We start from the raw sequence: 56853 nt of genomic DNA, 5'->3' as shown, positions 1-56853 counted from the left end.
CTCAACGGCGACAGCGGCAGCGTCCTGGCCAGCGGCAGCGGCACTCCGGGCACCATCAACTTCTCGTCGACGTCGCTGAAGAAGCTCACCCTCGACATCACCAGCGCGTCCGCCGCACCGCGGATCGCCGAGTTCGAGACGTACTCCAGCGGCGGCTCGACCCCGACCACCAGCCCCACCTCGGGCCCGACCTCCAACCCCACCACGCCGCCGCCCAGCGGTGGCACCCCGACCGGCGCGTGGCCGTCCTCGGCGGGTTCGGTGAGCATCAGCAGCACGGTCAACGTCTCCGGCACCTTCGACGGTGGCATGAAGACCTACTGCTGCATCGGCGACGGCTCGCAGAGCGAGTCCCAGGACCCGATGTTCAAGATTGCGAACGGTGGCACGCTGCAGAACGTCATTCTCGGTTCCCCGGCCGGTGACGGTGTGCACTGCGAGGGCACCTGCACCATTCGCAACGTGTGGTGGAACGACATCGGCGAGGATGCCGCGACGTTCAAGGGCACCGGCGGCGGCACCAGTTACGTCATCGGCGGCGGCGCGCGGAACGGCAGCGACAAGACGTTCCAGCACAACGGGAACGGCACGGTCAACATCTCCGGCTTCTACCTCAGTGGCTCCGGAAAGCTGTACCGCGGCTGCGGCAACTGCACGAATTCGTACCAGCGTCACGTCCGGATCGACAACGTGCTGCTGAACAACATCGACATGGTCGCGGGCATCAACAGCAACTGGGGCGACACCGCCACCATCACCCGCGTGACCCTGACCAGCAGCTCCGGCGCCACGGTCTGCGGAAAGTACCAGGGCGTCGCCAAGGGCAGCGAGCCGAAGTACCTCGGCGAGGGCTGGAACGACAGCAACTGCAAGGTGAGTCAGAGCGACATCACCTGGAAGTAAGCATTCGGGGCGCCCGCTTTTCCCGGCGGGCGCCCACCGGCGTGAGACTTGAGAGTTAACGCCCGAGAGCGACGACAATGGATCGGCTGCTTCCTACATTGGGAAGCCATGATCACCCTTCAGCACATTCGCTTTCTTTATGAGAAATTCCAGGACGACCTTCATACGGTACGCAAGGAACAGCGCGAATTACGCCTCACGAACCCGGGAATGCGGACTCAGCTCGACGACCTCGAAGCCGAGATCACCTATCTGCTGATGCGGGACGAGCAGCCCGCCACCGTGGTCGAGATCGGCTCGCTGCACGGATGGTCCACGTCGTGGATCCTGCGGGCTCTGCGCGACAACGGCACCGGCGCGCTCGTCACCCACGACCTGATCGGCGACGCCCGCCGCCACGTGCCCGCCGATCTCGCCGAGGGGCGCTGGACGTTCGTGCCCGGCGACGCCCGGGAGACGCTGCGCGGCCACCGGTACGACATCGACCACCTCCTCGTCGACGCCGCGCACACCGCGTCGTTCGCCCGCTGGTTCACCGGCGAGCTGTTCCCCACTGTCCGGGCCGGTGCCACGGTGAGCGTCCACGACGTGTTCCACGGGCGGCGGCCCTGGCCGGTCAGTGAGGGCCGGGTCGTGCTGTCCTGGCTCGCGCGCAACCGCACCGGATACTTCACCGTGTCCCGTCTCGCCGCCGCACGGGTCAACCGTGAGCTCGTCGAACTCAAGCAGCAACTCGGCCTGCTGTCACCCGTCCACGACGGCCGCGACGATCCCATGCTGTTCTTCCGGATGCCCTGATCTGCTTCCATGTCACGAGTGGCGCTCCTCCTCCGCCGGCTGTTCGCCGTCTCCGCGCGCCCGCAACGCACCGTCGGCCTGCACCGTCCCGCACTGATGCGAGGGCTGCGGCTGATCGGCGTGTCGCTGCTGGCCCTGTACGTGACCGCCCTCGGCATCGGCGTGCTCGCCGAGGCCCTGCCGCGCAACCCGGTGCTGATCGTCGCCCTGACGGTCGTGCAGGCCGCACCGGTCGTTCTGGTGATCTACCGGCCGATCGCCGCGTGGTGGCTCTCGTCGCTGGCCGCCCTGCCGTACCTGATCCTGGCCGCCCACTCCGCCGGCGCGCTCTGGCCGTTCAGCGCCGCCGGCATCATCGCGCACCTGTTCACCGGTCTGGTGGTGGCCTACCAGGTGCCGCCGCCGGTCTACCTGGCGCAGTGGCTGATCACGGGTGCTGTCGCGGCCGCGGCGGAGGTGGTCCTCCCCGAGCCGGGGCAGATCAACAACGGTCTGGTGCTGTGCTGCCTCTACGCGGCCGGGCTCGCCGGCGTCGCGATCGCCCGCTGGCTGCGCGACGTCCGCCGGGAGCTGCGCCGTCAGGTCGGCATCACCGACGCCTTGCAGGAGCGCACCCGGATCGCCCGTGAACTGCACGACGTGGTCGCCCATCACATGTCGGTGATCGCGGTACAGGCGGAGGCCGCGCCCTACCGGGTCACCGGCCTCGACCCGGCCGCCGCCGAGAGCTTCACCTCGATCCGGCAGAACGCGCTGGCGGCGCTCACCGAGATGCGGCACATTCTGGGCATGCTGCGCTCCGATCAGGACACCGCTGACCGGTACGCCCCACAGCCGACCCTCGCCGACCTGGACCAGCTGTTCGACAACTGCCGCAGCGCCGGGCTGACCCTGACGACCGGCGTCGGGGGAGAGGTGCGGGTCCTGCCGGAACAGGTCGAGCTGATCGCCTACCGGGTGCTGCAGGAGGCGCTGAGCAACGTGATCCGCCACGCGCCCGGTGCCGAGGTCGAGGTGGTGGTCTCCTACGGCCCGGCCGCCCTCGAGCTGCGGGTCTCCAACAGCATCACCGTCGCCGGGACCGCTCCGCGGGCGGGCGCCGGCCACGGCCTGACCGGCATGCGGGAACGCGCCGCGGTCCTCGGTGCGACACTGCGGGCCGGGCACCGCGACGACGGATGGTACGAGGTGAGCATGTCGCTGGCCGTGGAGCAAGGATGAGCACCATGCCGATCCGGGTGCTCGTCGTCGACGATCAGCGCATGCTGCGGGAGAGCTTCGCCGTGCTGCTCGGCGTCCAGCCGGACATCGAGGTCGCCGGCGAGGCCGCGAACGGTGAGGAGGCCGTCCGGCAGGCCCGGGACCTGCGCCCGGACGTCGTGCTCATGGACGTACGGATGCCGATCCTCGACGGCCTGGAGGCGACCCGGCGGATCCTGGCGCACGCACCCGCCACCAAGGTCCTGGTGCTGACCACCTTCGACGAGGACGAGTACGTGCGGGAGGCGATCCGCGCCGGCGCCAAGGGCTTCCTGCTCAAGGACTCGTCCGCGCACCAGCTCGCCGACGCCATCCGCACCACGGTGTCCGGTGGTGCCGTGCTCGCCCCGTCGGTGACGGCCCGCCTGATGGACGACATCTCCCAGCGGTCCGCCCCGCGCGCACCGGTCTCCGACCGCCTGGCCGTGCTGACCAACCAGGAGATCAAGGTCCTGGGGCTGGTCGCCCGCGGCATGTCCAACGCGGAGATCGCCGTACACCTGACGGTCGCCGAGCAGACCGTGAAGACCCACGTGAGCCGCATCCTGATGAAGCTCCACCTGCGCGACCGTACCCAGGCGGCGGTGGTGGCGTACGAAACCGGGCTCGTGGTGCCGGGCCGCTGAAAGCCTATGCTCGGCGGCATGGTTCCCCCGGCTCACGACGACCTCGGTCTGGGCACCTGGCGGCGTGATCCGGGCACGGTGGTCCGCCGGGCGGTGTCGGTGCCCGCCGGTGACCTGTCACCGCTGGCGATCGTCGCCGAGTCGGAGGTGCCCGGTGCCGCGACGGACTGGCTGCCGCACTCGCATCCGATGCATGAGCTGGTGTGGGTGCGCGGCGGGACCCTGACCTCCCGGATCGGGAACCAGATCTTCACCGTGCCGGCCGGGTTCGGCCTGTGGCTGCCCGCCGGCGTGGTTCACGGGGGCCGGCTGACCGCTGGCGCCGAACTCCACGACGCCTTCTTCGACCCCGGCCGGACACCGGTCGCGTTCCCGGAGCCGACCTCGATCACGATGACCCCGCTGCTGGAGTCGCTGTTGATGCGCCTGGCGCGCAGGGACCTCGACGCGTCCGCGCGAGCGCGGACCGAGGCGGTCGTCTTCGACGTGCTCGATCCCGCGGAGCCGCAGTTCGCGCTGGTGCTTCCCGGCGATCCGCGAATCGACGCGATCGCCGAGGCGCTGATCGAGGATCCGTCCGACGACCGTGGCCTCCAGGAGTGGGCGGCGGACCTGGGTGTGAGCGACCGCACGATCACCCGGGCGTTCCGCGAGGCGACCGGGCTGTCGTTCGGGCAGTGGCGGCAGGTGCTGCGGGTTCATCAGGCGCTGGCGCTGCTCTCCGAGGGCGCCGATGTCCGGGGCGTGTCGGAGCGGCTCGGCTACGCCCAGCCGAGCACGTTCATCGTGGCGTTCCGCCGGGTGATGAAGGTGACGCCCGGCGTGCTCGCGCAAGGGTCCTCGTCTCGCACCTGATGTCCGGAATCCCGTATCAGCTGTCCTGAGTGCAGGATTGCCGACAATCCGAAGATCACTTAGCCTCGGGTAAGGCAAGGCAACCCTTACTTGTGATCTCTGTGATTCGGAGCCGAACGATGTCCCCAGCCGTCCTGCGCGGCGACCAGCTGGTGCTCCGCTACGGGAACACCGTGGTGGTGCACGGCGTCTCGGTGGCGCTGGCGCCGGGTCGCGTGACGGCGCTGGTCGGGCCGAACGGCAGCGGGAAGTCCACGCTGCTGCGCGCCCTGGCCAGGTTGCACCGCGTCGACGGCGGAGCGGTGCTGCTCGGCCGGCCGGAGCGCCCGGTGTCGCTGCTCAGCGCGCGGGAGTTCGCTCGGGAGGTCACGCTCTTCTCGCAGTCGCGCCAGGCACCGCACGGGCTGACGGTGAGCGAGGTCGTCGCGTTCGGGCGCCACCCGCACCGGCGTCGCTTCGCCGGCCCGTCCACGGCGGACCGGAGCGCGGTCGACCGCGCGATGGACGTCACCGGCGTGACGGCCATGGCCGGGCGCCCGGTCGGCGAGCTCTCCGGCGGCGAGATGCAGCGGGTGTGGCTCGCCGCCTGCCTGGCACAGGAGACCGGCGTCGTGCTGCTCGACGAGCCCACGAACCACCTGGACCTGCGCTATCAGATCGAGACCCTCGACCTCGTCCGCGATCTCGCCGACGAGCACGGCGTCGCCGTCGGCATCGTGCTGCACGACCTCGACCACGCCGCGCGTGTCGCCGACACGCTCCTGCTCCTGTCCGCGGGGCACATCCACGCCGCGGGCGACCCGTTCGAGGTGCTCACCGCCGAGCACCTCACCGCCGTCTACGGCCTGCGCGTCGAGGTCGAGGCCGACCCGCGCACCGGCCGGCTCCGCATCGATCCCGTCGGGCGGCATCCCGCCCGCAATCGCACCACCCCGGGAGTGAAACTCGCATGATCCGCCCCATCCGCCTGACGGCCGCCGCCGTGACGCTCGCCGCGGTCGCGGCCTGCGGCACCACGAAGGTCGACGAGACCACGGCCGGCGCCACGGCCGCCCCCGCGTCGCAGACCTGTGCCGAGGACACCACGAAGACCGCGACCGGCCCGGTGTCGATGACCGACGGCGTCGGCCGCAAGGTGGAGCTCGCCCAGCCCGCCAAACGGGTCGCCGTGCTGGAGTGGCAGCAGACCGAGGATCTGCTCACGCTCTGCCTCAACCCGGTCGCGGTCGCGGACCCGAAGGGGTACGCCACGTACGTCAAGGCGGAGACGCTGCCCCCGGACGTCGTCGACGCCGGCCAGCGCGGTGAACCCGACCTGGACGCGCTGTACGCGACGAACCCCGACCTCATCGTCGTGGAGGCGTTCAAGGCCGACGACGAGGTGATCGCCAAGCTCGAGAAGCGTGGCGTACCGGTGCTCGCCACGGTCGGCGCCGACGCCTCCGGTCAGATCGCGAACATGAAGAAGGTCTTCTCGATGATCGGTACGGCCACCGGCCGCACCGAGCGCGCCGACCTGGTGCTGCGGCAGTTCGACGAGCACCTCGCCGCGGCCAAGCAGAAGGTCGCCGCCGCGAGCGTCGCGTCGAAGGACTTCCTGTTCTTCGACGGCTGGATCGAGGGCGGCAACGTCGTCATCCGCCCGTACGGCAAGGGCGCCCTCTTCACCGAGCTCGGCGAGCAGCTGGGCCTGACCCCGGCCTGGACCGACTCGATCAACAAGGCCTACGGCAGCGGCGGCGTCGACCCCGCCTACGGACTCGCGCAGACCGACATCGAGGGGCTCACGGCCGTGGGCAGCGCGAGCCTGTTCTACGGGGACGACGACACCCCGGACAGCTACGTCAAGGAGCTGCGGAAGAGCCCGATCTGGACGGCGCTCCCGGCGGTGCGCGACGGACGCGCGTATCCGTTCCCGGCGGGTGTCTGGGGAGCCGGTGGCCCGCTCTCGAACCAGCAGGCGATCGACGCCTACGTGAACATCCTGACCAAGGGGTGAGCGACACCCGCATACGGCGGGCGAGCGGGGCGGCCGTGCTGGCCGTCCTGCTCGTCGCGGTCGTCGTGGTGGGACTGTGGCACGTTACCCAGGGCACCTCCGGGATCGGGTTCGCGGACCTGCTGCGGTACGCGCTCGGCGCGCGTGCGGACGTCGGCGGCGTACCGGTCACGGACGTGCTGACCGGCTCCCGTCTGCCCCGCATGCTCGCCGGAGTGGTGGTCGGCGCGGCGCTCGGCTCGGCCGGGGCGCTGCTCCAGTCGGTCACCCGCAACACCCTGGCCGCCCCGGACACCCTCGCCGTCACCGCCGGCTCCTACTTCACCCTGTGCGTGGTCGCCGCGACCGGTCTCGCGGTGCCGCTCTGGGCCTCGGGCGCGGTGGCCTTCGCCGGTGGTCTGCTCGCCGCGGGCCTGGTTCTCGGGCTCGCCGGCGGCGCCGCGGGCGTCTCCTCGGCACGGCTGATCCTGGCCGGGTCGGCGGTGGCGATGGCGCTCGACGCCGGGACCGCGACGCTGCTGATCCTGTTCAAGGAGAGCACCACCGGGCTCTACGCCTGGGGAAGCGGTTCCCTGGCACAGCTGAACCTCGACGCCGCCACGCGCGCCGCCCCGGTCCTCGTCGTCGTCCTCGGTGCCGCGCTGCTGCTGTCCCGGCGGCTCGACGTGCTCGGCCTCGGCGACGACCCGGCCGCCTCGCTCGGCGTACGCGTCCGCTCGACCCGCGTCCTCGCGGTGCTCTGCGCCGTCCTGCTGGCGAGCACCTCGGTGACGCTCGCCGGACCGATCGCCTTCGTCGGCCTCGCCGCGCCGGTCGCGGTGCGCCTCGCCGCCGGCCGCATCGGGGTGCTGAGCCGGCACGTCTTCCTGATCCCCGCCTGCGGGCTGGCCGGGGCCCTGCTCGTGCTCCTCGCGGACGCCGTGCTCCGGGCGGGTCTCGGCGCCCGCGCCGCCGCCTCGATCCCCACCGGGATACCGACCTCACTGCTCGGTGCCGTGGTCATCGTGATCCTCGCGCTGCGGCTGCGTGACGCCGGATCGGCCCGGGAGGCGCCCCGGGCGCACGTCGCCGTACGCTCCCGCCGCCGCTTCCTCACCGTCCTGATCGTGACCGCCGCGCTGCTCGCCGCCGCGGTCCTGGCCGGGCTGCTGGCCGGCAGTCTGTGGCTGCGCACCGGCGACATCGCGCTCTGGCTGCACGGCACCGCACCCGACCTGATCGGCCGGGCACTCGACGACCGGGCTCCCCGGGTCGCCGCGGCCGTCGTCGCCGGTGCGGCGCTCGCCCTCGCCGGAACGGTCGTGCAGGGCACGGTACGCAATCCCCTCGCCGAGCCCGGCGTCCTCGGCATCACGGCCGGCGCCGGCCTCGGCGCGGTGATCGTGGTGACCTCGGGCATGACGGGCGGGCGCACCACGCTCGTCGTCATGGCCGTCGCCGTGGGACTCGGCACCTTCGCGCTCATCGCCGTGCTCGCCTGGCGCGGCGGCCTCCTGCCCGGCCGGTTTCTGCTGATCGGCATCGGCTGCGCGTACGCCCTCAGCGACATCAGCACGTTCCTGCTGCTGCGCGCGGATCCGTGGGACACCCCGCGCATCCTCACCTGGCTCTCCGGCACGACGTACGGCAGGTCCTTCGCCGACGTGCTGCCGGTCGTCCTCGTCCTGCTGCTCGCGACCCCGGCGGTGCTGGGGATGCGCCGCCAGCTCGACCTGCTGGCGATCGACGAGGACACGCCGCGGATCCTCGGCGTCCGCCGGGAACCCGCGCGGCTGGTCCTGCTCTCGATCGCGGCGGTCACGGCCGCGGTCAGCGTGATCGCGGTCGGCGTCGTCGGCTTCGCGGGGCTCGTCGCCCCGCACGTCGCCCGCGGCCTCGTCGGGGTCCGGCACGGGCGCGTCGTCCCGGTCGCCATGCTGATCGGCGGCCTGCTCGTGTGCGTGGCCGACGCCCTCGGCCGTACGCTGATCGCGCCCTCGCAGATCCCCGCCGGGTTGATGATGGCCCTGGTCGGAGCCCCCTACTTCGTGTGGCTGCTGCGCCGGACCCGAGGCTGAGACGCCTGGTGCAGGAAATCCCGGATCAGGATGCTGATCAGCTCGGGGCGCTCGGCGACCAGGTTGTGCGTGGTCCCCGGCACGATGCACAACTGCGCGCCGGGGATCGAGCGGGCGATGAGAAGGCTGTGATCCGGCCGGATCGTGTCCCGGTCGGCCGCCATCACCAGCACCGGCGCGGTGATCCGGGCCAGCTCCCGCGGGTCGATGTGCGGTTCGGTGGTCCAGAGGCGGAACAGCTTGGCGAGCACGACATCGGCGTGCCCGGGCCCGTCCGGCGACAGGCGCTCGTAGTGCATCCGCTCGACGTCCGGCCTGGGCTCAGTGTCCGACTCGCCGGTATCGGTATCGGTGTCGGTGAAGGCCGACGGGTCGAGGTTCGCGCTGATGGCGACCAGGGAGCGGACCCGCGCCGGATGGTCGAGCGCGAGCATCAGCCCGATGATCGCGCCGTCGCTGTAGCCGACGACGTGCGCCGACTCGAGCCCGGCAGCGTCGAGGTAGGCGAGGGTGTCGGCGACCCCGCGGGCGTAGTCGTAGTCCTCCGCGATGTCGGCCGAGCGACCGTGCCCGGGGCGCTCGAAAGCGAACACGCGATGATCAGCCACCAGCGCGTCGGACTGGGCCCGCAACGACTCCAGTGAGCAGAAGCCGCCGTGCAGCAGGAGAACGGGCTCGCCGGTGCCCGCCTCTTCCGCATATAGATCGGCGTCGCCGATCCGGACCCAGGCCATCGGGCACACCTTAACCGCCCGGTGCATAATCCCCGGGTGGATCGGGCTCTTCAGTACGGCGACCACAATGTCCAGAACAACTTCTTCGGGGTGGTGCCGGCCCGTTCGGCGTACCGGCTGCAGGTGCAGCGGATCGCGCCGGAGTCACTGCGCGGCCGGGAGAGCGAGCTGGCCGAGCTGCGGGCGTTCTGCGCCGCGCCGCGTGGCCCCGCCTGGACCTGGTGGCGGGCTCCGCCGTGGGCGGGCAAGTCGGCGCTCATGTCCACCTTCGCCCTGGGCGACTGGCCGGGGCTGCGGGTGGTCCCGTTCTTCGTCACCGCCCGCTTCGGCGGGCAGCACGACCGGATCGGCTTCACCGACGCCGTGATGAACCAGCTCGCGGCGCTGCTGCGGGAGCCGGGCCCCGGCGAGGTCACCGACAGCACCCGGGAGATCGTCTTTCTCGACCTGCTCACGCGGGCCGCGGCGGCTGCCCGCCAGGGCAACGAGCGGCTGATCCTGCTGGTCGACGGGCTCGACGAGGATCAGGGTTTCACCACCAGCCACCACGCGCACAGCATCGCCGCGCTGCTGCCGGCCGAGCCGCCCCACGGCATGCGGATCATCGTCACCAGCCGTCCCCACCCGCCGGTGCCGGGCGACGTGCCCGCGGGTCATCCGCTGCACGACCCCGGGATCATCCGGGACCTGAGCCCGTCACCCGACGCGGACGTCGTCCGCATGGACATGGAACGCGAGATCAAACGCCTGCTCCAGGGCGAGCCCGCGCAGCGGGACCTGGTCGGGCTGATCGCGGCGGCCGGTGGCGGGCTCAGCGCGGCGGACCTGGCCGTCCTGATGGACGCGTCGGTGCGCGAGGTGGCCGATCAGCTGGCCACGGTCACCGGCCGGTCCTTCTCGGCGCGCTAGGCCAGGTGGGGACCCCATGATGTGTACGCCTTCGGCCACGAGCAGTTGCAGCACTCGGCCGTGGAGTGGCTCGGGCCGGCCCGGCTGCGGGAGTACCGCCGGCGCCTGCACGACTGGGCGGACCGGCACCGCGACCAGCAGTGGCGGGACGGCACACCCGACTACCTGCTGGACGGGTACTTCCGCATGCTGCGCGACGACGGCGAGCTGGACCGGATCGTGGCCTGGGCGACCGACGGCCACCGCCACGACCGCCTGCTTCGGCTCAGCGGCAGCGACGTCAGCGCGTTCGCGGAGATCGCCGTCGCCCAGGAGCGCCTGCTGGACTCGCCGGACGGCCCGTTCGCCGACATGCTGCGGGTGGCCGCCCACCGCGAGTCGCTGGTCCGGCGCACCTCCGCGATCCCGGTGCGCCTGCCCGCGGTGTGGGCGTCACTCGGCTGGGCCGACCGCGCCACCGATCTCGCCCGCTCCCTGCCGTCCCCGCTGGCCCGGGCCCGGGCTCTGGCCCACCTCGCCGCGGAGGTCCACATCGGCGCGGAGCGGCGAACCGCGCTGGTACGCGAGGCCGAGGCGTGCCTCCCGCTGATCGTCCATCCGCCGGACCGGCTCGCGGTGCGCCTGGAGCTCATGCACCGGTTCACCACCTGCCGTTCCGCCGAACATCTCGACCAGCTGCGCCACGAGGCGGACGGACCGCTGCGCGACCGTGTCCTCGCCGAACTGGCAGCCGAGGAGGCCGACCCGAGCGCGGCCGTCGCTGCCGCGAGGTCCATCGCTGACCGGGCCTACCGGGACCCCGCCCATGAGCAGCTGGCCGTCGCCCTGGCCAGAGCGGGCGACCTGCCCGGCGCGCGGGCCGCGATCCACGCGATCCGGGACCGGTCGGCCGCTGCGCGGACCTGGCTGGTGTGCGCGGGTGCCGCCTGGGCCGCCGGGGATCGCGCCGAGGCGGACCGGTTCGCGGGCGAGGCGGAGCGGGCGGCACGCGACGTGCCCGGCGAGGCGCGCAGCCTTTGGGCACTGATCGAGGTGTTGGACTTCCGGACCCGGTTCGGCGACCGTCAGCGGTCCTCGGCGCTCGCCCGGTTCCTGGAGACCGAGTCGTGGCTGATGCACGGGTCCGATGAGGCACGGATTCTCCGCGAGCATCTGCGCTACCGCGTCGACGGTGGGCCGAGACCGCCCCGGCGGCCCCGGCAGCCCTCCGTCGCGGCGGTGCGAGACGCGGTGGACTCCGGTGACTACGCCCATGCCGCGTCAGTGGCCGAGCTCCTGCAACAGCCGGCCGAACAGGTCCGCGCCTGGGTGCTCGTCGCCGTCGCCGCCGCACTGGCCGGGCACGACGCTGTGGCCGCGCACGCCGGCGAGCGGGCCGAGGCCCTCGTGGACGGCCTCGACGAACGCTGGGCGGTGCCGCCGCTGCTGACCGGCCTCGCAGCGGCGGCGGCTTTCCGGGGCGAGAGGGACCGTGCCGCAGCGCTCGCATCGCGGGCGGAGAGCCTGGCCAGATCCGGGGGCGAGGTCTCCGCGGCCCGGCTCGCCGACGTCACGGAAGTACCGGCGCGGACAGCGGCGCTGGAACGTGCTGAGGCGTTCGCCGCCGAGGGCGACATCGCCAGGGCCGAGGCCAGTCTCGGGCCCCTGACCGGCCCCGCCCACCGCGACCGGGCGTGGGCCACGATCTGCCGGAATCTGAGAGAACGGGGCCAGAATCTCGAAGCGGGGCTGGTCAGCCGCAAGATCGTCAATCCGGTGGTTCGTGCCGAGGCGCGTGGCGTGCTCTTCCTCTCGGAACGTGGTTACGAGACGACGGGATGGAGTTTCCCTGTCCCGGACTCCGACTTCATCTCTGACGACCGGCTGGCGGCCGTCGCGGTCGCCGCCGAGGAGGCCCTTGACCGAGGTGACGTCCGGCTGGCCCGGGAAACCATCTCCGGGCCGGGTTGCGAGAGCCCGGACCTCGACTCGGTACGCGGCCGAGTCTGCCGGGCGATGGCGGAGGCGGGTGACGTCATCGGTGCGGAGCTGCTGTCCCGTTCCATCACCGATCAGCGCGAGCGCGACTCGGCGCTGGGGAGCCTGGCTCGCGCCCTCCTGAACGCCGGGGACGCGCCGGCTGCCACTCGGATGGCGAGAGATGTCGCCCAGAAGTCCCTCCGGCTGAGGCTGCTCCTCGACATCGCCGAGGGTGCCGGCCCGGGCCGGGGGCGCGAGACGGTGGCGGAGATCGAGGCCGGTCCCGACCTGCCCATGGCGATCAGGATCAGGCTCGAGGTGGTCCACGGGAACCTCAGCCGGGCGGAACAACTCGCCGCCGAGCTGCCCGACCGCGAGGACAGAGCAGCGGCGATGACGGACCTCGCGGCCGCGGTGGCGCGGGCCGGTCACGAAGGGCGGGCCGGCGAGATCCTCGACCGGATCGACCCGGACGAGCTGGCCCTGTGGAGGCGGCGCGAACTCGCACCCGTCATGGCCGCTTGCGGACGGGTGCGGGACGCGGCACGCCTTCTCGACGCCGTCAACGCGGAGGCGGGGGAGCATCGACTGCCGATGGGCGCTCCGCACCTTTCGGACCGCCGTTTCGTCGAACAGTCGCTGCGGCACGCGGGCCCGCCGCGGACCCTCGCTGTGGCGCGGCACATCGCCGATCCGCAGTCGCGGGCAGGCGTCCTCACGCTGCTTGCCGGGCGCGTCGACCGGATCGCCGACCCGGCGACGGCGGCCGCCGTTCTGCGGGAGGCGTGCGCGGCAGCCGAGGCGCTGACCGATGTCGGCGAGCGCGCCGCCCTGCTGACCCACCTGTTGGTGCCGGCGGCGGCGACCGGCGATCTCCGGCGGTGCGCCGCCGCACTCCTGGCGGCCCTGCCCCCGGGCGAGGAGGGCTTCACCACGCTCCGCCGGGCGGCCGAGGCGATGGCGAAGGCCGGTGAGACATCGGCGGCCGTCCAGTTCGCCCGGCTCGCCGTCGAACGATCATCGCAGTTCGGCAGGCCGGCGGAGCGGGCGTCGGCGGTGCGTTCGATCCTCGAGGCCGGTGGGCCGGACGTTCGCGCCGACGCCGGGATCCTCGACGCGGCCGAGAGCGCGGCACTGGCGATCGAGGATCCGGACACCCGGTTCCCGGCCCTGGTCGCGCTCGCCCGCATTGCCGACGACGCGAGAGCCGCACGGTTGCTCAAGCACGCGCTCCCGATCGGTCCGTGGTCGCGCGCCGCCGACGTGATCAAACGTTTGGAACCGGGTCTGGCCGAGTCGCTGGCCGAACAGGCACGGGACAGCGACCCGCCCGCCGGCGACCCGGCGATCTGACAAACGGCGTCTCACCGCGCGAGGCGTTCCAGCTGGGGCAGGTCGATGGCTCCGGCCATGGCCAGGAAGCCGGCGCGGTTGGGGTGGAGATGGTCGCCGGGACCGCCGGCGGAGCTGTTCGTGTCGTAGGCCGGCAGCAGGTGCCCGGGGTTCGCCGGGTCCTCGGTCACCGCGGCGAAGTCGGCGACTCCGTCGAACGCTCCGCTCGTACGGATGAAGGCGTTGATCTTTTGTCTTTCGCGGTCTGTCTCGGGGGTGCCGTAGAGGCCGAAAGCGGTGCCCGCGGAGGGTGTGAGTGTGGCGCCGATGATCTTCAGGCCGCGCGCGTGCACCCGCTGGATGATCTCGCGGTAGCCGGCGATCACCTGGTCCGCCGTGGCGCCGCCGCCGCCCAGGTCGTTGATGCCCTCGAGCAGGATGACGACGCGGGCGCCGGGCCGGTCGAGGACGTCGCGGTCCAGCCGGTCGAGCGCGGGCGGGCCGTCGCAGGGTGTGCAGCCGCCGGGAGTGCGCCCGATCCGGGTGACCATGTTGCCGCCGATCGCCTCGGTGACGACGGTGATCGGCCGGTGGCCCGCGCGGCGCGAGTCCAGGCGGCGCTGGAGGACGTCGGGCCAGCGGTCGTCGCCGTTGAGCGTCGAGAAGAAGCCGTCGGTGATGGAGTCGCCGAACGCCACGACGGTGGCCGTGCCCGGGTGCTGTGCCTGCACCTCGGAGACGAAGAACCACGAGGTGGTGGAGTACGGGAACGCCGTGTCGCCGGTGTCCGCGGTGTGGTCGCCGGCGTTCTGGCCGGACAGGTACGACGTGGTGAACGCCGCCGCGTGCCACGTCATGGGCCCGCTCGCGCCGGCGACGTGCAGGCTGACCGCGAGGCGTTGCGCCGCCGCGTCGGTGACCCTGACCCGCACGGCGTCGCTGAGCACGGTCCGGCCCGCCGCAACGGTGACCGACGGCCGGCCGGAGAAGGTCAGCGCCCGGTTCGTGCCGGCCTGGACGGTGCCGCCGGTGGCCTGCAAACCCGCGGAGGCGTGCCCGAAGGTCACCGGCCGGGTGCCGAACTCGTTGGTGAGCCGGATGCGCCAGCTCGTGGCCTCGAAGCCCGGGCGCACGATCATGCGGAGGCTCTGGTTGCGCGCCTGGTTGTCCGGGAACGCGTCGGTCAGCAGCGGCGCCTGGTTGCCCGGCCCGGCCGGTCCCGGCGTGCCCGGCTGGGCAACCGAGTACCCGGCGGGGTAGGCGCCCTGCGCCGAACCGGCCCAGGCGGCGGTCCAGGACGCGGGCGGCCCGGCGGCGCTGGTGGTCGGCTCCTGGGCGACAGCGGCGACCGGGGCGAGGATGAGGAACGCGAAAGCGGCGACGACTCGCATGGCACTCCTTCGTGTCGCAATACATCGACACTCATCGTTACCATGCTTCCTCGGCTCAGCGCACCTGCTTGGCGCTGAACTGCATCCGTGGCGTGGCGTAGAACTCCTGTGCCGGGACCAGCTGCAGCTCACGCTCGCCGGACCGGTACGTGGTCTCGATCAGATCGAAGACACTGGAGGCCGTACGCTCCAGCGCCACCGACGCGTCCCCGGTGGCCACGTAGTGCGCGGTGAACAGGGCCGCCGTGACGTCACCGGACCCGTTCGCCTTGAACGGCAGGTGCGGGGTGGTCACGAGCCAGGCGCCGGCACCGTCCACGACGAGCATCTCGATCACGCCGTCCTCCCGGTCCGGGCGCTCCACGCTCGTGACCAGCACGGTCGAGGGGCCCATGTCGCGGGCGAGGTCGGCCGAGGCGAGGGTGGACTCGATGCTCGCCGGCTCGGTGCCGGTCAGGAAGCCGAGCTCGAACTGGTTCGGGGTGATGATGTCGGCCACCGGCACGACCCGGTCGCGCAGCAGGACGGGGATCTCCGGCGCGACGAAACAGCCGGACTTGGCGTTGCCCATGACGGGGTCGCACGCGTACACGGCAGCGGGGTTCGCCGCCTTGACCCGGCGCACGGCGTCGATGATGACGTCGGCGATGCCCACCCCGCCCTGATATCCGGAGAGCACGGCGTCGATCTGCGGGAAGACGCCCCGCTCCTCGACGCCGAGCAGGATCTCGGCCACGTCCGCCGGCGGGATGAGCGGCCCCCGCCAGGCGCCGTAGCCGGTGTGGTTGGAGAAGTTCACCGTGGGGATCGGAACGACCTCGACCCCGATGCGCTGCAGCGGGAACACGGCCGCGGAGTTGCCGACATGACCGTGTGCGACCACCGACTGGATGGACAGAACCTTCATGTCCCTACCCTAGGGCCGCCAGATCCAGGCGTCCGCGACGAGATCGGAAGATGCGCCGCCGAACACCACCATGAGGGCTCCGGCAGCGACGATCGTGCGGCCGGTCACCTCGTCGCCGGGGATGGCCGGGATCTTCTGCCAGGTGCCGGTGGTCGTGTCGAGCACGACACCGCTGTCGCCGAAGTAGAGCGCTGTGGTGCCGGTGCGAGCACCCGCGGCCGGTCCGGGCGGCGGGTCCGGCAGGGGCGACCAGACGCCGGTGGCGGGGGAGACGCTTCCACCGTACGGATAGACGCGCCCCCAGTTGCCCACCTGCCCGCCGTCGCCACCGCCCAGCGTCGGGTTGATCAGCTCGTCGCCCGCCGCCAGCCACGGCCCGGTGGCGAGGATCTCCGAGTCGGGCAGCCGCCGCCACTTCCCGGTCGCGAGGTCCAGCGCGGCGGCCCGGGTGATCGACGGCTTCTCCGCGCCCGGGTTCGGCACCAGCTCCTGGTCGAAGAGGACGAGCTCGCTCCCGCTCCAGGCCATCGTCCGGTCGAAGGCCGGGCTCAGCGGATCGGCCGGCAGCCGGTCCCACTTCGCTGCGGCGGCGTCGTAGACGTAGTCCGGGCCGTGGTTGTTCTCCTCGGAGCCCAGGAACGCCACCAGCCGGTCGCCCGCGGCCACCAGCCGGTAGCCCTCCCCGAACGGCACCGGCGCCCGTGTCCACTCGTCGCGGTCGACCCGGTAGGCGAAGAGTTCGTCCTGCAGCACGTAGGCCGTCTCGCCGACGACCACGCCCTGCCCGTCGAGCAGCGGCTCGGGCGGGGCGGCGATCCCGCGCCACCGGTTCGTTGCCGGGTCGAAGGCGGCCCCGTCGGGCAGCGGGGTCTCGTCCCTCGCACAGTCGGCGTTGGGTGGGCAGGGTGGTGTGTCGCTCCCGCCGATCAGCAGCACCTCGCGCCCTGTCCAGAGACCCAGCGCGGCCGTGCGCGGGCTCAACGGGGAGGCTGCCGCCGCCGACCACCCGGGCTCGCCCGCCGCGACCGGGGTGGCGACGCCCTGCCCGCACCCGGCGAGCACCCCACAGAACGCCGCCACCAGCACTACCGATCTCCCGCGTCTCATCGCCGTTGGACTCCGGAGTGCCCGCAGGGGTTCCCTTACGGCACCAGAACGATGCGGTCGTCCGTCTCGGCGGTCCACGCCCCGGCCACCTCGGCGAGCGGCACCGCCCGGGCCCGGACGTCGATCGAACCCCCGGCCACCGCCTCGGCCAGCTGCGGAAGCTCCGCGATGATGTCCCGGGCGGGCACCGACCCGATACCGCTGCCGACGATCTGCAGGCGGGCGGCGCGGAGCAGTGCCGCCGGGATCGGCGCGTCCGGGCCGCCCATCGACCCGATCTGGACCCAGGTGAGCGGCGCGGTGCGATCGCGGCGCGCGGTGAGCATCGCCGTCATGGCCGCGGCCGAGACATCACCCCATACGTAGTCGAGGACGACGTCGACATCAGCGGCGCGTTCGACGAGGTCGAGCGTGCACGTCTCGTCGGCGCCGAGCGCGGGCAGCGCGGCCAGGCGTGCCGCGTCGCGCCCGGCGGCGATCACGTGCCCGGCGCCGAACAGCTTCGCGACCTGCACCGCCATGCGCCCGGCGTTGCCGGTGGCGCCGATGACCAGGACGCGCTGGCCCGCTACGAAGCCGATGCGGCGTTGCAGCGCGACCCAGGACGACATGCCCGGGTTCATCGCGGCGGCGATCCGGACCGGGTCGATGCCCTCCGGCAGCACCACGCTGCGGCGGGCGTCGATGACGGTCCGCTCGGCGAAGGTGCCGAACCGGGTGTCGTCGAGGGCCACGTAACGCAGCCGGCCGTCCGGGTCGCGTACGACGCCGTCGGCGCCGGGGACCAGCGGGAGCACGCCGGAGCTGCTGTCACCCGAGCAGCGCGAGCGATTGACGGAGCTGCTGGACGGCACGCTCAGCCGAGGGTGACCTCGACCCCGCCGGACAGCAGCGAGTCGTGCAACGTGAGGCTGGTCAGCTTCGCCTTCTTCGCGACGTCGAAGACGAGCTTGCCGGTCACCTTCTCGCCCGGATCCACCTTCTGCAGAAAGGCCTCGGTTCCCTTGTTGGCGTAGACGCCGGCCAGCTCGTCGCTGGTGTACTCGGCACCGGAGGCGTCAAAACCCTTCTGTGCGTGGCCCACGAAGTACTGAGACTCCTCACCGATGTTGCGTACCGACAGGCTGACCACGCAGAACTTGCCGGCGGCGGTGCGCTTGAGGTGCTCGATGCCGATCGTCGTCCGGGAGCAGTCGACCCGTGAGACCACGAACTCGAACGTCCCGTCCCGCACCGCGTCCCCCGGGCCGGGTGCGGCGGCGACGACCTTCGTGGGTGGACTGGCGGTCCCGGGGCGGCCGCGGTTGTACTGCTCGGCGGCGATCCCGGCCGCGAACAGCGCGATCAGCGCGCCGAGGAACACGAGGACCGCGAGCGTCACCTTCAGCGGCGAGACGGGGCGGGCAGCGTGGCTCACCCTCCTTACTGTCAGCTATCGGAAGGTCACATACAAGTGACCCCGTTGAGCGTGAACGCGGACGGCCGCGGATTGCTCCCCGACGACGTCCCGTTGAACCCGAAGCTCGCCGACGCGCCGGGTGCCAGCGAGGCGTTCCACGACTCGCCCACCGCCGTCACCGCGGTGCCGGACTGGGTGACCCGCGCCGACCAGGACTGGGTGACGGTCTGCCCGGCGGTGAACGTCCACCGCAGCGTCCACGGGTTCACCGCGGTCGTACCGGTGTTGGTGACCGCGACGGTTGCGGTGAACCCGGTGCTCCAGTCGTTGCTGGTCCACGTCACCCGGCATCCGGCGCCGCCTCCGGAGCCGGCCTGGGTGGTCACGGTGAGTGCGGCGGACGGCGCCGACCGGTTGCCCGCCCGGTCCCGGGCGGCGACGGTGAAGGCGTACCCGGTCGCCGCGGTCAGCCCGGTCACCGCGTAGCCGTTGGTGGTGGTCGAGGCGATCAGCGCGCCGTCACGGTAGACGTCGTAGCCGTCCAGGCCGCTGCCGCCGGTGTCGGTGGAGGCGGTCCAGCTCAGCGTCGCGCCGGTCGAGGTCACCGAGGACGCGGTCAGGCCGGTGGGCACGCTGGGCGCGGCGGTGTCGGCCGGGCTCTGGGCATAGTTCAAGCCATATCCGTACGCGAAAAGCGGCGTCTTGCCGTCCCCGGTGTTGATCGGCTCCTGACTCGCCGAAGCCGGCCAGCTCACCGGCAGCCGCCCGGCCGGATTGTGGTCACCGAAGAGCACGTCGGCGACACCCGCGCCCTCGCTCCCCGGCAGCCAGGAGGCGAGCAGCGCGTCCCAGCCGTCGACCTGGCCGGCGATGTCGAGAGGCCGCCCGGAGACCAGCACCACGATCACCGGCACGCCGGCCGCCCGGAGCCGGGTCAGGACGGCCTGATCGGCGCTGTCCAGCCCGAAGCCACCGGGGCGGTCGCCCTCGCCCTCGGCGTACGGGGTCTCGCCGACGACCGCGATCGCCGCGCGGTAGGAGCCGTCGACGCCGGTGCCGTCCCGGTGGTAGGTGACCGTCGCGCCGCTGCCGACCGCCGACCGGATGCCCTGCAGGATCGTGGTACCCGGTACGGTGCTGCCGCTCGCGCCCTGCCAGCTCAGCGTCCATCCGCCGCTCTGGTTGCCGATGTCGTCGGCGCTCTTGCCGGCCACGAAGATCTTGCCGCCGGTCTTGGCGAGCGGCAGCACGTTGTTGCGGTTCTTCAACAGCACCTGCGACTCGCGTACGGCCTCGCGAGCCAGCGCCCGGTGCGCCGTGCTGCCCACGGTCGCGGCCTGGGACCGGTCGGCGTACGGGTTCTCGAAGAGGCCGAGCTCGAACTTCTGAGTCAGGATCCGCCGGTTCGCGTCGTCCACGCGCGACATCGGGATCTGACCGGCGGTCACCGCGGCGCGCAGGTAGCCGTGGAACGTCTGCCAGTTCTCCGGGACCATCAGCATGTCCAGGCCGGCGTTGACCGCGGTGACCACCTCGGCCTGGGTGAAGCCGGGCCGGCCGTCGATCTGGTCGACGGCCGCCCAGTCCGACACGGTGAAGCCGGTGAAACCCAGCTCGGTCTTGAGCACATCGGTGATCAGGTACTTGTGGGCGTGCAGCTTGAGCCCGTTCCAGCTGCTGAACGAGATCATCACCGATCCGACGCCGCGCTCGACCGCCGCCCGGAACGGCGGCAGGTGGATCGCCCGGAGGTCGGCCTCGCTGAGCTGGGCGTTGCCCTGGTCCACCCCGCCGGTGGTGCCGCCGTCACCGAGATAGTGCTTGGCGGTGGCGAGCACCCGTCCCGCCTGCAGGCCGGTGATCACGCTGGTCATGCTGCTGACCAGCGTGGGATCCTCGCCGAACGACTCGTAGGTGCGCCCCCAGCGGTCGTCGCGCGCGACGCAGACGCAGGGCGCGAACGTCCAGTCCTGGCCCGCGCCGGCGACCTCGGCGGCGGTGGCCCGCCCGATCCGCTCGACCAGCTCGGGGTCGCGGGTGGCGCCCAGGCCGATGTTGTGCGGGAAGATCGTCGCGCCGTACACATTGTTGTTGCCGTGCACCGCGTCGATGCCGTAGATCATCGGGATCTGCAGCGGGGTGGCCAGGGCGCCGCGCTGGTACGTGTCGTACATGTCGGCCCAGCCGGCCGGGGTGTTCGAGGCGGGCGCGGAGCCGCCGCCCGACAGAACCGACCCCAGCCGGTACTGCGTCAGTTGCGCGGCGGACACCTGCGCCCGCTCCGCCTGGATCATCTGCCCGACCTTGTCGTCGACGCTCATCCGGCTCAGCAGATCGCTGACCCGGTCGGCGACCGGCAGCGCCGGATCTTGGTAGGGCAGCACCGCGGCTGCGGCGGGTGCCGCGGGAGCCGAGGTGAGGCCGGCGATCGAGGCCATGGCGACCAGGGCGGCGAGACGTCGCGGAGTGCGCATGGCGCCGATCGTTACATGGGAGCGCTCCCATTACAATGAGGTTACATGCCAATTACGGTCAGGAGAGGAAGCTGCCGTACGGTCCGGCCAGGATCCGGTCCTTCTGCGCCTGGCTGAAGTGCGTGTTCGGGTAGTTGTAGAACGACGCCGACATCGGGGTCCCGTCGGTCGAGCTCGAGTCGGGCAGTCCGAAGGCGTGCCCGAGCTCGTGGACCATCCCGCCGTACCACCGGTTCATCGGCCCGTTGATGCCGGCGGCGCCGTCCGCGTCGTGTCCGCTGAGGATCACCCAGCCACCACCGCCGCCACCGCCCGAGCACGGTGCCTCGGCGCTGATCTCGCCCACGTTGATCCAGCGGCTGTCCGGCGCGCGCAGGGAGAGCTTGCGCAGCAGCTCCTGCTGCATGTTGAAGACCACCCACCAGTAGCACTCGTTGCCGTTGGGGGTGTTCTCGTACCAGGACCGGGGATGATCGCCGTTGACGACCTCGACGACCGGATCGTTGAGCGTGAACGTCCGGCCGAGTTCCTGCCGGTAGTAGCGTTGCGCCTCACGCATCACCGAGGCGATCCCGTCGACGTACCGCTGGTCGTACGCGACGTCGGTCGGCCGCAGCCAGTACGCGCGGACTGTCCGCTGCGGCGGCGTCTGCGGCGTGGACGAGGGCGTGACGCTCGGTGAGCTGGTCGGCCCCGGCGTGGTGGTGCCGGTGCAGGCGACGCCGTTGAGCGTGAAGCTTCCCGGCACGGGGTTGGTGGAGTTGTTCCACGAGCCGTTGAACCCGAACGTCGCGGTGCCGTTGGTGGCCAGGTTCGCGTTCCAGCCGGCGTTGACCGCCGTGACCGCGGATCCGCTCTGCGTGGTGACGGCGTTCCACGCCTGTGTCACCGCCTGGCCCGCGGTGAACGACCAGCGAAGGGTCCAGCCGGTGAGGGCGTCGCCCAGGTTCGTCACGGCGACCGAGGCGCTGAATCCACCGCCCCACTGGCTGCCGACGGTGTAGCTCACCCGGCAGCCGGACGCGGCGGCCTGTGCGGAGGTGACGCCGCTGATCGCGGCGCCGGTGACGGTGACGGCCAGGGCGGCCGCGACCACCGAGGTGTGGTGCGTTCGTTGCGACATCCTCGTTTCCTCTCGGGGTCCGGGGACAGGCATTCATAGACGTCTGTCCATCCATGCGCCACACCATCGCCCTCGAAAACGTTTTCGGCAAGTTTCGGTCCGAGCGGGCCGGGGGCACGCTCCGGCGCGGCGTGCCCCCGGCCCGAACCGTTGATGCCTAGGAGTCGCCGGCCGGGCCCGGGATCGAGACGCCGGTCCGCACCGGTGTGCCCAGGTTGGGCGAACCGTCCGAGTTCCAGTTGATCTTCTGGGCGCGCGTGGTCCGGGTCGTCCCGCAGCCCTGGCTCGACGACGAGTTCGCGTGGTAGACGATCCACATCTCCGAGCCGTCGGGCGAGTTGACGAACGAGTGGTGGCCCGGTCCGTAGACGCCGTTCGCGTCACTGCGCTGGAAGATCGGCGCCGACTTCTTGGTCCAGGAGCCGGGCGACATCGGGTCACCGCCGGTCCACGTGAGCTGGCCGAGCTTGTAGTCGGGCGTGTTGCAGGAACTCGCCGAGTACGTCAGGAACGTCTTCCCGCCGTGGTACAGCGCGTACGGCCCCTCGTTGACCGCTCCGCCCTGCCGTTCCCACGACAGTGACGGCGTGGAGATCCGCACGCCGTTGCGCGACACCTGGATCGGTGACGACATCGGCGCAATGAACAGGCTCTGCTCCCCGCCGCGGAACGCGGAGTAGACGAAGTGGTCGGGCCAGCCGTTGAACCGGACCACGCTGCCGTCGATCGCCCAGCCGCCGTTGGGTTCGAGGTTGAGGATGCCGCGGTAGGTGTAGGCCCCGTACGGGTCCGTGGTGTTGCTCTCCAGCACGCCGGTGCGGCGCTGGCCCTGGCCGGGCGACGGCTCGGCCGAGAAGTAGATGTACCAGCGGCCGTTGGTGTACTGGATGTCCGGCGCCCACATGGTGCAGCAGCCGGGCCCGGCGGTCAGCGTGAAGAGCGTCTTCTCGGCCGCGGTCTTCAGGCCGGCCATGGTCGACGCCCGGCGCATGATGATCCGCGAGGACCAGGTCGTGGCCACGTAGTACCAGTTGCCGCCGGAGTAGGCGATCGAGGGATCCGCGCTGTTCGGCGTGCCGACGAGGGGATTGGTGAACGAGGGTCCGGGTGCGGCGATCGCGGGTGAGGTGGGGACGGCCACACCCAGCGTCGAGACGAGTACGGCGGCGACGACCATCCGTCGCGCTGTTCGCAGTTGTTTCACGAGCATCGGAACTCCTTTCCGTGGGGGACGGCGCCGGAGACCAAAGCATCGACATCAGTCTCTGCTCGCAAAGACTGTGAAGGTTAACAACCACACTGTCAAGGTTTCGCGCCTGTTACGGCACAGAGCGGGTGATCGCGTTGTTAGCGCTCATCTCAGCCGACGTGAACGTGGGGGCGCCGCCTGCGGTCGGGCTCGGCCTGGCGGATCATCTCGCGGGTCACCGGCGCCACCTCGCCCTGCCCGAAGATCAGGTAGCGGGCGAAGTTCGCGACCGGATTGCCCTCGGTCCACTCGAAGTAGATGTGCGGCCGCCGGTGGGTCTCGTCGCGGATCCACAGCAGCAGCGCGGCGAGGGCGCTGGGCACCGAGGAGCTCTCCACGGTGAGGACCCGGTAGCGGTTGTGCAGCAGCTCGCCGCGCACGTGCAGCTCGGTCTCGAAGTCGGACGCGTCGCGGACGGTGACCTCCACGAACAGGATGTCGCTCTGGTCGGCCATGTCGTTGTCGGCGATGATCTGCGCGATCTTCTCGGAGTACTCCCGCGCGTCACGCTGGTCGGGCTCGTTGGCGATCAGCCTGACCTGGTGGCGGCCGAGGTCGCTGAGGAACCTCGTCGCGGCCGGGTCGGCGTCGATGTGGGTGACCCGCAGCTCGAAGGCGCGGAAGATCCGCGACAGCAGCGAGACGGCGAGGATGGCCAGGATGAAGCAGCCGGCGATCTTCACGCCGTCGGGGCGCTCGATGACGTTGTCGACGGTCGTGTAGGTGAACACGACGGAGATCGCGCCGAACGCCCAGGTCCGGGCGCGCTGCCGATCGCGGTGGGCGGAGAGGGTCACGGCCACCGCGGCGGAGGTGATCAGGACGAGTACGCCGGTGGCGTACGCGCCGCCCTGCGCGTCGACGTCCGCGTCGAAGATCCACGTGATCAGGAACGCGGTGAGCGTGAAGACCAGGACCAGCGGGCGTACGGCGCGAGCCCATCCGGGTGCCATGCCGAACTTGGGCAGGTATCGCGGGACCAGGTTGAGCAGCCCGGCCATGGCCGAGGCGCCGGCGAACCACAGGATCGCGATCGTGGCGACGTCGTAGAGGCTGCCGAAGGCGTTGCCCAGGTTCTCGTGTGCCAGGTACGCCAGGGCCCGGCCGTTCGCCGCGCCGCCGGGCCGGAACTCCTCGGCCGGGATGAGCACGGTCGTGGCGACGCTGCTGGTGATCAGGAAGACGCTCATGATGACCGCGGCCGTGGTGAGCAGCCGTTTGCCACCGCGGATCCGCTGCCGCAGGTCGCCCTTGATGTGCGGCATGACGGCCACGCCGGTCTCGAAGCCGGACAGGCCGAGTGCCAGCTTCGGGAACGTGAGCAGCGCGATGCCGACCATCGCCAGCGGGCTGCCGTGCGAGGTGGTGAGCGCGGTCGTCCAGTCGGTGACGGCGTGCGGGTGGGTCAGCACCTCCCACAGCGCGTCGCCGATGACGACGACGTTGAGGCCCAGGTAGACGGCGACCAGGGCGACCGCGATGCCGATCGCCTCGGTGAAGCCCTTGAGGAAGACCGCGCCGAGCGCGGCGATCAGCAGCAGCGTGACCAGCACCTCCCGGCCCTGCCACGCCTGGGGCCAGAAGGGGTTCTCGTCGATGTGCGCGGTCGCGTCGGCCGCCGACAGGGTGATCGTGATGATGAAGTCGGTGGCCGCGAACCCGAGCAGGACCAGGACGAACAGCTTGCCCTTCCAGAACGACAGGAGCCGCACCAGCATCGCGATGGAGCCCTCGCCGTGCGGGCTGTCGGCGGCCACCCGCCGGTAGACGGGCAGCGCGCCGAGCAGCGTGACCAGCACCAGCACCAGGGTCGCCACGGGCGACAGGACGCCCGCGGCGAGGGCGGCGATGCCGGGCTGGTAGCCGAGCGTGGAGAAGTAGTCGACACCGGTGAGGCACATGACCTTCCACCAGGAGTGGGGCTTCTCCACCGGGTGTTCGTCGTGCGGGCCGCCGGGCCGCGAGCCCGGCTCCCGGAGGCCCTTCAGCAGCCAGGTGCGCAGCGCGCTCGGCTCGGCCGTGGCCGTCATCGTCTCTCCCGGCGAACCCTCGGCCGGGCTGTTCCCCGCCGTACCCGGAAATCCTCACACCCGGGAGCCGGGTGACCGGGGCGGTGGCGCGTTAATAAAACGTCAAAGTACGTCGGGTGGCGGGGTGTTGTTGTCGAGGGACTGCTGGAAGAGCTCGGCGTACGTGGGTGAGTCCTTGATGAGGTCGTCGCAGAAGGCGGCGACGTCGGTGCCGATGAGCTCGATGACGCCCTTGCCGGAGGCGGCGCCCTCGGCGAAGAAGTCGACGATCCCGGGGAGCAGGTCTCCCTCGATCAGGTTGACCGGCCCGACCTTGAAGAGGTATTTCTCCATCTCCTTGTAGACGATCCGGTAGTCCGGCGGGAGCGCCTTGACCCGGGCGACGTGCCCGCGCCACTGCTTCTTGCCCTCGATGATGTCCTGAATGCCCACGTCAGCCTCCCAGCCTGCGCAGTTTGCGTGCGACGTTGCGGTTCAACTGGTCGCGCCACCGGTCGCGGTAGGTCCGGGCGCCCTTGCCGCCGGCCAATGCCGCGCAGAAGCCGGGGATGTCGTCGCCCAGCACGTCGTCGATGCTCTGGCCGTCCGCGGAGGTCTCCTCGAGGAGCCCGAGGGCGCCGTCGAGAATCGGCATGAGGTTGCGGCCGGTGAAGCTCCCGAAGGGGAACATGTTCTCGACGATCTGTCCCCATGCCGCCTGGTAGTCGGCCGGCAGTGCCTGTGCCCGGGTTTCGAAGGCCTTCCACTCCCGGGTGAGGTCGTTGCCGGTGATGGTCTCCCAGAAGTTCATCTCCCGCCCTCCTTGAGACTGTCGATGCGTGATGAGACGTACTGCCATTTCGCCCAGAACGTCGCGAGTTCCCGCCGCCCGGCGTCGTTGAGCGTGTAGAACTTGCGCGGCGGGCCCATCTCGGACGGTCGTTTGGTCACCTGCACCAGCCCGTTGCGCTCCAGTCGCAGCAGGATGGTGTACACCGTTCCGTCGATGACGTCGGTGAAGCCGAGGTCGTTGAGGCGGCGGGTGATGGCGTACCCATACGTCTCCTCGCCACTGATGATCTCCAGCACGCAGCCCTCGAGAGTGCCCTTCAGCATCTCCGTCAGATCGTCCACCGCGGCTCCTTCCCGTCTCCGGTACCTCGTGTCACCGGGTACCGCTATACGGTAACACCGAGTACCGCTATCCGGTAGTACCGAGTACCGGCGTCAACGGCGCGTCAACAACCGTGAGTCCGGCGTATGCAACGCGTGAACAGCCGTTAACGACGGCGTCCCGGCGCGCTTCTCTGGGGGAGCACCACCCGAAACACCTTCACCTTCTGGGAGTCCTCCGTGGCTGATCTTCTGTTCGTCGTGCTCACGGTGGCGCTGTTCGCAGCGCTGACCGTGCTGGTCAAGGCGGTCGAACGATGAACGCCGTCAACGCCGCCGGCCTGATCCTGGCCGTGCTTCTGGCCGCCTTCCTGGTGGCCGCCCTGCTCTTCCCGGAGAGATTCTGATGACCGCCTGGCTTCTCGTGCTGACGCTGGTGGCCGCGCTGGTCGCGGTGTACCGGCCGTTCGGCGACTACATGTACCGGGTGGTCTCCGGCCGCCGGCACAACGCCGCCGAGCGGGGCGTGTACCGCCTCGTCGGGGTGGACGCGAACGCCGAGCAGACGTGGGGTGTCTACGCCCGCGGCGTGCTCGCCTTCTCCGCTGTCTCGATCCTGTTCCTCTACGCCTTCCTGCGGCTGCAGGACCGGTTGTGGTTGTCGCTGGGCCTGCCCGCGGTCACCGACCACATCGCCTGGAACACCGCGGTCAGCTTCGTGACGAACACGAACTGGCAGGCGTACTCCGGTGAGTCCACGATGGGCCACCTGGTGCAGATGGCCGGGCTGGCGGTGCAGAACTTCGTCTCGGCGAGCGTCGGCATCGCCGTGGCGGTCGCGCTGACGCGCGGGTTCGCGGCGCGCGGTGCGGCGACGCTCGGCAACTTCTGGGTCGACCTGACCCGCGTCACCCTGCGCATCCTGCTGCCGCTGTCGGTGCTGTTCGCGATCGTGTTCATGATCGGCGGCGTCGTGCAGAACCTCTCCGTCGGCACCGACGTCACCACGCTCACCGGCGGCACGCAGCACATCACCGGCGGCCCGGTCGCCTCGCAGGAGGTCATCAAGGAGCTGGGCACCAACGGGGGCGGCTTCTACAACGCCAACTCGGCGCACCCGCTCGAGAATCCGACGGCCTGGACCAACTGGTTGCAGCTCTTCCTGATCCTGCTGATCCCGTTCAGCCTGCCCCGGGTCTTCGGCCGCATGATCAATCAAAACCGCCAGGGGTACGCGATCGCGGCGGTCATGGCGATTCTCGCGCTCGGCAGCATCGCGCTGACCGTCGCGTTCGAGATGCACGGGGCGGGTACCGTCCCGCAGGCCGTCGGCGCCGCGATGGAGGGCAAGGAGACCCGCTTCGGCGTTCCCGGCTCGGCGACCTTCGCCGCCGTGACCACGCTGACGTCCACCGGGGCGGTCAACTCGTTCCACGACTCGTACACCGCGCTCGGCGGCATGATGCCGATGGTCAACATGATGCTCGGCGAGGTCGCGCCGGGAGGGGTCGGGTCCGGTCTCTACGGCGTGCTGATCCTCGCCACGATCACGGTGTTCGTGGCCGGGCTGATGGTCGGGCGCACCCCGGAGTACCTGGGCAAGAAGATCCGGGCCCGGGAGATCAAACTCGCGTCGCTGTACTTCCTCGTGACGCCGGTCCTCGTGCTCGCCGGAACGGCGGCGGCGTTCGCCACCGGCAACAACGCCACCGCGCTCAACGTGGGCCCGCACGGTCTCTCCGAGGTCCTGTACGCGTTCACGAGCGCCGCCAACAACAACGGTTCCGCGTTCGCCGGCATCACGGTCAACACGCCCTGGTGGGACACCGCGCTCGGGCTGGCCATGCTGCTCGGCCGGTTCCTGCCGCTGGTCCTGGTCCTGGCGCTGGCCGGCTCGCTGGCCCGGCAGCAGCCGGCGCCCGAGACCGACGGCACCCTACCCACACACCAGCCGCTCTTCGTCGGCATGGTCGCCGGCGTGACCGTCGTGCTGGTCGCCCTCACCTTCCTCCCCGCCATCGCTCTCGGACCCCTCGCGGAGGGCCTCTCATGACCACCGTCGTCGAAGAACAACTCGTCGTTCAGGGCGAGGAACCGCCGCAGCCGGTGAAGGCCGGCCTGCTCGACCCGAAGCAGCTGTGGCGCTCGCTGCCGGACGCCCTGCGCAAGCTCGACCCGAGGGTCATGTGGCGCAACCCGGTGATGTTCATCGTCGAGATCGGCGCCGTGTTCACCACCGTGCTCAGCATCGTGGAACCCAGCCTGTTCGCCTGGCTGATCACGGTCTGGCTGTGGCTGACCGTGGTGTTCGCGAACCTGGCCGAGGCCGTCGCCGAGGGACGCGGCAAGGCGCAGGCCGCCGCGCTGCGGTCGGCCAAGCGGGACACCGTCGCCCACCTGAGGGACGGCCGTGCCGTCCCGGCGCCCGAGCTCCAGCTGGGTGACGTCGTGATCGTCGAGGCGGGCCAGATCATCCCCGGTGACGGCGACGTCATCGAGGGCATCGCCAGCGTCGACGAGTCGGCGATCACGGGCGAGTCGGCCCCGGTGATCCGGGAGTCCGGCGGCGACCGGAGCGCGGTCACCGGTGGCACGAAGGTGCTCTCCGACCGGATCGTCGTGCGGATCACCCAGCGGCCGGGGGAGAGCTTCGTCGACCGGATGATCGCCCTGGTCGAGGGCGCGAACCGGCAGAAGACCCCGAACGAGATCGCGCTGAACATCCTGCTGTCGGCCCTGACGATCATCTTCCTGCTCGCGGTGGTCACCCTGCAGCCGCTGGCGATCTTCTCCAAGGCGTACCAGGCGGCGGCGCCGGACACCGCGGCGATCGACGGCCACGGCGTCACCGGCATCGTGCTCGTCTCCCTGCTGGTCTGCCTCATCCCGACCACGATCGGGGCGCTGCTGTCGGCCATCGGCATCGCCGGGATGGACCGCCTCGTGCAGCGCAACGTCCTGGCGATGAGCGGCCGCGCGGTGGAGGCGGCCGGCGACGTCAACACCCTGCTGCTGGACAAGACGGGCACGATCACTCTCGGGAACCGGCAAGCCGCGTCCTTCGTACCCATGTCCGGTGTTGATCTGAAAGATCTCGCCGACGCGGCGCAACTCGCCAGCCTGGCCGATGAGACGCCAGAGGGGCGGTCGATCGTCGTGCTGGCCAAGAAGGATCACGGATTGCGGGAGCGTGAGGTGGCCGGGGCGAGCTTCGTGCCGTTCACCGCGCAGACCCGGATGAGCGGCGTCGACATCGGCGAGCGGAAGATCCGCAAGGGTGCCGCGAGCGCCGTGATGGCCTGGGCGAAATCGGACTCGGCCGAGCTGAGCGAGATCGTCGACGCGATCAGCGGATCGGGCGGCACACCCCTCGTGGTGGCCGAGAACGATCGCGTGCTCGGAGTGATCCACCTCAAGGACGTGGTCAAGTCCGGCATGCGCGAGCGATTCGACGAGATGCGGCGCATGGGCATCCGCACCGTCATGATCACCGGCGACAACCCGCGCACCGCCGCCGCCATCGCCGCCGAAGCGGGCGTCGACGACTTCCTCGCCGAGGCGACACCCGAGGACAAACTTGCCTATATCCGCAAAGAACAGCTCGGCGGGCGGCTGGTCGCGATGACCGGCGACGGCACGAACGACGCGCCCGCCCTCGCGCAGGCCGACGTCGGCGTCGCCATGAACACCGGCACGTCGGCCGCCAAGGAGGCCGGCAACATGGTCGACCTCGACTCCGACCCGACGAAGCTGATCGAGATCGTCGAGATCGGCAAGCAGCTTCTGATCACCCGGGGCGCCCTGACGACGTTCTCCATCGCCAACGACATCGCCAAGTACTTCGCGATCATCCCGGCGATGTTCGCGGCCGTCTATCCCGGCCTGGACACGCTCAACATCATGCGGCTGCACTCGCCGGGCTCGGCGATCCTCTCCGCGGTCGTCTTCAACGCGATCGTCATCGTTCTCCTGATCCCCCTCGCACTCCGCGGGGTCCGCTACCGGCCGTCGTCGGCGAGCCGCCTGCTCCGCCGCAACCTGCTGATCTACGGCCTCGGCGGCGTGGCCGCACCGTTCCTCGGCATCAAGCTCATCGACCTGCTCATCCAGCTCATCCCCGGGATCTGATCCGAATGCGACTTCCTGCCTGGCTTGCCCAGCACCTCGCCGCGCTCCGCGCGCTGCTCGTCCTCACCGTCGTCCTCGGCCTCGCCTACCCGCTGCTCCTGGTCGGGGTCGGCAAGATCCCCGGCCTTGCCGGTCCGGTTCTGATCGGCCAGTCGTTCGCCGACGCCGACGGCAACCCGGTCCCGAAGTATTTCCAGAGCCGGCCGTCGGTGGCCGGTTACGACCCCACGTCCACCGGGGCCAGCAACCTGGGCCCGGAGGACGTGGTGGACACGCCCGACCGGCAGAGCCTGCTCACCCAGGTCTGCGCCCGGAGCCTCGCCGTCGGCAGGCTCGAGGGGGTCGACGGCAGCCGCCCCTACTGCACCGGCGACGGTGTGGGCGCGGTCCTCGAGGTGTTCCGGCGGGACGGACTTACCGGCCCGATCACCCGCGTTGTGGCGGTCAACGGCCCGGCGTTCGTTTCCACCTACCAGGGCGTTCCGGTCGAGGCCGGACCGGCGGCGGTCAGCGGGGGAGTGATCACCCCGATCCGCGGCGACGCCCCCGCGAACCCGGCCGTGCCCGCCGACGCGGTCACCGCCAGTGGCAGCGGCCTCGACCCGCACATCAGCCCGGAGTACGCCGCGCTCCAGGTCCCGCGCGTCGCGGCTGAGCGGGGCCTCCCCGAGGAGCGGGTCCGGGAGCTGATCGCCGGGCACACCACCGGCCGCGCTCTCGGCTTCCTCGGCGAGCCCGGTGTCGACGTGCTCGGGCTCAACCGCGCCCTCGACGGGCTCGCGCAAGCCCGCGCCCTCGACGGGGAGTAGCGCGATGGCACGCGGGGAGCTGCGCATCCACCTCGGTGCGGCGCCGGGCGTCGGTAAGACGTACACGATGCTCGAAGAGGCCCACCGGCGTGCCGAACGCGGAACCGATGTGGTGATCGCGCTGGTCGAGACGCACGGCCGCGAACACACCGAGGCCATGATCGGTGACCTGGAGGTGGTGCCGCGCCGCGAGATGACCTATCGCGGCGCGGCCTTCACCGAGATGGACCTCGACGCCGTCCTGCGGCGGCGCCCCGCGGTCGCGGTCGTCGACGAGCTGGCACACACCAACGTCCCCGGCTCGCGCAACGCCAAGCGCTGGCAGGACGTGCGGGACCTGCTCGACGCCGGCATCACCGTGCTCACCACCGTCAACATCCAGCACCTGGAGTCGCTCAACGACGTCGTCGCGCGGATCACCGGCACCGAACAGCGCGAGACGGTGCCCGACGCCGTCGTCCGCGGTGCCGAGCAGGTCGAGCTCGTCGACATGACCCCGGAGGCGCTGCGCCGCCGGATGGCACACGGCAACGTCTACCGGCCAGAGAAGGTCGACGCGGCGCTGGGCAACTACTTCCGTACCGGCAACCTCACCGCCCTGCGCGAACTCGCCCTGCTCTGGCTCGCCGACAAGGTCGAGGACCAGTTGGGCAGATACCGGGCCGACCACGCCATCGACTCCACCTGGGAGACGCGGGAGCGGGTCGTCGTCGCGCTCACCGGAGGGCCGGAGGGTGCGACGCTCGTCCGGCGGGCGTCGCGCATCGCGGCGCGTACCAAGGGTGCCGACCTGATGGCGGTGCACGTGGTCCGCGACGACGGCCTGGCCGGCGCCAACCCGGCCGCCCTGGCCCGGCAGCGGGTGCTCGTGGAGAGCCTCGGCGGCAGCTACCACCAGGTCGTCGGCGCCGACGTCCCGCGCGCCCTGCTCGACTTCGCCCGCGGCGCCAACGCCACGCAGATCGTCCTCGGCGCCTCCAGCCGCGGCCGGTTCGCGCAGCTGTTCGCCGCCGGTGTCGGCGTCACCACGATCGCCCGCTCCGGTTCCATCGACGTGCACCTGGTCACCCACGAACGCGCCGGCCGGGGACGGAGCCGGGGCCCGGTGCCCGCGGCGCTGTCCCCGGGCCGCCGGATCGCCGGGTTCCTCACCGCCCTCCTCGGCCTGCCGCTGCTGACCGCTGTGCTCAAGACGGCACCCGCCCTGCCGCTGGTCGACGACATCCTGCTGTTCCTGGTCGCGGTCATCGGTGTCGCGCTCATCGGCGGGCTCTGGCCCGCCCTGCTCTCGGCGGTGGCCGGCTCGCTGCTGCTCAACTGGTTCTTCACCCCGCCGGTCGGCCGGTTCACCATCGCCGAGGGGCAGAACCTGCTGGCCCTCGCGATCTTCGTCGTGGTCGCCATCGCCGTCAGCTGGGTCGTCGACACGGCCGCGCGCAAGACCCGCCAGGCGGCACAGGCCACCGCCGACGCGCAGACGCTCGCCACGGTGGCGGGCAGCGTGCTGCGCGGCGAACGGCCGCTGACCGCCCTGCTCGAACGGCTCCGGGAGACGTTCGGCCTGGACTCGGTCACTCTTGTGGAGGACGGCGCGGTCGTCACCGCGGTCGGCGGGCCCGCCTGCGGCCGGACCGCCGACGCCGACGTCGAGGTCAGGGCCGGCGACAACCTGCTGGTGCTCCTCAAGGGCCGTCTGCTCCGGGCCTCCGACCGGCGGATCGTCGAGGCGTTCGCCGCGCAGGCCGCGGTCGCCCTCCGGCAGGAACGCCTCACCACCGAGGCCGCCGCGGCGAAACCGCTCGCCGCCGCGGACCGGCTCCGCACGGCCCTGCTGGCGGCGGTCAGCCACGACCTGCGTACGCCCCTCGCGTCCGCCAAGGCCGCGGTGGCCGGCCTGCGCAGCGGCGACGTACGGTTCGACGACGACGATCGCGCGGAACTGCTGGCCACCGCCGACGAGTCCCTCGACCGCCTCGACCGGCTGGTGGCGAACCTGCTGGACATGAGCCGCCTGCAGGCCGGCGCGCTCGGCGTCGCCGCGATCGACGTCGGCGCCGAGGAGATCGTCCCGCGCGCGCTGGACGAGATCGGCCCGGCCGGCCGCGACGTCGTGGTGCACGTCCCCGACGACCTGCCGATGCTGCGCGCCGACCCGGGCCTGCTCGAACGCGTCCTCGTCAACATCGTCGGCAACGCGCTGCGCCACAGCCCGCCGGACCGGCCACCGGTGATCACCGGCAGCACCCACGGCGACATCGTCGAACTGCGCGTCATCGACCACGGCCCCGGCATCCCGGAGGACCGCCGGGAGGAGGTGTTCCTGCCGTTCCAGCGCCTCGGCGACCGCGACAACGGGACCGGCACCGGGCTCGGGCTGGCCCTCGCACGCGGCCTCACCGAAGCCATGGGCGGAACCCTCACCCCGGACGACACCCCGGGCGGCGGCCTGACGATGATCCTCACCCTGCCCGCCAGCGGCACACCCTGATCCGCACGCAGCCTGGCCGGCCGGTCGCCCCGGATTCCGCCGGCCGGCCCGGGGAGGGCCCAGCCGTGCGATGCGGCCCGCCGATCAGCGGGACGCGGGCCTCGGCTGGTCGCCGTTCGGCCGGCGGGGTGCCGGCGGTGCCTGGTCGCCGTTCGGGCGGCGGGGTGCGGGCGGTGCCTGGTCGGCGGCGGCGGCGCGGTCGCGGGCTATTTTCGCGAGGCGGGCGGCGGTGCCCGGGTTGATCCGGTGGCCGCCGGCCGTGAGGAGTTTGTCGAGCTCGCGGTCGGTGGCGATCAGGCACGTCGTGGGCAGGCCGTGTGTGCTGAGCGCGCCCACGCCGGCGAAGGCGAGCACCGGCGTCACCGGCACGTTGACACCGGCCGCGGTGGACAGTGCTTCGGCGGCGCGGCTCGCGGCGCGGCGGGCCTCGACGACGTACGGGAGCCGCCGGCCGTCGATCTGCACCACGTCGCCGACGACCAGGACGCGGGAGAGTCCCTGGTCGGCGATGGTGACGGCGTACACCCCGCCGGGACCGATCGCCAGGAACCCGGCCCGCGCGCGCAGCGAGTGGCTCTCGTCGTGCCGCCGTGACAGGCCGGTCTGCGACCAGTCGACGAAGTGCCAGCTCTCCCCGAGGCGGCCGAGGCGCCCGAACGCCCGCGCGCCGGCCACCTCGAGACGGCGGTCGACGCGGTCAGCCCGGCGACGCCGCGCCCATTCCGCTGGTGACAGTCTCGTAGACATCCGCCCACCGTAACTCTCGTCCCAAAACCGGCCACACCGTACGCGCCGGGCAGCGCAGGGGCGGAATCCCCCAGCCGAGTGTGAGAGCGTATGAGAGGGAGGATGCACGATTGAATGCACGTGCACACGGGTAACGCCGGTTCGAGTCGACTGCCATGGCCCGGGGAGGACTCATGACGCCGACCTTCTCCGACGATCGTGGCGGTCCCACCGCCCTGCGCATGCGGGTCGGGGCACGCCTGCGGCGGTACAGGCTGGCGCGACAGGTCTCCCGGGAGGACGCCGGCTGGCACATCAGGGCGTCCGAGTCCAAGATCAGCCGGATGGAGCTGGGCCGGGTCCCGTTCAAGGAGCGTGACATCGCCGACCTGCTCTCCTTCTACGGTGTGGAGGGCGAGGAGATGCAGAGCCTGCTCACGCTCGTACGCCAGGCGAACTCGCCCGCCTGGTGGCAGTCACTGTCGGACGTCGTACCGCCGTGGTTCACGTCGTACCTCGGGCTCGAGCAGGCCGCCTCGATGATCCGCACCTACGACCTGCACTTCGTCCCGAACCTTTTGCAGACCCCGGAGTACACCCGGGCGCTGCTGGAACTGTCCCGTTCGTGGTCCCCGGAGCAGCTCAACCGTCGGATCTCGCTGCTGCAGGGGCGCCAGCGGGTGCTGCGCGGCCCGAGCCCGGCGATCCTGTGGGCGGCGGTGGACGAGACGGCGCTGCACCGCCCGCTCGGGGGACCGGACGTCATGCGCCGTCAGCTGGAGGCGCTCGCCGAGGCCAGCCAGTCGCCCAACGTCCGGCTGCACATCGGCTCGTTCCAGGCGGACACGCTGGCCACGGCCGGTCTGCCGTTCACCATCCTGCGCTTCGCCGAGCCGGAGCTGCCCGACATGGTCTACATGGAACAGCCGACCAGCGCGACCTATCTGGACCGGCCGCTCGACGTCGAGCAGTTCGCCCTCGCCGTGGATCGCGCCTGCGCCACGGCCGCGCCCCCGAACCGGGCGGCATCCGTCATACGGGATATTCTGCGCTCGCGCACCGTCGCAACGTACCCATAGCGGTCAGCTGTTCATCGGATCCATCACGGCCGATCTTCCATTCCGGGCCCCCGTGTGCATATGCACGTGCACAAGCACTTGATTCTGCGAGTGCAGAAGCACAACCTTTGTCTTCAAGCAGCGGCAGCAGACAGCGATGGGATACGGCCATGGACAGGAATCGGGGTCCCGGCAGGCCGGTGAGCCAGTTCGACCAGCAGGACTACTGCTTCGGCACGGAGACCCTCCGGCTCCGGGTCGAGCGCGTCCACTGGGACAGCCCGGTGGACTACCAGGGCGACCTCTGGTACGAGGTGGACGGCGTCGAGGTCAGCTCCACCGGCCAGGAGATCGGGCACCGGCGCGTGCTGATCCGCGCCCGGCGCCTGACCGCGCTGCCCTCCAACCGCCGGCCGTGACCGCCCCGTCAGCAGGTGGACCGGTGCTCGAGCTCGGGGATGTACCGGGCCCACTCCTCGGCGTTGAGACCGCGGCCGGTGATCGCACAGGCCTCGCCGCTCGGGTCGGCGCGAAGTTTCTCCGGCACCGAGTAATCCCAGAGCGTGACGGCTCGGCTGCCGCCGGCGGCCAGTGTCCGCCCGTCCGGGCTGAACGCCAGGTCGCGGGTCCGGAGCTGGGTGTGCGCCAGCGTGGCGAACCGGACCGGGCTGCTCGGGTCGGTGACCTCCCACAGCCGCGCCTCGCTGATCCCGCCGGTGGCCAGGGTGTGCCCGTCCGGGCTGAAGCCCAGCCAGCTCGATCCGTTGTCGGAGCCCGTCAGGGTGGCGAGGCGGTGCGGCTGGCCCAGGTCGGCGATGTCCCAGAGGCTCACCGATCCGTCGTATCCGGCGCCGACCGCCAGGGTGCCCCCGTCCGGGCTGAACGCCATCGTGAACGAGGAGGTGCCCATGGAGAGCTCGGCGTGGCGTGCCGGGGCGGACCGGTCGGCCAGGTTCCACAGCGTCACGTTGTATCCCGCCGCGACGGCCATGGTCTGCCCGTCCGGGCTGAACGCGATCGTGGCCATGTACTTGCGGTCGGAGACCTCGGCGAGCCGGGCCGGCCGGGTCCGGTCCGACAGGTCGTACAACGTCGTCCTGCCGTCGAGGTGGCCGACCGCCAGGGTGCGGGCGTCGGGGCTCAGCGCCAGCGCCTGCACGGTGTCGCCGCCGTCGCTGATGGTGGCCAGCGGCACCGGCTCGGCCGGCCGGGTCATGTCCACCAGCTTGACCACCTCGTCCATGCCGCCGACCGCGAGGGTGCGGCCGTCCTGGCTGAGGTCCATCTTCTGGATCCGCCCGCTCGACAGCGACTGTGACGGGTTCTCGACCGGCCGCGCCGGATCGGTCACGTCCCAGGTCAGAGCCGTTCCCGGCGCGTCGGCGGCGATCAGCGTGCGCCCGTCGGGCCCGAATGCGACGCCCACCACGTCGGCGGGGGACGGCCGGGTGAGGGCGGCGACCACGTCCCGCGCGAACGCGCCCCGGGTCTTCCACAGCGTCGCCGTCCCGCGTTCGCCGGCGGTGATCAGCATCTGGCCGTCGTGGCTGAGCGCGATCGACCGGATGGGGCCGTCGCGGCCGGTCAGGACGCCGACCCGGCCCAGCAGCCCGGTCTGCCCGGGAATCGCGCCGAGCGTCAGGTTGCGCAGTCTGGTCGTGCCGGCCGAGTCGCTGACGGCCAGCATCAGCCCGTCCGCGGTGAACGCCATCCGGGTGAGTTCGGCGTCCCCGGTGGCCGCCTCCAGCGAGGAGCCGCGTGCCGGCTTGGCCGGGTCCCGCAGGTCCCACGGCACCACCAGCTCGTCCTTCTCCTCGACGGCCACCACCTGCAGCGTCGGGTTGTACACGACTATCCCGTCGGGACGGGCGTTGCTGATGGTGGCGAGCTGGGCCGGGCGGGCCGGATCGGCCAGGTTCCACACGGTGGCGGTCGCGCCGCTGGTCACCGCCGTGCGCCCCTCCGGGCCGAACGTCAGCGAGTGCGCCAGCGGCAGCGTGGCGACGGCGGCCGGAGCCGCACCGGGCGGCGCGTTCCACAGTGTGGTGTTCCGGTCGCGGTTGCTGGTGGCGATCGTGCGCCCGTCCGGGCTGAACGCGAGCGTGACGACCCCGGCGGCGTCGGGGAGCTCGGTCGTCCGCGCCGGGTGGGCCGGGTCGCTCACGTCGAACAGCACCGCCGCGGACTGCCCGTCGAGGACGGCGAGGCGGCGCCCGTCCGGGCTGGACACCAGCGTCTTCCGGGCCGATCCGCCGGCCGGCACACCGGCGAGCCGGACCGGCTGCGCCGGGCGGGAGATGTCCCACAGCGAGACCGTCCCACCGGCCTCGGCGGTGGCGAGCACGCTGCCGGCCACGGTGACGGCGTCGGTGACGTCGGCGAGCGTGCCGGCGTAGTTGGTCGACATGACCAGGTGGCTGAGCTGGTCGCCGGTCTGCTCGTCGGAGTGCAGCTGCCGCGCGGCCACGCCCAGCATGAGCGCCTTCTTCGGGTCGAAGTCGATCATCGCGCGGGCCCGGTCCATCAGCCGCTGATTGATCGCGATCCGCCGTTGCAGGGCCGCTTCCTCACGCTGACGGCGCGCCTCCTCGGCCGCCTCCCGGGCCAGCTGCTCCTGCTCCCGCGCGATCCTCTCCTGCCGCAGCCGTTCCTCGGTCGCCTCGCGGGCCAGTTCCTCATGCTGCCGCGCGAGCTGCTCCTGCTGCCGCGCCCGGGCCTCCGCCTGGTCGGCGAGCTCCTGCTGCCGCAGGGCGTCCTGCTCGGAGCGCCGGGCGTTCTCCTGCTGCAGCGCCGCGTCCGCCGCGTACCTCTGGGCGTCCTTCTTCTGCCGCCGCGCGTCCTCGGCGTTGCGGCGGGCGTCCTCCGCGCTGCGCCGGGCGTTCTCCTTCTCCCGGCGGGCGTCCTCCTGCCGGCGCCGGGCGTCCTCGGAGCTGCGCCGGGCGTTCTCCTGCTGGCGCCGCGCGTCCTCGGAGCTGCGCCGGGCGTTCTCCTTCTCCCGCAGCGCGGTCTCCTGCTGCTGGTCCGCGTTCTCCTGCTGCAGGGCGGCGTCCGCGGCCGCCTCGTCGGCCAGGGCGCGCTGCTCGTCGGCGAGCTGCTCCTGCCTGCGGGTCTCGGCCGCGGCGGCCTGCGCCTGGCCCTCCTGCAGCTGGGCGTTCGCCTGCTGCCGCCGCGCCTCCACGTCCGAGGCGCTGGCCCGTCCGGCGTTGCGCATCGCCAGGATCCCGCTCAGCGAGGCCACCAGGCCCAGCACCAGCACCGTCGCCATGGCCGCCGACCACATCCGGCGGGCCCGCCGGTGCTGGCGGACGTCCTCGCTCTCCAGCTCGTCCTTGCTCACCCCGTGCATCGGCGCCGCCAGCTGCGCCATCGCGTCGCGGAACCGGGCGTGCCGCAGGTTCAGGTGCAGGTCGTCGCGGGCCCAGCGCAGGTCCAGATAGAGCGGCTCCTCGGCGAAGACCCCGCGCAGCGCGGCCGGCACCGCCGTGGAGTCCTCGGTGAAGTCACCGGTCGCGGCGTCCCAGCGCCACTCGCCGTCGGTCAGCACCGGCAGGATCCGCCGGGGCGACTTGGTGGCGACCCAGTGCTCGACCTCCTTGTTGACCCACGGCGACCGGGCCGCCTCCGGCGAGGCGAGCAGCACGAAGTACTGCGAGCCGTCCAGCGCGGTCTCGATCGACGACCACAGGCCGGGCGTCACCGACAGCCCGGTCTGGTCGCGGAAGATCCACAACGCCCGCCGCCGGTGCCACGGCTTGGCGAGCCGGTGCAGGCCACGCTGTACGGCCGGCGCGAGGCGCCCATCGGCGGCATGGCTGTACGAGATGAACCCGTCGAAAGGCATGGCCCGGTCCCCGTGGTCGGAATTGATCGGCGGCGACCGATTCTCCACGCCGGCGCCCCTCAAGAGAAGAGGATTGCCATCGCATTAATTGTGATCAATGCGTACGGTCGACCGCCGCCGCGGCCAGCTCGGTGAGTGCCGTGTGCACCGGCGGCGGCAGTCGGGCCCCGGTGAGGGCGGCGAGGGCGGCGTCCGTGCGTATCCGGATCATCTGTTCTATCTGCTCGTGCGCACCGGTCGAGCGGATGATGCCGCGCAGCTCCTCCGCGCCCTCGTCGTCGAGTGCCGGGTTGCCGAACAGCGACGCCATGCGGGCCGCCTGCGGGCGCCCGGCGGCGTCGCGGGCCAGCGCCATCATCACCGTCGGTTTGCCCTCGCGCAGGTCGTCCAGGGCGGGCTTGCCGGTCACCGCCGGGTCGCCGAAGACGCCCAGCACGTCGTCGCGCAGCTGGAACGCGTCGCCGAGCGGGTCGCCGAACTCGCCGAACGCCTTCCACAGCGACGGGGACGCCCCGGCCAGCCGCGCGCCGATCTGCAGCGGGCGGGTGACGGTGTACCGGGCCGCCTTCATGCGGATCACGGTGAGGGCGCTCGCCACCGAGCCGTCGCCGACGCCGGACACCAGGTCCAGGTACTGACCGGCGATCACCTCGGTGCGCATCAGCGCGAAGGCCGCGTACCCCTGATGGATCTGACCCGGCGGCAGGCCGCACTCGTGGAACATCTGCTCGGCCCACGCCGCGCAGAGATCGCCGCAGAGCAGGGCGGTGTTGCGGCCGAACGCGAGCGAGTCGCCCCGCCAGGCGTGCCGGTCGTGCAGGGTGGCGAAGAGGCGGTGCATCGAGGGCTGGCCACGGCGGCGGTCGCTGCCGTCGATGATGTCGTCGTGGATCAGGGCGAAGGCGTGGAACAGCTCCAGCGCCGCCGCCGCGTCGATCACCTCGGGACAGTCCTCGCCGCCACCGCCGCGCCAGCCCCAGTAGCAGAACGCGGGGCGGATGCGTTTGCCGCCGGCCAGGATGAAGCGGCGGAGCGAGTCGAGGGCACCGCGCGGCGCACCGTCCGGCCAGGCCGTGTCCTGGCGGTCGATGAAGCCGGTGAGCGCGGCGTCGAACCGCTCCCGCAGCGGGTTGCGTGTCGCCTGGAGTGTCATGACAGCAGTTCCAGGAGCAGCGCCTTCACCTCGGTCGCGGCGACCTGCTCCCGGGCGGCGGCACCCTCCGAGCACAGGAGCACGGGGGCGTCCGCCGGATCGGCGGGCAGCCTGCCGTGCGACCCGCGGACCGCCTGAGCGCCCGCGTCCAGGCCGACCACGTTCATCAGATAGCGCAGGCCCATCTTCTTGCGGGCCACCGCGGTGATCGCACGACGGCGGGCGGCACCGGGCGCGGCCGGGTCGAAGAACAGCTCCGCGGGGTCGTAGCCCGGCTTGCGATGGATCTCCACGCAGCGGGCGAAGTCCGGCGCGGCCGCGTCGTCGAGCCAGTAGTAGTAGGTGAACCAGGCGTCCGGCTCGGCGACCAGCACGAGTTCCCCCGAGCGGGCGTGGTCGATCCCGTGCGCCGCCTTGCCGGTCTCGTCGAGGACCTCGGCCACGCCGGGCAGGCCGGCGCAGAGCTTGGCCACGGCCGGGATGTCGCCGTGCTCGCGGACGTACACGTGGGCCACCTGGTGGTCGGCGACGGCGAAGGCCCGCGACGTCCACGGGTCGAGGTACTCCATGCCGTCCTGGGTGTGCACGTTGAGCAGGCCCTCCGAGCGCAGCAGCCGGTTGATGTCGACCGGGCGGTTCACGTCGGTGATGCCGTACTCGGAGAGCGCCACCACCGTGGTGTCCGGCCGGTCGAGCAGCGGCGCGAGCACAGCGTCCAGTTCGGCGGCGGCTCGGCGGGCCTGCGGGCTGGACGGGCCGAAGCGCTGCAGGTCGTAGTCGAGGTGCGGCACGTAGACGAGGGTCAGATCGGGGTGCCGGGTGTCGAGCAGGTGCCGGGCGGCGTCCACGATCCACTGCGAGGAGGGCAGCCCGGCGCCGGGACCCCAGTACGTGAAGAGCGGGAACGGCGGCAGCTCGTCGTGCAGCTCCGGCGGGTACGTGTAGCAGTCCGGTTCCTTGCGCCCGTCGGCCCGGTAGATCGGCCGGGGCGTGATGGTCCAGTCGACGTTCGCGCCCATGGCGTACCACCAGCAGACGTTCGCGACGGTGAGCCCCGGGCGGGCGTCCCAGATCTTCTCGCCGCCGACCAGCGCGTTGTGCTGGCGCCAGAGGAACACCTCGCCGAGGTCGCGGAAGTACCAGCCGTTGCCGACGACGCCGTGCCCGGCCGGGGTGAGGCCGGTGAGGAACGTGGACTGCACCGAGCAGGTCACGGCCGGCAGCACGGTGCCCAGCGGCGCCTGGAAGCCGCGGTCGGCGACGGCCCGCAGCCGCGGCATGTGTTCGAGGAGACGCGGCGTCAGCCCGACGACGTCGAGCACGACGAGCGCCGTCATCGGACGGCCCCCTCGACAGCGAGCAGGTCGCGGGCGAAGGCGAGCTCGGCGGCGATGCCGTCGGCCAGGCCGGCGGCGTCGGCCGGGCGCTGGTCCGGCGGAAGGACACCCCAGGTGTACGTCTCCACGTCGAAGTGCTCGCACCGCGGGCCGGGCGCGGTCAGCAACTCGTGGACCGCCTCGCGCAGCACCGGGATCGTCGAGGTGAGCGGCGCGGCCGGGGCGGCGTGCAGCGGCACGTGGTAGTGGATCCGCCACGGTCCGGGCATCCGGCGGTCGAGAGCCTCGTCCAGATCATCGGCGGCCGGGCCGGAGCGGGAGCGGGTCTGATGCAGGAAGCGAGGTTCGGCGTACGAACGGAGCACGTCCGCGGCCGCAACCGGATCGTCGGCCTGGAGCGCGGCCGACACCTGCACCTTGACGACCGGAACGCCGGCTGACCGGAGGCGTTCCAGGGCCGCCGCCGGGTCCTCCCAGGCGCACGCCAGGTGGGCGAGGTCGAGGCAGACGCCCAGCCGGGTGGTGTCCACGCCTGCCAGCAGCTCGGCGGCCTGCGTGGTGTTCTCGATGAGGCAACCCGGCTCGGGTTCGAACCCGACGCGCACGGTCCGGCCGGTCTCCCGCTCGAGCCGGTCCAGTCCCCGGGCGAGCTCGTCGAGGTGCCTGCCCGCTGTCTCGGCCCTCGCCGAGTCCCACGGTGTGCGCCAGGCCAGTGGCAGCGAGGAGACCGAGCCGTACGACGCGGCGTCCGGCAGCAGACCGGTCAGCACCCGGGCCAGGTCGAGGGTGTACGTCAGGCGTTCCGGCGAGGTCCAGTCGGGGAAGTAGACGGCCTGTTTGACCACCGGCGCCTGGAACGACTCGTACGGGAACCCGTTGAGCGTGACCACTTCCAGTCCTCGAACGTCGAGCTCACGCCGTAGACGCCGGCGCAGCCCGGCCGATGCCGCGAGCTCGGCCGCCACCGGCGCGGCCAGCCACAGCCCGAGTCCGAGCACCTCGGAGCCCAGTCGTTCGCGGATCGGCAGCGCGTACGTGTCCAGCTGCTCGACGATCCCGGCCAGGTCCTCGGCCGGGTGCACATTGGTGCAGTAGCTCAGATGCATCAGCTGCCTCCGCGCAGGATGGAGTTGCCGGCGAACGTCGCGCCGGTCTCCGGGCCCTCGGACAGGTCGAGGCGTTTCGACTGGCCGTAGAACTCCACCGGATTGCGCCACAGCACCCGGTCGACGGCGTCCGCGTCGAAACCGGCGGCCAGCATCGCCTCGGCGGTCCGCAGGGTGAGCAGCGGATCGGAGCGCCCCCAGTCGGCTGCCGAGTTCACCAGAACGCGCTCGGGCCCGTACGTTTGCAAGATCTTGACCATCCGCTCCGGCGACATCTTGGTGTCGGGATAGATGGAGAAGCCGAGCCAGACCCCGGCATCCCTGGCCGGCTCGACGGTGACCTCGTTGAGGTGGTCGAGAAGCACCCGGCCCGGATCGATTCCGGACTCCTTGACCACGTCCAGGCTGCGGGTGGTGCCGCGCGCCTTGTCCCGGTGCGGCGTGTGCACCAGCGCCGGAAGGTCGTGATCCAGTGCGAGGGCCAGCTGCGCCGCGAACACCTCGTCCTCGGCCGGCGTCATCGAGTCGTATCCGATCTCACCGACCGCTACGACGCCGTCCTTGGCCAGGTAGCGGGGGAGCAGGTCGAGCACGGGACGGCAGCGCGGGTCGTTGGCCTCCTTCGGGTTCAGCGCGATCGTGGCGTGGTGGCGGATGCCGAACTGGCTCGCCCGGAACGGCTCCCAGCCGATCAGCGCGTCGAAGTAGTCGGTGAACGAGCCGGAGTTGGTGCGCGGCTGGCCCAGCCAGAAGGCGGGCTCGACCACCGCGCGCACGCCCGCCTCGGCCATCCGCTGATAGTCGTCGGTGGTGCGTGAGGTCATGTGGATGTGCGGATCGAAGATGCGCATCAGGCCTCCTTCAGCTGATCCAGCAGGGCGAGCGCGTCGGGCGGCATGTCGCGGCCCGCCGCGCGGCGTTCGTCGGCGAAGGCCCGCAGCATGGCGCGGAGCTCGGGGTCGGCACGCTCGGTGAGCCGGTGCACGCTTGTCAGCGGCACACCCATGAAGACGCACTTCAGCACGGCCTGGCGCCAGGCTTCGGGACTCAGATTCATTGCGTACGGGCCGAGCGCGGCCGCTACGAGTCGTGTGTCGTTCGTCCTCAGAGCGTCCTCGAGGAGTGGCGTCCCCTTCTCGCCGATGGTCAGCAGTGGAAGGGCCTTGAGTACCGCGAGTTTCTCGGCCGTGTCCCCGTACCGATAGATCTCCGAGATCTCGGCCATGTCGATCTCGGTGAGCAGGAGCGCTCGTGCTGCCTCGTCCGCCGTCCACCCGCCGGTCAGGGGTTCGCGTCCGTAGCGGCGGCCCGCGGCGGGGAACAGCGCGGCGGCGGCTCGCGGGTTCTCGGCCACCCGCCTCAGGTCGTCGTCGATGCGGTCGCCCAGTTCCTGGCGGAGCTGATCAAGAGTGGTCATCGGCGGCCTTTCGCAGGAATTCCAGGGACCGCGCGGCCACGGCGGGCGCGGCGTGCGAGTGGCGCGGAAGTTCGACCGAGACCAGGCCGCGGTAACCGGCGTCGCCGAGTGCGGCGAGCACCGGCGGGAAGTCGATCTCGCCGTCGCCGAATTCGAGGTGCTCGTGCACGCCGCGCCGCATGTCGTCGATCTGCACGTTGACGAGGTGGTCGGCGACTGCCAGGACGCAGTCGGGCACGGACTGTGGTTCCAGGCAGCCGCAGTGGCCGATGTCGAGGGTGATCCCGAAGTGGGGCGGCTTGCCGAGGTCGGCGTGCAGGCGGCGCCAGTCGGCGATGTCGTTGACGAGCATGCCGGGTTCGGGCTCGAATCCCAGGGTGACGCCCGCTTCCGCGGCCGCGCCGACGATCTGGGCGCAGCCGTCGACCAGGCGCCCCCACGCATCCGCCGGTCCGATCCCCGCCCAGAAGGAGACGGCTTCGGCGCCCAGGTCGGCGCCGACGCGGACGGCGCGGCGCAGGTAGTCGAGGCGGCGGGCCGGTTCGTCGTCCATCAGCGTGGGGGAGTGCTTGCGCCACGGGTCGAGCAGGTAGCGGGCGCCGGTCTCGATGACCACGGCCAGACCGAGCCGTTCCAGGTCGGCGGCGACGGCGGCGGTGCGCCCGGCCAGGCCGGCGCCGAACGGGTCGAGGTGGCCGGTGTCCAGCGTGAGTGCGACCCCGTCGTACCCGAGGTCCGCGATCACCCGCAGCGCCTCGGGCAGCCGGTGGTTGCCGAAGCCGTTGGTGCCGTATCCGAATCTCATGTCGGTGACACCCTCCGCGCCAGGCGCCGGGCGAGCGGCGCGGCCAGCGCGACGGCGACACCGTGCACCGGCCGGCCCGACCTCGCGATCAGCGCACCCTGCAGCGGTGGCAGCCCGGTGATCCCCGCCCCGACCGCCGCACGCACGCGCGGCGCGGCCGGATCGGTGAACGCCCTGGCCTGCGCGGTGCCGTACCCCGCCGCGTACCAGGCGGCGAGCACCCCGGCCGGTCCCGGCCGCCGCCCGGCCGTGGTGGCCGCCAGCGCGAGCGTGCCGGCCAGCGTGGCAGCGGGCAGGGCGGGCGCCGCGCCGGACACCTCGGCACGGGACAGCGCGGTGACCGTGTAGGTGTGCGCCGCGACGGTCAGCGCGGCGGGCACCGCGCGGCGAACTGCTCCCCTGGACGCTCCCAGCAGCACGTCCAGACCCCGGCAGGCGGCCATCATGACCGGCCCGGCCGCGGTGTTCTTGGCCCACAGGTCGTAGGCCCAGACGGCGCCGGCCAGTGGCACCGCGACCGCGGCGGCGCGACGGCCGCCGGCCAGGGTGGCGATCAGGACGCCGGCGCCGGTGAGGCCCGCGGCGGTAAGCAGGGCCTGGCGGGGGCTGACACGTCCGGACGGGATCGGGCGTTCCGGGCGCTCGTGTGCGTCGAGGTCGCGGTCGGCCCAGTCGTTGGCGGCCATGCCGCCCCAGTAGAGGCAGACCGACGCGGCGGCCAGCGCGGGCGTCGCGGGGCCCAGGGTGCCGGCGGCCGCCGCGCCGGCGATGGCGTCGCCGGGTACCGAGAGGGCGGCCGGGGCGCGTACCAGCTCAGCCAGGTCACGAAGGCGCATGCAGGCCCCTGACGAACGCGACGAGCGCGGCCCACTGGTCGGGCAGCGCGTGCGGCACGTCGCCGAGCGGATCCTTGAAGAAGAACGCCAGCTCGGGAAGGGGCCCGCTGCGCCCGGCGGCGTGCGCGGCAGCGGTGAGGCGAGCCAGATCGAGTACGAGCGGCGCGGCGAGTGCTGAGTCGCAGCCGTGCCAGGAGAACTCCATCCGCATCGAGGTGCCGAGGAAGCCGCTGAACGTGATCAGGTCCCAGGCGGTCTTGAAGTCGCCGATGTCGTCGACGTACTCGATATGGCTGCTGCCCTGCGGCTGGTAACCGAGCGTCTCGGCCAGCACCCGCTGCTTGCTGCCCGCCTTGGCGGCGTTCGCGGCCGGGTCGGCCAGGTTGGCGCCGTCGCCGCCGCCCAGCAGGTTCGTGCCGGACCAGGTGCGCACGCGCAGGTGCCGCATCGCGAACATCGGAGCCAGCACCGACTTGACGAGCGTCTCGCCGGTCTTGCCGTCGTGCCCCGCGTACGCCGAGCCGTTGCGCGCGGCCAGTTCCGCCAGCGCCGGGAGCCGGGCGCCGGTCGACGGGGTGAAATCGACATAGGAGCAGCAGGCGGTGAAGGCCGCGTACGCATAGATCGAACTCGGCGGCAGAACCTTCTCCCCGCTCGCCAGCGCCTCGTCGAGCAGCGCCAGGCTCTGATGCGCGGGATGCGGCTCGACCACCGGCTCGGTCGACGACACGTTGACCACCACGACCCGTTCGAGGCCGCGCCGCCGGCGGAAGTCGTCGATGTCCGCGGCGATCAGGCGGGCCACCTCCAGCTGGGTGTCGGCGACGGGCACCGGCCGCAGCTCCCGTTGCACCGCGGCCAGCTCGCCGGTGACCGCCTCCGCCGCCCGGGACGGCAGCACCCCGGCCGCGACGAGGTTCTCCACCTTCTTGTCCAGGGTCAGGTCGCTGATGTCGTGGCCGCCGAACGTCAGGTCGGCCAGCCCCGGAACCGCCGGGCCGGAGAGTTCGGGCAGCTCGGTCACGCAGCCCAGCGGCTCGGCGAGCCCGGCGCGCAGGGCGAGAGCACCCACCACGCTGGTCACCGCCACGGATCCGCGGGCCCCGATCAGCCACACACCAGTCGTCGTCATGGATCCTCCATCGTGATCTTTCGATGGATGCATCTCGGAAGCTCACGGTAGAAACTTCCGGTCCGTCCTGTCCAGACTTTTCTATAGACGACGGTAACTTTTATGGCATCCGTCAAAAGTCCCCAGAGCACTTTGGAAGGGGACGAGCCGGTCCGCGCCCGCCTAGCGTCGGCCTCATGGTGCGCACAGGACATGCCGTGGTGCTGGGTGCGAGCTTGGCGGGGCTGGTCGCGGCGCGGGTGCTCAGTGAGGCGTACGAGCGGGTCACCGTCGTCGACCGCGACGCCATGCCCGGCGCGGCGGCACCCCGGCGGGGCGTGCCCCAGTCGCGCCAGCTGCACGTCCTGCTGTCGCGGGGGCGGGAGGCGCTCGACGAGCTGTTCGACGGTCTCAGCGCGGAGCTGCACGGGTACGGCGCGCCCGTCGTCGACCTCAACGAGCAGGTGCACTGGTACAACGACGGATACCGGATGCGCCGGGAACGGACCGATCTCGTCGGGGTGGGCGTCAGCAGGCCCCTGCTGGAGTACGCGGTCCGGGAACGGGTGCGCGCGCTGCCGAACGCCCGATTCCACCCGCCCGCCGAGGCGACCGCCCTGCTGACCACCGGGGACCGGGTCATCGGCGTCCTCGTGACGCCCCGCGAGGGAACCGCACACCGGATCGAGGCCGACCTGGTCGTCGACGCCTGCGGCCGGGCCTCACGGTCCCCGGCCTGGCTGACCGCCCTGGGCTATCGGACACCGCGCGAGGAGCGGGTCGGGATCGACGTCACCTACGTGACCCGGCTCTACGAGCGCGACCCGCGCCACCTCGAGGGCCTGATGGGCGCGCTGACCAACGCCGTGCCGGGCCGCCCGCGCACCGGCATCGTCGCCGCCCTGGAGGACGACCGTTTCGCGGTGGCACTCAGCGGCGTCCTCGGCGAGCAGCCGCCCCTCGACGACGAGGGCTTCCAGCGCTTCGCCGACTCACTGGGCGTGCCACTGATCAGCGACCTCGTACGCGAGGCGACCCCGATCGGCGAGCCGGCCCGGATGCGCTACCCGGAGAGCGTGCGCCGGCGCTATGAACGACTGCGCCGGTTTCCCCGGGGCTACCTCGTCCTCGGTGACGCGCTGTGCAGCTTCAACCCGGTCTACGGCCAGGGGATGACCGTCGCCGCCACCGAGGGCCTGCTGCTGCGGAAGCTGCTGACCGGCGACCGCGATCGTCTGTGGCACGCCTTCTTCCGGGGCGCCGCCAAACTGATCGACGGTCCCTGGTCCATCGCCGTGGGAACCGATCTGCGCTTCCCGGAGGTGGACGGCCCCCGGACGATACGGACCCGGTTGGTCAACGCCTACGTGCACCGGCTGCACGCCGCCGCGCAGACCGACGCGGTGCTCGGTACGGCGTTCCTCCGGGTCCTCAACCTCGTCGACCCGCCGCACCGGCTGCTACGCCCACAGATCCTGCGCCGCGTCCTGGGCCGTCGCCCCGCCCCGGCGGCCGCGCCCACCCCCGGCGCGGCGGGTGTCAGGAGTCGAAGGAGTAGCCGAGCAGGTTCGCGGCCTTCAGGATGACGCCGTCGCGGCCGTTGCGGTCGGCGCTGGCGATGGCGTGCCGGATCACCTGGACGGCCGGGTAGGTGAACGGCTCGGGCGGGATCGGCAGCGGCCGTCTGCGCGCCATCCGCAGGCGGGCGCGGGGCGTGTCGGCGCCGGCCAGCAGGTCGAGCATGACCGTGCCGGCGAAGCGGGTAGCGGCCACGCCGAGACCGGTGAAACCGCTGCTGTAGGCGACCTTGCCGCCCATCGCGACGCCCTGGAACGCGGCCAGCTGGGCCGACATGTCGATCATGCCGCCCCAGGCGTGGGTGAACCTGATGTCGCCGAGCTGCGGGAAGGTGCGCAGGAAGTGGTCGGCCAGCCGGGCGAAGGTCTCGGGGCGCTGGTCGTACTCCGGCTTGATGGCGCCGCCGCGGTGATAGACGGCGTCGTAGCCGCCCCACAGGATCCGGTTGTCGGCCGTCCTGCGGTAGTAGTGGAACTGCCGCGACGAGTCGGAGATGCCGAACGGCTCCCGCCAGCCGATCTCGTCGGCCTGAGCGGCGGTCAGCGGTTCGGTCATCAGGACGTAGTCGTACACCGGGATCGTCAGCAGCCGGTTGCGCCGCAGCAGCGACGGGAAGCCGTTGGTGGCCAGCACGACCTGCCGGGCCCGGATCGAGCCGCCGAAGGTACGCGCGCGGACCACCGTGCCCTCGTCGGTGATCCGGGTGACCGCGGTGTGCTCGTGGATCCGCACGCCGAGGCGCAGGCAGGCCGCCTTCAGCCCCCAGGCCAGCTTCGCGGGGTGGACCAGCGCGGCGTCGTCCGCGCGGAACACCCCGGCCCGGTAGAGCGGGGAACGCACCAGCGTGGCGAGTTCGTCCCGGTCGTAGAACCGCCCGGCGGCCCGGCGCAGCTCCTCGACCTGGTGCTGTTCGGTGGCGACGGCCAGCACGCCGCCCTGCTGGTACTCCGCGTCGATGCCGTGCCGCTCCAGCGACTCGCGGAACTCGCGGAAGTTGCTCTCGGCCAGGGCGTCCAGGACGCCGAGGTCGTCGGCGAAGTAGCGGCGCCCGTTCTCCCGGCCGTGCGTGAGGCTCGCCTCGACGAAGCCGCCGTTGCGGCCGCTCGCCGCCCAGCCCACCTCGGCGCCCTCGATCAGCACGACGTCGCGGGCGGGATCGGCCTCCTTGGCCTGCAGCGCGGTCCAGAGGCCGCAGTAGCCACCGCCGATGATCAGCAGGTCGGTCTCGGTCCGCCCGACCTGCGCGGGCTGGGCGGCGGGCCGGCCGGGATCCTCCAGCCAGTACGGCATCTCCGAGGCGCCGGAGAGCGCTGCCCGGATGCGCCGTTCGTCGGTCCGGATGTCGAGGTCGTAGGCCGTTCCTACCGCCTGCATGGAAATCCTCCCTGGTCAGACCTCGATGGAACAGCCGTCGTATCCTTATGTCAATGCGTTGACATAAGGAGACGGGATGTCGGGAGCAGATCGGGTCAGGCCGACAAGGGTCCGCCGCCGCCCGACACGGGCCGGTGTGGTGCTGGACCACGACCGGATCATCGACGCGGCGCTGCGGCTGATCGAGGCGCCGGGCGGCAACGCGCTCACCATGCGCCGGCTCGGCGTCGAGGTGGGCGCCGACCCGACGGCGGTGTACCGGTACTTCCGCGATCTCGACACGCTGCTCATCGCGATCACCGATCGGCTGATCGGGGAGGCGCTGGAGGGCTTCGCCCCGGCCGGTGGGTGGGCGGCGTCACTGCGCGACATGGGGGAGCGGGTGCACCGGGCGATGCAGCGGCACCCGCGGATGGCGCTGCTGATGGCGAGCCGCTTCACCGCGGGGCCGAACGAGTTGCGTCTCGCCGACATCGGCGTCGGCCTGCTGCTGGACGCGGGCTTCAGCGGCCCGGACGCCGTCCGGCACTACCGGGACTTCATCGAGACCGTGCTCGCCATCGCGGCGATCGATGTCACCGAGCTCACGCCCGCGCAGCAGCGGGCCGAGGACGACGCGCTGGAGCACGCGTTCAGCAGCCTGTCCGCCGAGGAGTACCCGCACCTGAGCGCCGTCCGGGAGAACCTGCCGGAGGTGGCCGCCTCACCGTTCCCCGGCGTCCTCGACAAGCTGATCGACGCGATGTCCGCGAGCCGGTGAGCGGTCAGCCCCGCGCGGCGTACCGGTCCAGGGTGGTGGCCCACATCCGGGCGAGCAGCCGGCGCATCGGGCCGCGGTGCAGCAGCGACAGCAGGAGCTTCTGCGAGCGGGCGTTGGTGTTGTTCCACTCGACATCGAGGCGGCTGCCACCGCCGTCCGCCGGCGTGATCCGGACGGACCCGCCACCGTCGCCGCCGTAACTGCTCTCCACCACGGTCCAGCGGATCACGTCCGGGTCCGACCAGTCGTAGCGGGCGACCACCCAGAACGGCGATCCGGGACTGCTCTCCCGTGCGACCGCCCAGGTGTCGCCTAGCTCGCGCACCTCGTACTTCGCCGGGTCGAGGGTCCGGTTCCAGATCCGCGGCCGCCGGTCGGTGAAGTCCGTGAAGGCACCGCGCACCTGCTCGGGCGAGGCCTTCGTGCCGACGTCGAACCGCATCCTGTCATCGGAACACAGGCTCGCCCCGCGCGTCCATCGGCCACACCGTCCCGGTGGTCAGCGGCGGGCGCGTTCGAAGGTGACCAGGAGCCCGTCGACGCCACCGGGGCCGATCCGGCCCTTGACGTCCGCGGACGTGATCGCCTTGAGCTGCCAGCCCTGGGCGGCGTGGTCGTTGAGGACCCGCTCCAGCTTGTCGCCGGACATCTTGCCGCCGATCATCTTCTCGCGCAGTTCGACAACCTTGTACTCGTACTGTTCGGCCATGACGCCATGGTCGGACCCCGCGTCAAATCTTTCCTCTCCGCTGTAACCGGACACCGCCGCGAAGCGTGTAACCCGTGACCGGCCGGGCGGCCGGGTCACTCGAGAGAGAGGGCACCGTGGTCGATTTGCACCAGGCGCGCGAGGTCGATCCCGGCCGGCCCCCCGAACTGGACTTCGACGGCTTCTACGCCGCCCACTTCCAGTCGCTGACGATCCAGTTGTACGCGTACACCGGGGACCTGCCCGGTGCTCAGGACGTGGTGCAGGAGGCATTCCTGCGGGCACTGGCCCGGTGGCGGCGGTTGTCCGCGATGGATGATCCGCTGGCCTGGGTGCGCCGGGTCGCGTGGAACCTGGCAACCAGCCAGTGGCGCCGCGCGCGTACCGCCGCGCTCTTCCTGCGCAGGAACCGCCTGGAGAACGCTCCCGAGCCGGGGCCGGACCGGGTCGCTCTGGCCGACGCGCTCGCGACCCTGCCCGCACGGCATCGCCGGGTGGTCATCCTGCACTACCTCGCGGATCAATCCGTACGCGACATCGCCAACCAGGTCGGCGTGCCCGAGGGGACCGTCAAGGCATGGCTGCACCGCGGCCGTACTGCCCTGGCCGCCCACCTCACCGAGAAGGAGGACGAGACATGACCGATCCCGATCGTGATCCACTGATCGACGCGTTCGACGAGTTCCGCGGCCAGGTCGCGCTCCGCGTGAAACCCGAGGGCGTCGAACGTACCCGCGAAAGCCTCCGAACCCGAAAGCGGAACGTCGCCGTCGGCGCCTTGACCCTCCTGGTCGTCGCGCTTCCCGTGGCGGCCCAGGCCGTGCTCAGCGGCGAGCCGGACGGCTCCCCGGCGGGCTCACCGGGGTCACCGCCCCTCCCGCTGAACTCCGCCTCCACGGGCAACTTCGTCGGGCCGGGGCAGAACGTCAACCCCTCGGACACGGCTCCGCAGGGCGGCATCACCGAGGCGGCCCTCTACTCCGCCGAGCTGGACCTGCCCGCGTGGCCGGGCGGATCCGCCGCCGGATGCCCCACCGGACCGGTCCGGTTCCAGGACGGTGACGCTCTCGTCGGCGACGCCAACATCTGGATCGCCGGTGTCGCGCACGCCGACGTCGACGCCGACGGCCGGGCCGAGACGTTCGCCCGCGTCTTCTGCATGGGCGGGCCGAACGACGCCGTCTCCCGGGTCCTGGCCTTCACACCCGCACCCGGCGGCGGCGTGCGCACCCTCGGCTCGGTCGCCGAGCAGAGCGGCGACGTGGCTGCCATCTGTGGTGTGCGCGCCGGTGCGGACGGCGCGGTCCAGGTGGAGACCGCCGACTTCCCGGTGCCCTGGCGGTGCGCCGACCCCGAGTCGGGTACCGAACGGTACGTCACCCGGCAGTGGCGGACGTTCACCTGGAACGGGTCGGCCTTCGTCCAGCAGGGATCTCCTGCGCACACCCCCAACCGGTACGCCACGGACCTCGAGCTGACCAGCACCGATCTCGTGCTGACCAGGCAGGCGAACGGCCACTATGTGGGTTCGATGACGTTGACGGTGCGCAACACCGGTAGCTCGGCGATCCCGTACAAGACGCAGACCGTCCTCTCGGACGGGATGCTCCTGGTCGACCCGCCGCAGGGATGCGCCATCGATCCGTCGTGGACCGGCGGCGAGATGGAGAGCGTCTTCTGCACCGGCGCTGAACTGGCCGGCGGTGCGACCCGGACGGTGACTCTGAAGATCGACTCACCGGAGCGCTATCAGCTCAACTACATTCCGGACACCAATGTGCTGCCGCTGGACGGCTACAACGACCCGAACCAGGCCAACGACCGGGCGGCGCTCGACATCCGATTCCAGGATTGATGGTTCGTCGGTCCGGTCAGCATGATCGCCTTTTGGGACCATCTGATCGGACCATCCCCCGGTGCCGCGAGAGCGCGTTACTTTCTGGTCAACGCGCTTAACGGTGAGTCACGGACCATCCACCGATCCATTCACCCGGGGGGAACTGTGCGCATCCACCATCGCAAGAGGGCTGTCGCCGTCGTGGCGGCAGCCTCCGCCCTGACACTGCTGGCCGGACAGACGCCGGCCGCAGCGACCTCGACCGACGACGTGTTCGCCAAGATCCTGGTCAAGCAGGTCACCGGTGCGAACGCCAAGAAACACCTCGACGCCCTGCAGGCGATCGCCACCGCCAACGGCGGCAACCGCGCTGCGGGGTCGGCGGGCTACGACGCCTCACGCGACTATGTCGCCAACAAGCTGCGCAAGGCCGGCTACAAGGTCACGCTCGACCCGATCAACTTCGTCGAGGCGTGGACCGAGAACAGCCCGCCCACGCTGAACCTGACCGCTCCTACCGCCAAGACCTACGTACCGAACGAGGACTTCTTCACCTTCGAGCCCTCACCGGCCGGCGATGTGACCGCGCAGGTGCAGGGTGTCGACCTCACGTTGCCGCCGACCCCGACGCCGACCTCGACGAGCGGGTGCGAAGCGGCTGACTTCAACGGCTTCGTCGCGGGCCGGATCGCGCTCGTCCAGCGCGGCACGTGCGGATTCGCCACCAAGATTCGCAACGCCGGTTTCGCCGGGGCCTCGGGCATCATCGTCTTCAACGAGGGACAGCCGGGGCGTACGGACGCCTTCCCGCTGAACATCGGTGAGTGGCGGGCGAACATCCCGATGGTCTTCGCCGACTTCGCGGTCGGCAACGAGCTCGCGGCCACGCCCGGAGCCACCGTTCGGCTCAAGGTCGACTCGACCCTGACGCTCGGCACCAACCACAATGTGATCGCCGAGACGCGTCTCGGCAACCCGAAGAACGTCGTGATGGTCGGCGCCCACCTGGACAGCGTGACGGTCGGCCCCGGCATCAACGACAACGGCTCGGGCACCGCGGCGATCCTCGAGACCGCCCTGCAGATGAAGCACTTCCCGGTCCGCAACAAGGTCCGCTTCGCGTTCTGGGCGGCGGAGGAGATCGGGCTGCTCGGCTCCGACCAGTACGTCGAAGGGCTGTCCACGGCCGAGCGTGACAAGATCAAGCTCTACCTGAACTTCGACATGGTCGCCTCACCGAACTACGCCTACAAGCTGTACGACGGCGACAACTCCGACGGCGTCGGCTCGCCGGCCGGCCCGCCCGGCTCCGCCCAGATCGAGAAGCAGCTCGAGGCCTTCTTCGACTCCCGGAACCTCGGCCACGTGGGCACCGACTTCGACGGCCGCTCCGACTACGGCCCGTTCATCGCGATCGGCATTCCGGCCGGCGGCATCTTCACCGGCGCCGAGGGCATCAAGACGCCGGAGGAGGCAGCGCTGTTCGGCGGCACCGCCGGTGTCGCCTACGACATCTGTTACCACCAGGCCTGCGACACCATCTCCAACGTCAATCTGACCGCACTCGACGTCAACGCCGACGCCATCGCGGATTCGACGGCTCGGTTCGCCTTCAACACCAGGGCTATTCCCTGACATCGGGCCCGCCTCCGGCCGCGACCCTCACGGCCGGAGGCGGGCCCTCCCGCCTCGGTGCGGTGACCGGGATGTGGAGGAGGGCGACCACTGCCGCGCCCACCGCCGCCCCGCCCGCCAGGACGAAGCCGGACCGGGCGCCGGCGAGATCGGCGAGTGCCCCGCCCGCCGCCGCCCCGGCCGCCGTGCCCACCGCCGTAGCGGTGGCGAGCCACGCGAACGCCTCGGTGACCGTGCCGGCCGGCGCCGCGCGGTCGACCATCGCGTACGCGCTGGCCAGGATCGGCGCGATCAGGGAACCCGCCACAGTGATCAGGACCGCCGCCGGCACCACGCCGGACGGTGCCGCCACCAGCGCCAGGTGACTGACGCCCAGCGCCGCGAGCAGCACCGCGAACGAACGGCCGCCGGTCGCGCCGCCGCCGAGCCGGGCCGCCACGACACCCCCGGCCAGCGAGCCCACACCCCAGAGTCCGAGCAGGACACCCGCCGCCGGCCCGGACGAGGCGGCCACCGCGACCTCGGTGGCGCCGAACAGCACGCCGACGCCCGCCATCACCGTCACCAGCGTGCGCATGGCGGGGGAGGCGAGCGCGCTGCCCCCGGTCCGGCGGGTGCCGGCCGGTCGCCAGGCGCGGGAGACCGGCGAGAGTGCGAAAACGGTCGTCGCCGCGATCAGGACGGCGCCGGCCGCGGTCAGCGCCACCCCGGTGCCGGCCAGGGCGCCCAGGGCCAGTGCGAGCGGCGGCCCGGACACCCAGGTCAGCTCGGTGGCGGCGGCGTCCACCGCGTACGCCCGGCGCTGTTGATCCTCGCCCGGCCGCAGCGCCGGGATCAGCGTGCGCAGGCAGGCGCCGATCGGCGGGGTGGCGAAGCCGATGACCGTGGCCAGCGCGAGCAGCACCGGCAGCGGCGTTCCGGCGGGCACCCGGGCCACGGCGGCGAGTGCCGTCCCGGCGACGAGAGCCGAGCTCAGCAGCACCACAGTCTGACCGCGCCGGTCGACGAGGCGGCCCAACACCGGCCCACCGGCGCCCTGCGCGACGGCGAGCGCTCCGGCGACCGCACCGGCTGCCGCGTAGGAACCGGTCAGCTGCTCGACGTGCACGAGCAGCCCGATGCTGAAGGTGGCGAGGGGGAGGCGGGCGACAACCGACGTGGAGAAAAGCATGCTCCTACGGTCGCGTCCGCACTGGTACAAAGAACAGATCCAGTGAAGCCATGGAAAAGGGGTCCAGTGGAGTTGCTGCTGACCGTCGCGAGGGATCGTCCGGGCACGCTGAGCGCGCAGATTCAAAGTCAAATTCGCGATTGCGTACGCGACGGCAGCCTCCACGCCGGCACCCCCGTCCCGTCCACCCGCGACCTGGCCCGGCAGCTCGGCGTCTCCCGCAAGGTCGTCGTCGACGCGTACGCGCAGCTCGCCGCCGAGAGCTACCTGATCACCCGGCAGGGCGCTCAGCCGCGGATCGCCGACGGGCCGTTCCCGAACGCTGCCGCGACGCCCCGGCCGGCCGCCGCACGCCCCGACCGGTTCGACTTCATGCCCGCGCGACCGGACGTCTCGTCGTTCCCCCGCGCCGCCTGGGCTCGCTGCCTGCGCGACGCGGTCGCCGAGATCACCGTCGCCGACCTGGGCTACGGCGACCCGTTCGGCACCGGCGCGATGCGCGACGCCCTGGCCGGGCACCTCGGGCGCGTCCGCGGGGTGGTGACCGTCCCCGACCGGATCGTGGTCACCAACGGCTACCTGCAGGGACTCGGCCTGATCTGCCGGGCGCTGGCGGCCCGTGGCGCGCGGCGTATCGCGTGCGAGGACCCGGGCGGCGTCGACGAGAGCCGGATCGCGGCGCGGGCGGGGCTCGAGGTGGTACGCGTACCGGTCGACGCTCTGGGCCTGCGCGTGGATCTGCTGGCGGCGGCCCACGTCGACGCGGTGAT

Annotated in this window: 49 protein-coding genes and 2 pseudogenes (2 of these 51 only partly in view); 24 read left to right on the top strand and 27 right to left on the bottom strand. The window is 71.7% G+C overall.

Annotated features, from left to right (window positions below; genetic code table 11):
• The 8 genes from AB0M02_RS36445 to AB0M02_RS36410 form a co-directional block, all read left to right on the top strand.
• Nucleotides 1-903 carry the 3' portion of a pectate lyase gene (locus AB0M02_RS36445; protein ID WP_364235554.1) on the top strand. 312 nt of this gene lie to the left of the window's left edge, so the window shows 903 of its 1215 coding nt (coding positions 313-1215); its start codon lies beyond the left edge, outside the window; the stop codon is at nt 901-903.
• A 108-nt stretch (nt 904-1011) separates the two neighbouring features.
• On the top strand, nt 1012-1701 hold the full coding sequence (locus AB0M02_RS36440; RefSeq protein WP_364235551.1) for a class I SAM-dependent methyltransferase: 690 nt from the start codon (nt 1012-1014) through the stop codon (nt 1699-1701).
• Between the two features lie 18 nt (nt 1702-1719).
• Nucleotides 1720-2922 (top strand): histidine kinase, encoded by a 1203-nt coding sequence (locus AB0M02_RS36435; protein WP_364235549.1) that lies wholly within the window; start codon nt 1720-1722, stop codon nt 2920-2922.
• Nucleotides 2919-3587, top strand: a complete 669-nt coding sequence (locus tag AB0M02_RS36430; protein WP_364235548.1) for a response regulator transcription factor — start codon at nt 2919-2921, stop codon at nt 3585-3587. The genes AB0M02_RS36435 and AB0M02_RS36430 overlap by 4 nt, the downstream gene beginning before the upstream one ends.
• A gap of 18 nt (nt 3588-3605) precedes the next feature.
• Nucleotides 3606-4442, top strand: a complete 837-nt coding sequence (locus AB0M02_RS36425) for an AraC family transcriptional regulator (RefSeq protein ID WP_364235546.1) — start codon at nt 3606-3608, stop codon at nt 4440-4442.
• 119 nt (nt 4443-4561) lie between these two features.
• On the top strand, nt 4562-5395 hold the full coding sequence (locus tag AB0M02_RS36420) for an ABC transporter ATP-binding protein (RefSeq protein ID WP_364235544.1): 834 nt from the start codon (nt 4562-4564) through the stop codon (nt 5393-5395).
• The gene (locus tag AB0M02_RS36415) at nt 5392-6441 is read left to right on the top strand and encodes an ABC transporter substrate-binding protein (protein WP_364235542.1); all 1050 of its coding nucleotides are present in this window, start codon (nt 5392-5394) and stop codon (nt 6439-6441) included. The genes AB0M02_RS36420 and AB0M02_RS36415 overlap by 4 nt, the downstream gene beginning before the upstream one ends.
• A complete protein-coding gene (locus tag AB0M02_RS36410) occupies nt 6438-8498 on the top strand; it encodes an iron ABC transporter permease (protein WP_364235540.1) in 2061 nt (686 codons plus the stop codon). The genes AB0M02_RS36415 and AB0M02_RS36410 overlap by 4 nt, the downstream gene beginning before the upstream one ends.
• Here the strand turns inward: AB0M02_RS36410 and AB0M02_RS36405 are convergent.
• On the bottom strand, nt 8462-9232 hold the full coding sequence (locus AB0M02_RS36405) for an alpha/beta hydrolase (protein ID WP_364235538.1): 771 nt from the start codon (nt 9230-9232) through the stop codon (nt 8462-8464). The genes AB0M02_RS36410 and AB0M02_RS36405 overlap by 37 nt on opposite strands.
• A 36-nt stretch (nt 9233-9268) precedes the next feature.
• Here AB0M02_RS36405 and AB0M02_RS36400 point away from each other — a divergent pair, with 36 nt between their 5' ends.
• Both AB0M02_RS36400 and AB0M02_RS36395 read left to right on the top strand, forming a co-directional pair.
• The gene (locus AB0M02_RS36400) at nt 9269-10141 is read left to right on the top strand and encodes a hypothetical protein (protein WP_364235535.1); all 873 of its coding nucleotides are present in this window, start codon (nt 9269-9271) and stop codon (nt 10139-10141) included.
• A gap of 21 nt (nt 10142-10162) precedes the next feature.
• Complete coding sequence (locus tag AB0M02_RS36395; RefSeq protein ID WP_364235532.1) at nt 10163-13453, top strand: hypothetical protein; 3291 nt, start codon at nt 10163-10165, stop codon at nt 13451-13453.
• An 11-nt stretch (nt 13454-13464) separates the two neighbouring features.
• Here AB0M02_RS36395 and AB0M02_RS36390 read toward each other — a convergent pair whose 3' ends face one another.
• The 12 genes from AB0M02_RS36390 to AB0M02_RS36335 all read right to left on the bottom strand — a co-directional run bounded on the left by AB0M02_RS36390 (nt 13465) and on the right by AB0M02_RS36335 (nt 26225).
• On the bottom strand, nt 13465-14823 hold the full coding sequence (locus tag AB0M02_RS36390) for an SGNH/GDSL hydrolase family protein (protein ID WP_364235529.1): 1359 nt from the start codon (nt 14821-14823) through the stop codon (nt 13465-13467).
• Nucleotides 14824-14878: 55 nt separating this feature from the next.
• Nucleotides 14879-15730 carry a pyridoxal kinase PdxY gene (gene pdxY / locus AB0M02_RS36385; protein ID WP_364235528.1) on the bottom strand — a complete coding sequence of 284 codons (852 nt, stop codon included), beginning with the start codon at nt 15728-15730 and terminating at the stop codon, nt 14879-14881.
• Between the two features lie 9 nt (nt 15731-15739).
• Complete coding sequence (locus tag AB0M02_RS36380; protein ID WP_364235526.1) at nt 15740-16837, bottom strand: hypothetical protein; 1098 nt, start codon at nt 16835-16837, stop codon at nt 15740-15742.
• A gap of 35 nt (nt 16838-16872) precedes the next feature.
• Entirely contained in the window at nt 16873-17634 is a 762-nt protein-coding gene (locus tag AB0M02_RS36375) for a zinc-binding alcohol dehydrogenase family protein (RefSeq protein ID WP_364235523.1), read from the bottom strand.
• Between the two features lie 59 nt (nt 17635-17693).
• Nucleotides 17694-18254 carry a DUF4352 domain-containing protein gene (locus AB0M02_RS36370; protein WP_364235520.1) on the bottom strand — a complete coding sequence of 187 codons (561 nt, stop codon included), beginning with the start codon at nt 18252-18254 and terminating at the stop codon, nt 17694-17696.
• A 26-nt stretch (nt 18255-18280) separates the two neighbouring features.
• Entirely contained in the window at nt 18281-20710 is a 2430-nt protein-coding gene (locus tag AB0M02_RS36365) for a glycoside hydrolase family 3 N-terminal domain-containing protein (RefSeq protein ID WP_364235519.1), read from the bottom strand.
• 58 nt (nt 20711-20768) lie between these two features.
• Nucleotides 20769-21833: a cellulose-binding domain-containing protein gene (locus AB0M02_RS36360; RefSeq protein WP_364235517.1), complete on the bottom strand. Its 1065-nt coding sequence runs from the start codon at nt 21831-21833 to the stop codon at nt 20769-20771.
• A gap of 157 nt (nt 21834-21990) precedes the next feature.
• Nucleotides 21991-23043 (bottom strand): glycoside hydrolase family 43 protein, encoded by a 1053-nt coding sequence (locus tag AB0M02_RS36355; protein WP_364235516.1) that lies wholly within the window; start codon nt 23041-23043, stop codon nt 21991-21993.
• Between the two features lie 149 nt (nt 23044-23192).
• Nucleotides 23193-25112 (bottom strand): amino acid transporter, encoded by a 1920-nt coding sequence (locus AB0M02_RS36350; RefSeq protein WP_364235513.1) that lies wholly within the window; start codon nt 25110-25112, stop codon nt 23193-23195.
• 102 nt (nt 25113-25214) lie between these two features.
• On the bottom strand, nt 25215-25544 hold the full coding sequence (locus tag AB0M02_RS36345) for a DUF1048 domain-containing protein (protein WP_364235512.1): 330 nt from the start codon (nt 25542-25544) through the stop codon (nt 25215-25217).
• A 1-nt stretch (nt 25545) separates the two neighbouring features.
• Nucleotides 25546-25902 carry a DUF1048 domain-containing protein gene (locus tag AB0M02_RS36340; protein WP_364235511.1) on the bottom strand — a complete coding sequence of 119 codons (357 nt, stop codon included), beginning with the start codon at nt 25900-25902 and terminating at the stop codon, nt 25546-25548.
• Complete coding sequence (locus tag AB0M02_RS36335) at nt 25899-26225, bottom strand: PadR family transcriptional regulator (protein WP_364235509.1); 327 nt, start codon at nt 26223-26225, stop codon at nt 25899-25901. Before AB0M02_RS36335 ends, AB0M02_RS36340 begins: the two co-directional genes overlap by 4 nt.
• A gap of 296 nt (nt 26226-26521) precedes the next feature.
• Here AB0M02_RS36335 and kdpF point away from each other — a divergent pair, with 296 nt between their 5' ends.
• Genes kdpF through AB0M02_RS36310 form a run of 5 tightly spaced genes read left to right on the top strand, consistent with a single transcriptional unit; the run spans nt 26522 to nt 33629 of the window.
• A complete protein-coding gene (gene kdpF / locus AB0M02_RS36330) occupies nt 26522-26611 on the top strand; it encodes a K(+)-transporting ATPase subunit F (protein WP_364235508.1) in 90 nt (29 codons plus the stop codon).
• Nucleotides 26611-28257, top strand: a complete 1647-nt coding sequence (kdpA, locus tag AB0M02_RS36325; RefSeq protein ID WP_364235506.1) for a potassium-transporting ATPase subunit KdpA — start codon at nt 26611-26613, stop codon at nt 28255-28257. The genes kdpF and kdpA overlap by 1 nt, the downstream gene beginning before the upstream one ends.
• The gene (kdpB, locus tag AB0M02_RS36320; protein ID WP_364235504.1) at nt 28254-30332 is read left to right on the top strand and encodes a potassium-transporting ATPase subunit KdpB; all 2079 of its coding nucleotides are present in this window, start codon (nt 28254-28256) and stop codon (nt 30330-30332) included. The genes kdpA and kdpB overlap by 4 nt, the downstream gene beginning before the upstream one ends.
• A 5-nt stretch (nt 30333-30337) precedes the next feature.
• Complete coding sequence (locus AB0M02_RS36315) at nt 30338-31141, top strand: potassium-transporting ATPase subunit C (RefSeq protein WP_364235502.1); 804 nt, start codon at nt 30338-30340, stop codon at nt 31139-31141.
• A gap of 4 nt (nt 31142-31145) precedes the next feature.
• Nucleotides 31146-33629, top strand: a complete 2484-nt coding sequence (locus AB0M02_RS36310) for a sensor histidine kinase KdpD (RefSeq protein WP_364235501.1) — start codon at nt 31146-31148, stop codon at nt 33627-33629.
• 84 nt (nt 33630-33713) lie between these two features.
• Here AB0M02_RS36310 and AB0M02_RS36305 read toward each other — a convergent pair whose 3' ends face one another.
• Nucleotides 33714-34376 (bottom strand): hypothetical protein, encoded by a 663-nt coding sequence (locus AB0M02_RS36305; RefSeq protein ID WP_364235498.1) that lies wholly within the window; start codon nt 34374-34376, stop codon nt 33714-33716.
• A gap of 173 nt (nt 34377-34549) precedes the next feature.
• On the opposite strand from AB0M02_RS36305, the gene AB0M02_RS36300 reads away from it, so the two are divergent.
• Both AB0M02_RS36300 and AB0M02_RS36295 read left to right on the top strand, forming a co-directional pair.
• Nucleotides 34550-35434: a helix-turn-helix transcriptional regulator gene (locus tag AB0M02_RS36300; RefSeq protein WP_364235495.1), complete on the top strand. Its 885-nt coding sequence runs from the start codon at nt 34550-34552 to the stop codon at nt 35432-35434.
• Nucleotides 35435-35583: 149 nt separating this feature from the next.
• Complete coding sequence (locus tag AB0M02_RS36295) at nt 35584-35832, top strand: hypothetical protein (protein WP_364235493.1); 249 nt, start codon at nt 35584-35586, stop codon at nt 35830-35832.
• 8 nt (nt 35833-35840) lie between these two features.
• On the opposite strand, the gene AB0M02_RS36290 is transcribed toward AB0M02_RS36295, so the two are convergent.
• The 9 genes from AB0M02_RS36290 to AB0M02_RS36250 form a co-directional block, all read right to left on the bottom strand.
• Nucleotides 35841-39254: a TIR domain-containing protein gene (locus tag AB0M02_RS36290; protein WP_364235490.1), complete on the bottom strand. Its 3414-nt coding sequence runs from the start codon at nt 39252-39254 to the stop codon at nt 35841-35843.
• A 94-nt stretch (nt 39255-39348) separates the two neighbouring features.
• Nucleotides 39349-40407, bottom strand: a complete 1059-nt coding sequence (locus AB0M02_RS36285) for a polyprenyl synthetase family protein (protein WP_364235488.1) — start codon at nt 40405-40407, stop codon at nt 39349-39351.
• The gene (locus tag AB0M02_RS36280) at nt 40404-41744 is read right to left on the bottom strand and encodes a nucleotide pyrophosphatase/phosphodiesterase family protein (RefSeq protein WP_364235487.1); all 1341 of its coding nucleotides are present in this window, start codon (nt 41742-41744) and stop codon (nt 40404-40406) included. The genes AB0M02_RS36285 and AB0M02_RS36280 overlap by 4 nt, the downstream gene beginning before the upstream one ends.
• Entirely contained in the window at nt 41741-42850 is a 1110-nt protein-coding gene (gene eboE / locus AB0M02_RS36275) for a metabolite traffic protein EboE (protein WP_364235485.1), read from the bottom strand. Before eboE ends, AB0M02_RS36280 begins: the two co-directional genes overlap by 4 nt.
• The gene (locus AB0M02_RS36270) at nt 42850-43701 is read right to left on the bottom strand and encodes a TatD family hydrolase (RefSeq protein ID WP_364235483.1); all 852 of its coding nucleotides are present in this window, start codon (nt 43699-43701) and stop codon (nt 42850-42852) included. The genes eboE and AB0M02_RS36270 overlap by 1 nt, the downstream gene beginning before the upstream one ends.
• On the bottom strand, nt 43701-44267 hold the full coding sequence (locus AB0M02_RS36265) for an EboA domain-containing protein (RefSeq protein WP_364235480.1): 567 nt from the start codon (nt 44265-44267) through the stop codon (nt 43701-43703). The genes AB0M02_RS36270 and AB0M02_RS36265 overlap by 1 nt, the downstream gene beginning before the upstream one ends.
• Nucleotides 44254-45072: a sugar phosphate isomerase/epimerase family protein gene (locus tag AB0M02_RS36260; protein ID WP_364235478.1), complete on the bottom strand. Its 819-nt coding sequence runs from the start codon at nt 45070-45072 to the stop codon at nt 44254-44256. Before AB0M02_RS36260 ends, AB0M02_RS36265 begins: the two co-directional genes overlap by 14 nt.
• Nucleotides 45069-45908, bottom strand: a complete 840-nt coding sequence (locus AB0M02_RS36255) for an SCO3242 family prenyltransferase (RefSeq protein ID WP_364235476.1) — start codon at nt 45906-45908, stop codon at nt 45069-45071. The genes AB0M02_RS36260 and AB0M02_RS36255 overlap by 4 nt, the downstream gene beginning before the upstream one ends.
• Nucleotides 45895-47040 (bottom strand): inositol-3-phosphate synthase, encoded by a 1146-nt coding sequence (locus tag AB0M02_RS36250; RefSeq protein WP_364235475.1) that lies wholly within the window; start codon nt 47038-47040, stop codon nt 45895-45897. Before AB0M02_RS36250 ends, AB0M02_RS36255 begins: the two co-directional genes overlap by 14 nt.
• Before the next feature lie 176 nt (nt 47041-47216).
• Here AB0M02_RS36250 and AB0M02_RS36245 point away from each other — a divergent pair, with 176 nt between their 5' ends.
• Nucleotides 47217-48605 carry an FAD-dependent monooxygenase gene (locus AB0M02_RS36245; protein ID WP_364235473.1) on the top strand — a complete coding sequence of 463 codons (1389 nt, stop codon included), beginning with the start codon at nt 47217-47219 and terminating at the stop codon, nt 48603-48605.
• Here AB0M02_RS36245 and AB0M02_RS36240 read toward each other — a convergent pair.
• On the bottom strand, nt 48559-49971 hold the full coding sequence (locus tag AB0M02_RS36240; RefSeq protein ID WP_364235471.1) for an FAD-dependent oxidoreductase: 1413 nt from the start codon (nt 49969-49971) through the stop codon (nt 48559-48561). The genes AB0M02_RS36245 and AB0M02_RS36240 overlap by 47 nt on opposite strands.
• A gap of 76 nt (nt 49972-50047) precedes the next feature.
• Between AB0M02_RS36240 and AB0M02_RS36235 the strand changes: the two genes are divergently transcribed.
• Nucleotides 50048-50731, top strand: coding sequence for a TetR/AcrR family transcriptional regulator (locus AB0M02_RS36235; RefSeq protein WP_364235470.1), 684 nt, complete (start codon nt 50048-50050; stop codon nt 50729-50731).
• Between the two features lie 4 nt (nt 50732-50735).
• On the opposite strand, the gene AB0M02_RS36230 is transcribed toward AB0M02_RS36235, so the two are convergent.
• Together AB0M02_RS36230 and AB0M02_RS36225 are read right to left on the bottom strand one after the other, a co-directional pair.
• The gene (locus AB0M02_RS36230) at nt 50736-51173 is read right to left on the bottom strand and encodes an SRPBCC family protein (RefSeq protein WP_364235469.1); all 438 of its coding nucleotides are present in this window, start codon (nt 51171-51173) and stop codon (nt 50736-50738) included.
• A gap of 57 nt (nt 51174-51230) precedes the next feature.
• Nucleotides 51231-51440 (bottom strand): DUF4177 domain-containing protein, encoded by a 210-nt coding sequence (locus AB0M02_RS36225; RefSeq protein ID WP_364235467.1) that lies wholly within the window; start codon nt 51438-51440, stop codon nt 51231-51233.
• Nucleotides 51441-51556: 116 nt separating this feature from the next.
• Here AB0M02_RS36225 and AB0M02_RS36220 point away from each other — a divergent pair, with 116 nt between their 5' ends.
• The 4 genes and pseudogenes from AB0M02_RS36220 to AB0M02_RS36205 all read left to right on the top strand — a co-directional run.
• Entirely contained in the window at nt 51557-52081 is a 525-nt protein-coding gene (locus tag AB0M02_RS36220; protein WP_364235464.1) for a SigE family RNA polymerase sigma factor, read from the top strand.
• The gene (locus AB0M02_RS36215) at nt 52078-53295 is read left to right on the top strand and encodes a hypothetical protein (protein WP_364235462.1); all 1218 of its coding nucleotides are present in this window, start codon (nt 52078-52080) and stop codon (nt 53293-53295) included. Before AB0M02_RS36220 ends, AB0M02_RS36215 begins: the two co-directional genes overlap by 4 nt.
• A gap of 21 nt (nt 53296-53316) precedes the next feature.
• Nucleotides 53317-54144 (top strand): annotated as a pseudogene (locus AB0M02_RS36210) (PA domain-containing protein); the annotation flags it as partial.
• 21 nt (nt 54145-54165) lie between these two features.
• Nucleotides 54166-54867: pseudogene (locus AB0M02_RS36205) on the top strand (M28 family metallopeptidase); the annotation flags it as partial.
• 34 nt (nt 54868-54901) lie between these two features.
• Here AB0M02_RS36205 and AB0M02_RS36200 read toward each other — a convergent pair.
• A complete protein-coding gene (locus tag AB0M02_RS36200) occupies nt 54902-56083 on the bottom strand; it encodes an MFS transporter (protein ID WP_364235460.1) in 1182 nt (393 codons plus the stop codon).
• Nucleotides 56084-56149: 66 nt separating this feature from the next.
• Here AB0M02_RS36200 and AB0M02_RS36195 point away from each other — a divergent pair, with 66 nt between their 5' ends.
• Nucleotides 56150-56853 carry the 5' portion of a PLP-dependent aminotransferase family protein gene (locus tag AB0M02_RS36195; protein WP_364235458.1) on the top strand. The gene runs 661 nt beyond the window's last position, so only the first 704 of its 1365 coding nucleotides appear in the window; it begins with the start codon at nt 56150-56152; its stop codon lies beyond the right edge, outside the window.

The organism is Actinoplanes sp. NPDC051861 (assembly GCF_040681145.1).
Lineage (GTDB): Bacteria > Actinomycetota > Actinomycetes > Mycobacteriales > Micromonosporaceae > Actinoplanes.
This window is presented reverse-complemented; position numbering and strand designations above follow the sequence as displayed.

Bases quoted from the DNA above. Each gene is read 5' to 3' on its own strand.
- AB0M02_RS36440 (WP_364235551.1), top strand. From the start codon at position 1,012: ATGATCACCCTTCAGCACATTCGCTTTCTTTATGAGAAATTCCAGGAC.
- AB0M02_RS36430 (WP_364235548.1), top strand. From the start codon at position 2,919: ATGAGCACCATGCCGATCCGGGTGCTCGTCGTCGACGATCAGCGCATG.
- AB0M02_RS36425 (WP_364235546.1), top strand. From the start codon at position 3,606: ATGGTTCCCCCGGCTCACGACGACCTCGGTCTGGGCACCTGGCGGCGT.
- AB0M02_RS36420 (WP_364235544.1), top strand. From the start codon at position 4,562: ATGTCCCCAGCCGTCCTGCGCGGCGACCAGCTGGTGCTCCGCTACGGG.
- AB0M02_RS36415 (WP_364235542.1), top strand. From the start codon at position 5,392: ATGATCCGCCCCATCCGCCTGACGGCCGCCGCCGTGACGCTCGCCGCG.
- AB0M02_RS36405 (WP_364235538.1), bottom strand. From the start codon at position 9,232: ATGGCCTGGGTCCGGATCGGCGACGCCGATCTATATGCGGAAGAGGCG.
- AB0M02_RS36390 (WP_364235529.1), bottom strand. From the start codon at position 14,823: ATGCGAGTCGTCGCCGCTTTCGCGTTCCTCATCCTCGCCCCGGTCGCC.
- pdxY (WP_364235528.1), bottom strand. From the start codon at position 15,730: ATGAAGGTTCTGTCCATCCAGTCGGTGGTCGCACACGGTCATGTCGGC.
- AB0M02_RS36380 (WP_364235526.1), bottom strand. From the start codon at position 16,837: ATGAGACGCGGGAGATCGGTAGTGCTGGTGGCGGCGTTCTGTGGGGTG.
- AB0M02_RS36365 (WP_364235519.1), bottom strand. From the start codon at position 20,710: ATGCGCACTCCGCGACGTCTCGCCGCCCTGGTCGCCATGGCCTCGATC.
- AB0M02_RS36360 (WP_364235517.1), bottom strand. From the start codon at position 21,833: ATGTCGCAACGAACGCACCACACCTCGGTGGTCGCGGCCGCCCTGGCC.
- AB0M02_RS36355 (WP_364235516.1), bottom strand. From the start codon at position 23,043: ATGCTCGTGAAACAACTGCGAACAGCGCGACGGATGGTCGTCGCCGCC.
- AB0M02_RS36350 (WP_364235513.1), bottom strand. From the start codon at position 25,112: ATGACGGCCACGGCCGAGCCGAGCGCGCTGCGCACCTGGCTGCTGAAG.
- AB0M02_RS36340 (WP_364235511.1), bottom strand. From the start codon at position 25,902: ATGAACTTCTGGGAGACCATCACCGGCAACGACCTCACCCGGGAGTGG.
- kdpF (WP_364235508.1), top strand. From the start codon at position 26,522: ATGAACGCCGTCAACGCCGCCGGCCTGATCCTGGCCGTGCTTCTGGCC.
- kdpA (WP_364235506.1), top strand. From the start codon at position 26,611: ATGACCGCCTGGCTTCTCGTGCTGACGCTGGTGGCCGCGCTGGTCGCG.
- kdpB (WP_364235504.1), top strand. From the start codon at position 28,254: ATGACCACCGTCGTCGAAGAACAACTCGTCGTTCAGGGCGAGGAACCG.
- AB0M02_RS36315 (WP_364235502.1), top strand. From the start codon at position 30,338: ATGCGACTTCCTGCCTGGCTTGCCCAGCACCTCGCCGCGCTCCGCGCG.
- AB0M02_RS36310 (WP_364235501.1), top strand. From the start codon at position 31,146: ATGGCACGCGGGGAGCTGCGCATCCACCTCGGTGCGGCGCCGGGCGTC.
- AB0M02_RS36305 (WP_364235498.1), bottom strand. From the start codon at position 34,376: ATGTCTACGAGACTGTCACCAGCGGAATGGGCGCGGCGTCGCCGGGCT.
- AB0M02_RS36300 (WP_364235495.1), top strand. From the start codon at position 34,550: ATGACGCCGACCTTCTCCGACGATCGTGGCGGTCCCACCGCCCTGCGC.
- AB0M02_RS36295 (WP_364235493.1), top strand. From the start codon at position 35,584: ATGGACAGGAATCGGGGTCCCGGCAGGCCGGTGAGCCAGTTCGACCAG.
- AB0M02_RS36290 (WP_364235490.1), bottom strand. From the start codon at position 39,254: ATGCCTTTCGACGGGTTCATCTCGTACAGCCATGCCGCCGATGGGCGC.
- AB0M02_RS36285 (WP_364235488.1), bottom strand. From the start codon at position 40,407: ATGACACTCCAGGCGACACGCAACCCGCTGCGGGAGCGGTTCGACGCC.
- AB0M02_RS36280 (WP_364235487.1), bottom strand. From the start codon at position 41,744: ATGACGGCGCTCGTCGTGCTCGACGTCGTCGGGCTGACGCCGCGTCTC.
- eboE (WP_364235485.1), bottom strand. From the start codon at position 42,850: ATGCATCTGAGCTACTGCACCAATGTGCACCCGGCCGAGGACCTGGCC.
- AB0M02_RS36270 (WP_364235483.1), bottom strand. From the start codon at position 43,701: ATGCGCATCTTCGATCCGCACATCCACATGACCTCACGCACCACCGAC.
- AB0M02_RS36265 (WP_364235480.1), bottom strand. From the start codon at position 44,267: ATGACCACTCTTGATCAGCTCCGCCAGGAACTGGGCGACCGCATCGAC.
- AB0M02_RS36260 (WP_364235478.1), bottom strand. From the start codon at position 45,072: ATGAGATTCGGATACGGCACCAACGGCTTCGGCAACCACCGGCTGCCC.
- AB0M02_RS36255 (WP_364235476.1), bottom strand. From the start codon at position 45,908: ATGCGCCTTCGTGACCTGGCTGAGCTGGTACGCGCCCCGGCCGCCCTC.
- AB0M02_RS36250 (WP_364235475.1), bottom strand. From the start codon at position 47,040: ATGACGACGACTGGTGTGTGGCTGATCGGGGCCCGCGGATCCGTGGCG.
- AB0M02_RS36245 (WP_364235473.1), top strand. From the start codon at position 47,217: ATGGTGCGCACAGGACATGCCGTGGTGCTGGGTGCGAGCTTGGCGGGG.
- AB0M02_RS36240 (WP_364235471.1), bottom strand. From the start codon at position 49,971: ATGCAGGCGGTAGGAACGGCCTACGACCTCGACATCCGGACCGACGAA.
- AB0M02_RS36235 (WP_364235470.1), top strand. From the start codon at position 50,048: ATGTCGGGAGCAGATCGGGTCAGGCCGACAAGGGTCCGCCGCCGCCCG.
- AB0M02_RS36230 (WP_364235469.1), bottom strand. From the start codon at position 51,173: ATGCGGTTCGACGTCGGCACGAAGGCCTCGCCCGAGCAGGTGCGCGGT.
- AB0M02_RS36225 (WP_364235467.1), bottom strand. From the start codon at position 51,440: ATGGCCGAACAGTACGAGTACAAGGTTGTCGAACTGCGCGAGAAGATG.
- AB0M02_RS36215 (WP_364235462.1), top strand. From the start codon at position 52,078: ATGACCGATCCCGATCGTGATCCACTGATCGACGCGTTCGACGAGTTC.
- AB0M02_RS36200 (WP_364235460.1), bottom strand. From the start codon at position 56,083: ATGCTTTTCTCCACGTCGGTTGTCGCCCGCCTCCCCCTCGCCACCTTC.